We start from the raw sequence: 52,942 nt of genomic DNA on the forward strand, positions 1-52,942 counted from the left end.
CGGTGGTGGAGCGGGCGGCGAAGGCCGAAGCGGACCGGCATGTGTCCTCCCGGCCCGAGCCCGACACCATGGTCTCGGTCCGGACCCTGCTGCCGGTCGTCCAGGGGGTCGCGGTGATGGCCGCCCTGCACCGGGAAGCGGACCGGCTGCGCAGCATGGGCGACCCCCGCTCGCGGGGCCAGCTGATGGCCGATACCGTGTTCGAACGCGTCACCGGGCGCAGCACCGCCAACCCGGCCCGGCTGGAAATCCAGCTGGTGATGACCGACCGCGCCCTGCTCCACGGCCAGAACGAACCGGCCTGGCTGACCGGGCACGGCATCGTCCCGGCCCGCTACGCCCGCAACCTCACCCGTCTCCCAGCACCGCCGGCACCGGCACAACCGGCAACCACCACCACCGACGGCAGCCCGCCCGGCGGGACCGGGCAGAAGGCGCCGCCGGCCGGGACCGAACCGGGGTGGAAGACCGCCCGCGAGCAGGCCCAACGCAACCAGGTGTTGAAACAGGCCAGCGTGGAGGACATCTGGGTCCGCCGCCTCTACACCAGCCCGGGGACCGGGCAGCTGTTGGGGATGGACTCGGCCGCACGGAAGTTCCCCGACGGGATGCGCCGGATGATCCACGCCCGCGACGGGGTCTGCGGCAGGCCCTGGTGCGACGCCCCGATCCGGCACATCGACCACATCGTGCCCTGGTCACACGGCGGCAAAACCACCATGGCCAACGGCCAGGGACTGTGCGAACAATGCAACCAGTCCAAGGAAGCCGAAGGCTGGACCAGCCGCCCTATTGACGGACCACACAACGCGGTGGAGACCACCACGCCCACCGGACACACCTACACCTCCACCCCGCCACCACTACCAGGAACGCCGCCGCCGGATGCAGAGGCAGCCCCTGCTTCCCGGCCCGGCGCCGCCCCTGCGTCCCGAGCCGGCGCCGCACCGCGCGCCCCGAAGGTTACAGCAGGTCGGTCCCGTCGCAGCGCACCTGCACCGGGTCGGGGACGCGCTTGGCGGACAGCGCCGCCTTGCGGTGACGGAGCGCGGCAGTCACGCGGGGTCCGTCCTGATAGCTGAAGAACAGCAACAGGCGGTGCTCGCTGCTCTCCCCCGCTCGGGCCGGCAGTTCGACGGGTCCGACGCTGCGAAGGCTGCCGCTGAGCTCAAAGTCCGCCATAAAGGCTTCAATGCCTGAGGGCTTCCCGGTCAGGGCGGCGATCCTGACGGCAGGAGGTAGCTGAAGCTCACGCCGCAACTGCATTTCCCGGGCTGCGGCACCGGTGGGGTCCCACCGAACCAAGGGCGCCACAACCGCGTCCTGATCGGCGGTGACTACCACCAGCCCCCCTTCGGACGACGGCTGCACCAGCGACGCGGCGCGGAACCACCGACGCAGCACGTCTTCGGGGGTACGCAGAGACTCGCGGCTAAGCATGGCGTTGCCATCCAGCAGCAACGCCGCCGCGTACCCATCGGGTGCCACCGGCTCGGCTCCCGGTGTTGCGACCACCAGGGCTTTCCGCGACTCGACCACAGACTTGATGTGTTCCCCCGAAGAAGACACGACCGTCGCCCCCGGGAACGCACGTCCCAGTTCCTCCGCCGTGCGCAGGGCACCGACCGCAGAGGCACGGAGCCTGTGGGACCCGCATTCGGGGCAGGAGTAGTTCGTGGCCAATCGGCCGCACCACCGGCAAGCCGGCGCCGCGGCCCGGCCCGGCTGCGCCAGCGGCCCGTTACAGTCGGTGCATCTGGCAGGCGTGCGGCAGTCCTGGCAGGCAAGGGCAGGTGAAAAGCCGGTCCGTGCCACCTGGACCAGCACCGGGCCGCGCTCCAGGCCTTCCTTGGCGGCAAGCCACGCGGCATGCGGCAGGCGGGCATGGCGGAGCATGGGATCGCGTTCTTGTTGGAACGAATCTGCGGTGTTGAGGATGCGCGGAGTCGCCTGGCGCAGGAACGGCCGGGCAGGTGTGAGCTCCGACGCCCAGCCGCTCTCAACCAGCCGCTGTGTTTCGCCGCTGCGCGAGACACCGGCGAAAAGGGCCGCGCAACCGGCCTGTGCCGTGCGCAGCAACAACACCTCGCGCGCATGCTGGTACGGGGAACGCTGCTCCAGCAACAGGTCATCGCCGTCGTCCCACATGGCCACCAGTCCCAGATCCTGCACCGGAGCGAAGGCGGCCGAGCGCGTCCCCACGGCCACCGAGACCTCACCATGCAGCAACCGCAGGTAGTTCCGGTAGCGCGGCGTCGGCCCGTCCTCGGCAGTGAGGCGGACATACTGGTCCGGGCCGAGGACGCGCTCCAGTTCGGCTTCCAGCCGTGCCAGGTCCTTCGCGTCCGGGACAACGACGACGGCGCCGCGGCCGCTCTGCCGGACGCTTGCCACGGCGTGGGCTACTTGGGCTGTCCATGAAGCAGGGCCGAAGGACTTGTGGCTGGCTAACACGGCACGCGGGGCGGCACCTGACGCCAGCCGGGCCAGAAACTCACCGGCGCCGTCATAACCGGCGAAGGCTTGCTCCGCGCCATCCGGAGCCGGCGCGGTAGCCGTAAGCACGGCGGCAGAGATGGCAGAGGTAACCGAAGGCGCGGTGGTAACCGAAGGCGCGGTGGTAACCGGAGGCGCAGTGCCAGCCGGAGCTGCCGCGTCAGCCGGAGGTGCGGGGTCAGCCAAAGGCGCCGGATCAGCCGCCTGGCCCTCCTCGCGGGCGGCGAATTCCTTGTCCACTTTGGCCACGCGGGGCGGGATGGCGGCGCGCAGTACGTCGCTGACGTTTCCGGCATAGCGCTCGGCCACGGAGGTTGCCAGCTGGAGCAGCTCCTCGGTCAACACCGGCTGCGCGGACACCACTTTGGCCAACGGGGCCAGTTTGACCCCTTCCGGCACCTCAGACGTGCGGCGGGTGATGTACCCGCTCATGTCCTGGCCGCCGAAACGGGCCTTGACCCGCGCGCCGGGAACAGCGTCGGCGTCCAAATTCTCCGGCACCAGATAGTCGAAGATCCGGTCCAGATGTGGCAGCGACGTTTCGATCAGCACCTGCGCCACCGGGTTGGTTGCGGCCGCCGGTACGGTGCCCGGCGCCTGCTTGGGGGCACCGAAGCCCTGAAGCAGGCTCAGCTGGTGCGGATCAGAGCCCATCAGGCTCAGGCGTTGAAGTAGCTGCGCAGCGCGTCGGCCCGGTCGGTCCGCTCCCATGTGAAGTCGGGATGTTCACGGCCGAAATGGCCGTGCGCCGCGGTCTGCTTGTAGATGGGCCGCTTGAGCTGCAGGTCGTCGATGATGCCCAGCGGACGCAGGTCGAAAACTTCCTCGATCGCCTGGGCGATACGCGCCGGGTCAACCGTCTCGGTTCCGAAGGTTTCGACGTAGATGCCGACGGGCCGCGCCATGCCGATGGCGTATGCGATCTGGATCTCGGCGCGCCGGGCGAGCCCCGCGGCCACCACGTTCTTGGCCACCCAGCGCATGGCGTAGGCGGCGGAACGGTCCACCTTGGACGGATCCTTGCCGGAAAATGCGCCGCCGCCGTGACGGGCCATGCCGCCGTAGGTATCCACGATGATTTTGCGTCCGGTCAGCCCGGCGTCGCCCACCGGCCCGCCGATCACGAAGTCGCCGCCCGGATTGAGGATGTAGCGCACGTTCGTGGCGTCCAGGGAGCTGGCCGCCAGCACCGGCTCAATCACGCGCGAGGCGAGGTCCGCACGCAGGTGGTCCAGGTCCACGCCGCCTTCATGCTGGCTGGAAATCACGACCGAGTTAACGGACACCGGCTTGTCGCCGTCATAACCGATGGTCACCTGCGTCTTGCCGTCGGGCCGCAGATACGGCAGCGTCCCGTCCTTCCGCACCTCGGTCAGACGCTCCGACAGCCGGTGCGCGAGCCAGATCGGTGCGGGCATCAAGACGTCGGTCTCGTCGCTGGCATAGCCGAACATGATGCCCTGGTCACCGGCACCCTGGGCATCGCGCGCGTCGATGCCGGTCCCCTCGCGGGTTTCGAACGAGTTAAAGACCCCGGAGGCAATCTCCGGCGACTGCTGGCCGATCGAAACCGACACGCCGCAACGCTCGCCGTCAAACCCCTTGTCCGAGGAGTTGTAGCCGATCTCCAGGATGGTGTCGCGGACAATCTGCGGGATCTCCACATAGCCCTTCGTGGTGACCTCGCCGGCCACGTGTACCAGGCCGGTCGTCGTCAGCGTCTCTACGGCTACCCGCGACTCGGGGTCCTCGCGCAGCAGCGCGTCGAGGATGGCGTCGGAAATCTGGTCACAGATCTTGTCCGGATGGCCTTCGGTCACGGACTCGGACGTGAAGAGCCGCAGATTGCTGTCAGAAGAAGTCACAGACATACCTTACTTGCTGGCGGGGACCGCCACGGAACGGTTGAGGCGGCCTCGAAAGGCCGGGTCATGGAGCGAAACGGTAGTACACAGGGGGTCACGGGCGGGCCGGTTCCCGCGGCCGGCCGGAAGCGCCCGCGCGCAGTGTCAGCGGGAGAGTTCGGCGGTGATGCGCTCGATGACCACGGCCGCCGCACTGTCTTTGCTGCCGCGGTGGGTCTGCGGTTCGACGCCGCCGCGAGCCAGCAGCGTGATCTCGGTGTCATCCTGGCCGAACACCAGGTCGCGGCCCACCCGGTTGAGCACCAGCAGGTCGCAGCCCTTGCGCTCGAGCTTGCTGCGCGCGTAGTCGAGCACGTCGCCGCGGTCGTCGCCGGTCTCCGCCGCGAAACCGATGATCAACGGCGCATCGCCGGAGCCGCGCTGCTGCACGACCTCCACCAGGATGTCCGGGTTCCGCACCAGCGTGATCACGGGGTCGTCGGCGTCGTCGCGCTTCTTGATCTTGGTGTCGGTCACTTCCGCCGGCCGGAAATCCGCCACGGCGGCTGCCATGATGACGACGTCGGAGCGTGCCGCCGCTTCGAGCGTCGCCTCGCGCAGGTCCAGGGCGGTTTCCACCGAGCTGGACTTGATCCCATCCGGGATGGCAACTTCGATGTGCGCGGCGATCAGTTCGACCTCCGCTCCCGCGGCAGCAGCGGCGCGGGCCAGCGCCACGCCCTGCTTGCCGGAGGACCGGTTGCCCAGGAAGCGCACCGGGTCCAGCGGTTCGCGGGTGCCGCCGGCGGTGACCAGCACCCGCTTGCCGGCCAGCGGACCGGGTTCCGGAGCCGCGAGGACGGGCGCGGACGATTCCGCCGGCCAGCCGGGCTCCGCCGTCGTCCCCGGTTGTAAAGTCCCGTCTGCGAGGGCGGCGGTAATGAAGTCGTAGATGTCCGCCGGCTCGGGCAGCCGGCCGGGGCCGGTGTCCTTGCCGGTCAGGCGGCCGACCGCCGGTTCCATCACAGTGGTGCCGCGGCTGCGCAGCGTGGCCACGTTCGCCGCGGTGGCCGGGTGCTGCCACATTTCGGTGTGCATGGCCGGCACAAAGACCACAGGCGCGGTGGCCACCAGCAGGGTGTTGGTGAGCAGGTCGCCGGCCAGGCCGGCGGCGGCGCGCGCCAACAGGTCCGCTGTCGCCGGGCACACCACCACGAGGTCGGCTTCCTGGCCGAGGCGGACGTGGTTGACCGACTCGACGGCGTCGAAGACGCTGTTGCTCACCGGGTTGCCGGAGAGGGCCTCCCAGGTGGCGCGGCCAACGAAATTCTCGGCGGCGTCGGTCGGCATGACCGTCACCTCGTGGCCTGCTTCCTTAAACAACCGAAGCAGGGATGCCGACTTGTAGGCGGCGATCCCGCCGCCCACGCCCAGAATGATCCGCATGCCTGCCCCGGTGTTAGACGCTGGTTACTCTGCGGCCTTTTCGACGGGCTTGCTGACCAGCAGGCCCTCGTTGATTTCGCGCAGCGCGATGGACAGCGGCTTCTCGTTCAGCTTGGTGTCCACCAGCGGGCCGACATACTCGAACAGGCCTTCGTGCAGCTGCGAGTAGTAGGCGTTGATCTGGCGGGCACGCTTGGCACCGTAAATAACCAGCGCGTACTTCGAATCCGTTGCTTCCAGCAGGGAGTCGATCGGCGGGTTGATGATGCCTTCGAGGTTGGTCGACACAAAATCTCCAATGGGTTCCGGGACGTGTTCTTCGGGGCCCGCTCAGCGCGGGTGCGGAACAAGTCCCATCAATGAAACGAGCTCGTCTGCCGCCCGCTTGACATCGTCGTTAACGACGGTGAAATCGAACTCGGGCTCGGCAGCAAGTTCCAGTTTAGCGGTTTCCAGCCGGCGCTGCTGTTCCTCGGGTGTTTCGGTGCCGCGTCCCACCAGCCGGCGGACCATTTCCTCCCAGCTGGGCGGGGCCAGAAACACGAACGTGGCATCGGGCATGGACTGCTTGACCTGCCGGGCGCCCTGCAGGTCGATCTCCAAGAGCACGGACTTTCCGTCTGCCATGGCCTCGTCCACGGTGCGCCGCAGCGTGCCGTAGCGGTTCCGGCCGTGCACCAGGGCCCATTCCAGCATCTCGCCGGCCGCCACCAGGCGTTCGAACTCTTCGGGGCCGACGAAAAAGTAGTGGACGCCGTCCTGCTCGCCGGGCCGCGGTTCGCGGGTGGTGGCCGAGACCGACAGCCAGACGTCGGGGTAGTTGTCGCGGATATAGGTCGAAACGGTGCCCTTGCCGACGGCCGTTGGGCCGGCGAGAACGGTCAGGCGGGGTTTGTCGGACATATCTTCCATCTGTTACTGGGATTCCAAGTGGTCTATCAGGGCTCGCCGCTGGTGGATGCCGAGCCCGCGCAGCCGGCGGCTGGGCGCAATGCGGACTGTCTCCATGATGGCGGCGGCGCGGACCGGTCCGATGCCCGGCAACGATTCGAGCAGTTCGGCCACGCGCAGCCGGCCGACCGATTCCATCGAAGCGGCGGCCTCGATCACCTCGGCGACGGTCATGGCGCCGGATTTCACTTTGGCCTTGATCTCTGCACGTTCGACCCGGGCGGCCGTCGCTTTTAGCCGTGCGGTGGTGCGTTCGCTCTCCGTCAGCGGTCGAAGACCCACAGCTCCTCCAGACAATCCGGCCCGTCGGACAAGATGCCGGGCGGGCATATTGGGCATGAATTGAACTTACCAGAACGGCAACGCCGCGGCTGAGGGTCGGCTGCCCGGCGCAGGAGGTGTGCACGGGGCAGCCGCCCAGACGCGCTACTCAGCCCACGAGGCCCGCCAGACCGGCCAGGGTGCGGTCCGCGGCGGCGCGCAGGGCGGCGGCGTCCGGGCCCGCCTGGAGGATGTCCCGGCTGGAGGTAGCCAGGACATTCCCGACGGCGGAGCCGAAGGCCGCCGCGATGTCCGCCCCGGTGGCGCCCTGGGCGCCCAGCCCAGGGGCCAGCAGCGGCCCGTTGACCGAGGCCAGGTCCACCCCGAGCCGTTCCATCACCTCGGCCCGGACCGTGGCGCCGACCACCAGGCCGACGGAGCCCAGCTCCCCGGCCCGGCCGGCCTCCGCGTTGTCGGCCGCCGCGGCTTCCGCGATCCGGGCGGCCACGGACTCCGCGCCGCCGACGTGCTGCACGCTGGCGCCCTCCGGGTTGGAGGTCAACGCCAGCACGAACACCCCGCGGCCGGTTGCCGCCGCCAGGTCCAGCGCCGGCCGCAGGGATTCGTACCCGAGGTAGGGACTGAGCGTCACGGCGTCGGCCGCCAGCGGCGAACCGTCCCGCAGCCACGCGTCCGCGTAGGCGGCCATGGTGGAGCCGATGTCGCCGCGCTTGGCGTCGGCAATGGTCAGGGCACCGGCCTGGCCCGCGGCCGCCAGCAGCTTCTCCAGTACAGCCACGCCGGCCGAACCGTGCCGTTCGTACAGCGCAACCTGGGGCTTGAGGGCGGCAGCCTGCTCCCCCACCGCGTCCAGCACGGTGAGGGAGAAGCGTTCCAGCCCTCCGGCGTCGTCGTTCAGTCCCCAGGCGGAGAGCAGCGACGGGTGCGGGTCGATCCCCACACACAGGGGCCCGCGGGCCTCCATCGCCGCCCGCAGCCGCTGCCCGAAGGTGGCGGGCTGCGGCCGGGCGTGCGGCTCAGGCATGGAAGGCGGCCTTCAGGTTCTCGGCGTGCTCCTGCAGGCTGGTGACATCCCACTCGTACTGGCGCATCGCTTCGATGGCCTGGATGGCGGCGCCGAACTCGGACACCGTGGTGATGATCGGCGTGCCCACCGACGTCGCCGCCGCGCGGATCTCGTAGCCGTCACCGCGGGCCTGGCCGCCGGAGGGGGTGTTGAGGACGAGTCCGATCTGGCCCTCGGTGATCAGGTCGACGATGGTGCCCTCGCCGTCGTCGGACCGTCCCTCGGCGACCTTCCGCACCGTGGTGGACTGGATGCCGTTGCGGCGCAGGACCTCGGCCGTGCCGCCGGTCGAGAGGATCTCGAAGCCCAGGTCCACCAGCAGCTTCACCGGCATGATGATGGAGCGCTTGTCGCGGTTGGCCACCGAGACGAACACCTTGCCGGACGTGGGCAGGGCGCTGCCGGCCGCGGCCTGGCTCTTGGCGAACGCCGTGTCGAAGTACTTGTCGATGCCCATGACCTCGCCGGTGGAACGCATTTCCGGGCCGAGCAGCGAGTCGACCACGGTGCCCTCCGGCGTGCGGAACCGGCTGAACGGCAGCACCGCTTCCTTCACCGCCACCGGTGCCTCCAGCGGCAGCCGGGAACCGTCGCCGGTCTCCGGCAGCACCTTGTAGACGCTGCGCAGCATGTCGATGTCCACGCCGGTGCCGATCAGCGCCGCGGCCTTGGCCAGCTGCACGCCGGTGGCCTTGGACACGAACGGGACGGTGCGGGAAGCGCGCGGGTTGGCCTCGATCACATAGAGCACGTCGGCGGCCAGCGCGAACTGGATGTTGATCAGGCCGCGCACCCCCACGCCCTCGGCGATGGCGGCGGTGGCCTTGCGCACCCGCTCCAGCACGTCGGCGCCCAGGGTGATCGGCGGCAGCACGCACGCCGAGTCCCCGGAGTGGATGCCGGCCTCCTCGATGTGCTCCATGATGCCGCCGACGTAGAGATCCTTGCCGTCGTAGAGGGCGTCGACGTCGATCTCGATGGCGTCTTCCAGGAAGCGGTCCACCAGCACCGGATGGTCCGGGGTGATCTCGGTGGCGTTGGCGATGTAGCGCGACAGGTTGGCCTCGTCGTAGACGATCTCCATGCCGCGCCCGCCCAGCACGTACGACGGGCGGACCAGCACGGGGTAGCCGATCTCGTCGGCGATCTTCTTCGCCTCCTCGAAGGAAACGGCGGTGCCGTTCTTCGGGGCTATCAGCCCGGCCGAATCCAGCACCCGCTGGAAGGCGCCGCGGTGCTCGGCCAGGTCGATGGCCTCCGGCGAGGTGCCGAGGATCGGGATGCCGGCGTCGGCCAGCGCCTGCGCCAGCTTCAGCGGCGTCTGGCCGCCCAGCTGCACGAACACGCCGAGCACGCCGCCGGTGCGCTCCTCCGCGGCAATGACCTCCAGCACGTCCTCGAGCGTGAGCGGCTCGAAGTACAGGCGGTTGGAGATGTCGTAGTCGGTGGAGACGGTCTCCGGGTTGCAGTTGATCATGACCGTCTCGTGCCCGGCCTTGCGCAGCGCCATGGTGGCGTGGACGCAGGAGTAGTCGAACTCGATGCCCTGGCCGATCCGGTTGGGGCCGGAGCCGAGGATGATCACCGACGGCTTCGCGTGCAGCTCGACCTCGTCCTCCTCGTCGTAGGACGAGTAGTGGTACGGGGTGTAGGCGGCGAATTCGGCGGCGCAGGTGTCCACCGTCTTGAACACCGGGCGGATGCCCAGCGCGTGCCGGACCCCGCGGACCACTGCCTCGCTGGTGTGGCTGAGCTTGCCGATCTGTTCATCGGAGAAGCCGTGCCGCTTGGCCAGCCGCAGGATGTCCTCGGTCAGCGCCGGCGCCCGGCGGATTTCGGTGGCCACTTCGTTGATCAGCTGCAACTGGTCCAGGAACCACGGGTCGATCGCGGTGGCTTCGAAGACCTGCTCGACGGTGGCACCGCCGAGCAGCGCCCGCTGCACCATCGAGAGCCGTTCGGTGGACCCGACCCTGGACTTGGCCAGCAGTTCGGGCACGTCATAGTCGTTGACCGGGTCGAACTCGAGCTGCGACCCCTTCTGCTCCAGCGACCGCAGCGCCTTCTGCAGCGCCTCGGTGAAGTTGCGGCCGATGGCCATCGCCTCGCCGACGGACTTCATGGTGGTGGTCAGCGTCGGGTCGGCGGCCGGGAACTTCTCGAACGCGAAACGCGGAACCTTGACGACGACGTAGTCCAGCGTCGGTTCGAAGGCTGCCGGGGTCTGCTGGGTGATGTCGTTGGGGATCTCGTCCAGCGTGTACCCGAGCGACAGCTTGGTGGCGATCTTGGCGATCGCGAAACCGGTGGCCTTGGAGGCCAGCGCGGAGGACCGGGAAACGCGCGGGTTCATTTCGATCACGACGACGCGGCCGGTGTCCGGTTCGATGGCGAACTGGATGTTGCAGCCGCCGGTGTCGACGCCGACTTCGCGGATCACCGCGATGGAGATGTCGCGCAGCTTCTGGAACTCGCGGTCGGTCAGCGTCATGGCGGGGGCGACCGTGATGGAGTCGCCGGTGTGCACGCCCACCGGATCGAAGTTTTCGATCGAGCACACGACGACGACGTTGTCGTTCTTGTCGCGCATCATCTCGAGCTCGTATTCCTTCCAGCCCAGGATGCTCTCTTCGAGCAGCACCTCGCTGGTGGGGCTGTACTGGATGCCGGCCCCGGCGATCCGGCGCAGGTCGTCCGCGTTGTAGGCCATCCCGGAGCCGAGGCCGCCCATGGTGAAGGACGGGCGCACCACCATCGGGTAGCCCAGTTCCTCGGCCGCGGCGAAGGCCTCGTCCATCGAGTGCACGATCACGGACTTGGCGGACTCGGCGCCGCAGCGCTCCACCACGCCCTTGAACTTCTCCCGGTCTTCGCCGAGTTCGATGGCGGCGATGTTGGCGCCGATCAGCTCCACGTTGTACTTGTCCAGCACGCCGTTCTTGTCCAGCGCGATCGCGGTGTTCAGGGCGGTCTGGCCGCCCAGCGTGGGCAGCAGGGCGTCCGGGCGCTCCTTGGCGATGATCTTTTCGACCACCTCCGGGGTGATCGGCTCCACGTAGGTGGCGTCGGCGAACTCAGGGTCCGTCATGATCGTGGCGGGATTCGAGTTGACCAGGATGACCCGCAGGCCCTCCTCCTTCAGCACCCGCAGCGCCTGCGTGCCGGAATAGTCGAACTCGGCCGCCTGTCCGATCACGATGGGACCGGAACCGATGACCAGGACGGACTTCAGATCTTCTCTCTTGGGCATTACTTGCTTTCCTTCGTGGTCTCGGAAGCGGTCCCGGTCTGGTTGCGGCGGGAGTTCATCAGGTCGGTGAAGCGGTCGAACAGGGGCGCCGCATCGTGCGGCCCGGCGGCCGCCTCGGGGTGGTACTGGACGGAGAAGGCGGGGATGTCCAGGCAGTTCAGGCCCTCGACGACGTCGTCGTTGAGGCAGACGTGGCTGACCTCGACCCGGCCGAAGCGCTCTTCCGGGGCCAGCGTGGGCCCGTCCAGCGGGGCGTCGACGGCGAAGCCGTGGTTCTGCGAGGTGATTTCGACCTTTCCGGTGCGCCGGTCCATGACCGGCACGTTGATGCCGCGGTGGCCGTAGCGCAGCTTGTAGGTGCCGAAGCCCAGGGCGCGGCCCAGGATCTGGTTGCCGAAGCAGATGCCGAAGAACGGCAGGCCGGCGTCGAGCGCCTTGCGCAGCAGCAGCACCTGGCGGTCGGCCGTGGCCGGGTCGCCGGGGCCGTTGGACATGAACATGCCGTCGGGCGCCACGGCTTGGATGTCCTCGAAGCTGGCGGTGGCGGGCAGCACGTGCACGCGGATCCCGCGCTCGGCGAACCGGACGGGGGTCATGGCCTTGATGCCCAGGTCGAGGGCGGCGACGGTGAACCGCGGCTCCCCGTCCCAGCCGTGGTCGGCCGGGTCGACGGTGTAGGCCTCGGTGACGCTGACCTCTTCGGCGAGCCGGGCGCCTTCCATCGCCGGCTGCGCGGTGACCTCGGCCAGCAGCTCCGCCGCGGGGCGGGCGGCCGCGTCGCCGGAGAAGATGCCGGCCTTCATGGCGCCGCGTTCGCGCAGGTGGCGGGTCAGGGCGCGGGTGTCCACTCCCTGGATGCCCACGATGCCCTGGTTGACCAGTTCGTCGTCCAGGCTGCGCTCGGAGCGCCAGTTGGAGGGCCGGCGGGCCGGGTCGCGGACCACGTAGCCGGCCACCCAGATCCTGCGGGATTCCGCGTCGTCGTCGTTCACGCCGGTGTTGCCGATGTGGGGTGCGGTCTGCACCACCAGCTGGCGGGCGTAGGACGGGTCGGTGAGGGTCTCCTGGTAGCCGGTCATGCCGGTGGAAAAGACCGCCTCGCCCAGCGCGGTGCCCTGCGCGCCGTAGCTGCGGCCGCGGAAGGTCCGGCCGTCTTCGAGCACCAGCAGCGCCGGTGCGGAGAGGAAAGTTGTTTCTGCGCTCACGATAGGTCCTAGTCTTCCTGTACGGCGGGTAGGTATGTCTGCAGCTGCGCCAGCAGCGGTTGTTTGTCGGCGGCCTGCCGGGTTCGGAAGGCCGTGTCGACCTCGCGCTCCCCCAGCTTCCACGTGATCACGGCCAGGCCCTCGGACTCCACGAACTTGCCCACCATGCCGCTCTCGGTGCGGACGTCGGAGATGCTTTCGGCCGGAATGTAGAGGTCCGTGGAGCCGGGCCGCTCAATCAGCACGCCATGCGGATAGGTCCGCAGCGCCGCCTTGGTCCGGATGCCGAGGCCGTGGACGGCGACGCGGTCCAGCCAGTCCCCCGCCGTCGTCGTGACCACGTACATGCCTTCGTAGTAGCCGGTCGGGTTGGCGGTGTCCGCCGGGACCTGCGGCAGCGGCGCGATGTCCCGCTGCCGCTTGACCCGGTTGCGCCAGCCGACGCCCACCAGCACCATGAGCACGACGGCGACGGCGAGCATCACCAGGCCCGCTTGCATCTGGTTCATCTCAGGCCTCCCTTGCCGGGCGTGCCGGGGTGTTCAGGGCGCCCTCCAGCACCGTGGGGTGGCCGTTGAGGAACGTGGCGACCACGCGGCCGGGCAGCTCCCGGCCGGCGAACGGCGAGTTCCTGCCCTTGGTGGCCATGGCGGCGGGGTCCACCGTCCAGCGGGCCGCCGGGTCCACCAGGGTGATGTTGGCGGCCGATCCGGCGGCCAGCGGCTGGCCCTGGCCGGCCAGCCGGCTGATCCGGGCCGGCATGGCGGAGGTGATCCGGGCGAAGTCGGCCCAGCCGATCAGGCCGGATTCGATCATGGTCTGCTGCACGACGGACAGCGCGGTCTCCAGCCCGGTCATGCCCATGGCCGCCTGCGCCCACTCGCACTCCTTCGCCTCGGAGGGGTGCGGCGCGTGGTCGGTGCCGATGACGTCGATGGTGCCGTCGGCCAGGCCGGCGCGCAGGGCCTGCACGTCCTCGTCGGTGCGCAGGGGCGGGTTGACCTTGTAGACCGGGTCGTAGCTGCGGACCAGTTCGTCGGTCAGCCACAGGTGGTGCGGCGTAACCTCGGCGGTGACCTTGATCCCGCGGGCCTTGGCCCAGCGGATGAGCTCCACCGATCCGGCCGTGGAGACGTGGCAGACGTGCAGGCGGGAGTCCACGTGCTGGGCCAGCAGCACGTCGCGGGCGATGATGCTCTCCTCGGCGACGGCCGGCCAACCGGTCATGCCCAGCACCGCCGAGACGGTGCCTTCGTTCATCTGTGCCCCGTCGGTCAGCCGCGGCTCCTGGGCGTGCTGGGCGATCACGCCGTCGAAAGCCTTGACGTACTCCAGCGCGCGGCGCATCAGCACCGGGTCCGACACGCAGATGCCGTCGTCGGAAAAGACCCGGACCCGGGCCCGGGAGTCGGCCATCGCGCCGAGCTCGGCGAGCCGTTCGCCGGCCAGGCCCACGGTCACGGCGCCCACCGGGCGGACGTCTGCCCAGCCGGCGGTCCGGCCCAGCGTGTACACCTGCTCGACCACGCCGGCGGTGTCAGCGACCGGCGTCGAGTTGGCCATCGCGTGCACGGCCGTGAAGCCGCCCAGGGCCGCGGCGCGGGTCCCGGTCTCTACCGTCTCCGCATCCTCGCGGCCCGGCTCACGCAGATGCGTGTGCAGGTCCACCATGCCCGGCAGCGCGATCAGCCCGTCGGCATCGATGTCGACGGCGCCGGCCGCGCTCAGGCCGGTGCCCGCCTCCGCGATTCTCCCGCCGCGGACCAGCAGGTCGGCACGCTCCCCGCCGGTCAGCGAAGCCCCGCGGATCAGGTAGGTGGTTTCGCTGGACTGGGTCACTTGGCCTCCTGGGCGGCGATGGGTGCGGCGGATTCGGTGCCGCCGGAGAGCAACAGGTAGAGCGCGGCCATCCGCACGGCAACCCCGTTGCGTACCTGGTCCAGCACGGTGGACCGCGGCGAGTCGGCTGCCGCCGAGGAAATTTCCAGCCCGCGGTTCATCGGGCCGGGGTGCATGATGATGGTGCCGGCGCGGCCGGAGGCGTCCAGCGCCGCCAGGCGGCGGTCGTCGAACCCCCAGCGGCGCGAATACTCCTGCGTGGACGGGAAGTAGGCGGCGTTCATCCGCTCCCCCTGCACGCGCAGCATCATGACGGCGTCGGTGCCCTCGGCCAGCGTGGCGTCCAGGTCGTAGCTGATCGTGCACGGCCACTGGCGGCTGCCCACCGGCAGCAGCGTCGGCGGGGCGACCATGGTGACCTCGGCGCCGAGGGTGCGCAGCAGCCAGAGGTTGGAGCGGGCCACCCGGGAGTGCAGGATGTCCCCGACGATGGCCACCTTCATGCCGGCCAGGTCGCTCCCGGCCGAGGCCGTGCCGGAGAGCCTGGCCCACGTGCGCCGCAGCGTGAACGCGTCCAGAAGCGCTTGGGTGGGATGTTCGTGGGTGCCGTCGCCGGCGTTCACCACGGCGGCGTCGATCCAGCCCGACCCGGCCAGCCGGGCCGGTGCCCCGGAGGCCCAGTGCCGGATGACGACGGCGTCTGCGCCCATCGCCTCCAGGGTCTGGGCCGTGTCCTTGAGCGATTCGCCCTTGGAGACCGAGGATCCCTTGGCCGCGAAGTTGATGACGTCGGCCGAGAGCCGCTTGGCGGCGGCTTCGAAGGAAATGCGGGTGCGGGTGGAGTCCTCGAAGAAGAGGTTGACCACGGTGCGGCCGCGCAGCACGGGCAGTTTCTTGACCTCGCGCTGGGAGACCGCCGACATCTCCTCGGCTGTGTCCAGGATCTGCACCGCGTCCTGCTTGGCCAGGTCCGCGGTGGAGAGCAGGTGTTTCATGCGCTGACGTCCTCGATCACTACTTCGTCGGCCGCCGGTGCGCCGTTGTTGGTGTCGGTCTCGGCCAGCCGGACCCGGACCTTCTCCTTGGAGGAGGTGGGAAGGTTCTTGCCGACGTGGTCGGCGCGGATCGGCAGCTCGCGGTGCCCGCGGTCCACCAGCACGGCCAGCCGCACGATCCGTGGCCGGCCCAGGTCCACCAGGGCGTCCAAGGCGGCGCGGATGGTGCGCCCGGAATAAAGCACGTCGTCGACCAGCACCACGACCTTGTCGTCGATGCCGTCGGCCGGCAGCTGGGTGGGCAGCGGCGAACGCGTGGGATGCCGGCGCAGATCGTCGCGGAACATGGTCACGTCAAGCTGGCCGATGATTTTGTCGGCGGCGACCGAGGGGTCGGTGGCGGCGATCTTGGCGGCCAGCCGCCGGGCCAGCGGAAAACCGCGGCGCGGGATGCCCAGCAGGACCAGGTCCTGGGAGCCTTTGTTCGCCTCGAGGATCTCGTGGGCGATACGGGTCAATGCGCGGTTGATGTCCGCTTCGGCAAGTACAACGCGCGACGATGCCGGCTGCGCCGGGTGGTCCGTGTTCATCTGTTGCCGCCTCCTTCCCCGCCTCACTGGACGGAATTTAAAGGTTGCTTGCGCCCTCAAAATTACCATGCCTGGCTCGGCTCCTGCCGTTCGTGACGGCTGTGCGACGGCGATGCGCGGACGATGTGCGCAAGCTCACCGACCCGCTGTGGGTTCCCCCACCCCCCCCGTCCCCGATCCGGCCCGGACGCGGAGACGGCGGGTGCCCGCCAAAGGGGGGCACCCGCCGTCGCGCGTGGGGATGGTGGCTGCGGGCCGGGGTCAGGCCAGGAGGGTGGGCTTGAGCTGCTGCAGCCGGCCCAGCAGGCCGTTGACGAAGGACGGCGACTCGTCCGTCGACAGAGTCTTGGCCAGTTCCACGGCCTCGCTGACCGCTACGCCGTCGGGGACTTCGTCGTTGTAGAGCAGTTCCCAGGAGCCGACCCGCAGGATGATGCGGTCCACCGCGGGCATCCGTTCCAGCGTCCAGCCCTGGGCGTATGTGGACAGGAACTCGTCGATGGTCGGTTGGAGCGCGGCGACGCCCTCCACGATCTGCGCGGTATAAGGGTTGATCACCTGGTCGGTGTTGCCCCGACCGGCCAGCGCCTCGGCGGCGGACACGCCGCGCTGTTCGGCTTCAAAGAGGACGTCGACGGCCCTGCGGCGGGCTTTGCCGCGGGCAGAAGTGGGAGCACTCACTAGTCGTTGACTCGTCCCAGGTAGTCGCCGGTGCGGGTGTCGACCTTGACCTTGGTGCCGGTCTCCAGGAACAGCGGAACCTGGATCTGGTAGCCGGTCTCCACCGTGGCGGGCTTGGTGCCGCCGGTGGAACGGTCGCCCTGCAGGCCGGGCTCGGTGTAAGTGATCTCCATGACCACGGAGGCGGGCAGCTCGATGTAGAGCGGGATGCCGTCGTGCATGGCGATGTTGACCTTGATGTTTTCCAGCAGGAAGTTCTCGTCGTCACCGACCACCGGGCCGGGAACGGTGACCTGGTCGTAGTCCTGCACGTCCATGAAGACGAAGTCGTCGCCGTCCTTGTACAGGTAGGTGTAATCGCGGCGGTCAACCGTGGCGGTCTCGATCTTCAGGCCGGCGTTGAACGTCTTGTCCTGGATCTTGCCGCTGACGACATTCTTGATCTTGGTGCGCACGAACGCGCCGCCCTTGCCCGGCTTCACGTGCTGGAACTCAATGACGTTCCACAGCTGGCCGTCCAGCTTCAGCACGGTGCCGTTCTTGATGTCGTTGGTCGTGGCCACAGTTTCACTTTCGTCGATGATGGCGGGCCGCGGGCGGAAAGTCCGCCCGGCCCGGAGCGAAGTCCAGCAGACATTCTACCTGCTGGCGGGTTGCCTGACCGAAGCGTGGCCCTGCGGATGGGCTGGCCGCGCTTTGTCGCGGAGCGGCTGTGGCGGCCGGCAACGCCAGCCGCTGCCGCGGACAGAGTGGGCGGCTGCGTCCCGCGTTTAGCCCTAACGTCCCACGTCTTGGCAGCGTGAAGGATCCTGACGTGCGGCGATGTCCGGGCTTGCCGGCCAAACGTGGGAGCGAACGCAAGGCGCGCGGGACCCTACGCGCGCGGGACCCCGCACCGATTGGGGCGCTGGCTCTCCGGTGGGGCGCTGACTCTCCGGACGGGCGGCCCAACGTGTCCACGTTCCGCAGGAATTGTCCAACTCTTGGAGGCGCCCAAGCTCCTGACCTGCGGAAACGCCGGCCGCCCTGCCAAAAGGTGGACAGCACGGGAGTTGAAATCCACTGGGCACCGCCCTCGGCCGCCTCCGGCACCACGCGGCGTCCGGCGCTACTCGGCGATCTCCTGGTAGGCGGCGAACAGCAGCGAGGTGTCCGGGACTTCCAGGATTCCGGGCTTGGCCAGGCCGTCCAGCACCACGAACCGCAGCAGGTCGCCGCGGGCCTTCTTGTCGCGCTTCATCCCGTCCAGCAGCGCGGCCCAGCGGTCGCGGCGGTAGGTCACGGGCAGTCCGAGCGACGTCAGGATCGCCTGGTGCCGGTCAGCGGTGGCATCGTCCAGCCGGCCCACCATCCGGGACAGCTCGGCGGCAAAGGCCAGGCCGATCGAAACGGCCGCGCCGTGGCGCATCTGGTAGCGCTCGGCCAGCTCGATCGCGTGGCCGAGGGTGTGCCCGTAGTTCAGGAACTCCCGGCGTCCCGACTCGCGCAGGTCGGAGGAGACTATCTCGGCCTTGACCCGGATGGACCGCTCGATGATCTCCCGCAGCTGCGGCGTGCCGGCGGTGCTGGCGGCCTTGGGGTCCGCTTCGATCACCTCCAAGATGGCCGGGTCCGCGATGAAGCCGCACTTGACGGCTTCGGCCAGGCCGGTGACCAGTTCGTTGGGCGGCAGTGTCTGCAGCGCGTCCAGGTCGGCCAGCACCGCGGCCGGCGGGTGGAACGCGCCGACCAGGTTCTTGCCCTCGGCGGTGTTGATGCCGGTCTTGCCGCCCACCGCGGCGTCCACCATGCCCAGCAGGCTGGTGGGGATGTGCACCACCTTGACGCCGCGCAGCCAGGTGGCGGCCACGAAGCCGGCCACGTCGGTGACCGCCCCGCCGCCCACGGCCACGATGGCGTCCGAGCGGGTGAAGTCGTTCTGTCCCAGCACCTGCCAGCAGAACGAGGCCACCTGGATGTGCTTTCCCTCCTCGGCGTCGGGAATTTCGGCGGTCAGCGCCTCCAGCCCGTTGGCGGCCAGGTCCTCGCGCACCGCGTCGCCGGTGGCGCGCAGCGCGCGCGGGTGGATCACCAGAACCTTGCGGACCCGCTCCCCCAGCACCTGCGGCAGGCGGCCCAGCAGCGCGTGGCCGACGACGACGTCGTACGCCTCCTGGGGCGTGTTGCCGGTGACCGGGATGGTGGTTGCCTCGGCGGTGTTGCTCACGGTTCGTGCCTTTCATCAAGCAGTTGTCTCAGTTCGGCCAGCAGTTGCTGCTGTGATTTGCCGCGGGTGTCCAGCACCAGGTCCGCGAGCCGTTCGTAGACCGGCCGGCGTTGTCCAAAGGTCTCGATCCAGCGGCCTACGGGGTCGCCGGCCAGCAGCGGCCGGCCGGTGTCCTTGATGATGCGCGGCCGCACGGTATCCACGTCGATGTCCAGGAAAACCACGGTGCAGTTGGCCAGCAGCTGCTGGGTGCCGGTGTCCAGGATGGCGCCGCCGCCCAGCGACACGACGGCGGGCGGCCGGCCGGCGGCGAGCAGTGCCGCCACTTCGCGGGCCTCGAGCTCGCGGAAGGCGTGTTCGCCCATCGAGGTGAAGATGGCGGGAATGGGTCCGTGCCGTTCGACGAGCCGCTTGTCGCTGTCGGCGAAGGCGAGGCCGTGCCGGCTGGCGAACTGGCTGCCCAGCGTCGATTTGCCGGACGCCATCGGGCCGATCAGGACCAGGTGGCGCCGCAGCTTGAGCGGCTGCCCGGCTGCCATTAGCGGCCGATCGAATCCAGCGACTCCGGGATCGCCGCCAGGTAGGACCGGAGGTTGCGTGCCGTCTCGCTCACGGAGTCGCCGCCGAACTTCTCGGTCACGGCCTCGGCGAGCACCAGGGCCACCATGGCTTCGGCGACGACGCCGGATGCCGGCACCGCGCAGACGTCGGACCGCTGGTGGTGGGCCTTGGCCGGTTCTCCGGTGGTGACGTCGATGGTAGACAGCGCGCGGGGCACCGTGGCGATCGGTTTCATGGCCGCGCGGACGCGCAGGGTCTCCCCGATGCTCATGCCGCCCTCGATGCCGCCGGCCCGGTTGCTGGCCCGCACGATGGTGCCGTCGTCGTCTCGGACGATCTCGTCGTGGGCTTCCGATCCGCGGCGGGCGGCGGTGAGGAAGCCGTCGCCGACCTCCACGCCCTTGATCGCCTGGATTCCCATCAAGGCGGCGGCCAGGCGGGCGTCCAGCCGGCGGTCCCAGTGCACGTAGCTGCCCAGTCCGGGCGGCAGGCCGTAGGCCAGTACCTCGACCACGCCGCCGAGGGTTTCGCCGTCCTTGTGCGCCTGGTCCACTTCCAGCACCATGGCCTCGGACGTCTCGGCGTCGAAGCAGCGCAGCGGATCTTCGTCCAGTGCCAGGACATCGCCCGGCCCGGGAAGCGGGCAGCCTTCGGGTACGGAGACCCGCCCGACCGCGGTGGTGTGGCTGACCAGCCGGATGCCCAGCGCGGCGAGGAATTTCGCGGCCACGGTTCCCAGGGCCACGCGGGCCGCGGTCTCCCGGGCGCTGGCCCGTTCCAGCACGGGGCGGGCTTCGTCGAAGCCGTACTTCTGCATGCCGGTGAAGTCGGCGTGGCCCGGCCGGGGCCGGGTGAGCGGGGCGTTGCGGGCCAGGTCCGCCAGGGCCGCCGGATCCACCGGGTCGGCGGACATGACGGTTTCCCACTTGGGCCATTCGGTGTTGGCGACCTCGATGGCCACCGGGCCGCCCTGGGTCAGGCCGTGGCGGACGCCGCCCACCAGGGTGACCTGGTCCTTTTCGAACTTCATCCGGGCGCCGCGGCCGTAGCCAAGACGCCGCCGGGCCAGGGCATCCTGGACCTCGGCCGCGGTCAGTTCGACGCCGGCAGGGACGCCTTCGATAATGCCTACCAGGGCCGGACCATGGGATTCACCGGCGGTTAACCAACGCAACATGGATTCAATACTGCCATGCCTCGGCGGGCTGTTTAGCGCCGCGGTGCACCTACCGCGTCACACATCACATTTGTGACTTCGGCGGCGCTGGTGAAGCGGTCGCCGGCGAACAGGCGCACCTGTTCCACGGCCTGGTAGATCAGCATTTCCAATCCATGGACCACCGCCCCGCCGTGGCGCTGCCAGACGGCCGCCAGCTCGCTGGGCCAGGGATCGTAGGCGACGTCGAGCAGCACCCGGCCGCTCCGGTCCGTTCCGGCCTCCGCCGCCAGCTCCGCGGCCAGGGAATCGGCGGCGCGCGGCGGCAGGGTGCACACCACCGTCCCGGCCCGCCGCAGCGCGGCGGCCGCCTGGTCCCACCCGGCCACCCGCAGCGGCAGGCCGAAGTGGCGGGCGATGCCTTGCACGCTCCCTGCGTTGGCCGGATTCCGCAGGCACAGGGTCACCTCGGACGGTTTCAGGTCCGCCAGCGCGGCGGCGGCCGCCGCGGCGGTGCCGCCGCCGCCGAGGATTACTGCAGGTTCGCCCTCTGCGACGCCGCCGTGGCGCAGCGCGCCGACGATGCCGGCCACGTCCGTGTTGTGACCGGAGAGCGTCACGCCTCCCCCGCCGTCGTACTCGGGAACCACGGTGTTGAGCACTCCCAGCAGGTCCACCAGTTCGCTGACCCGGTCCATCTGGCCGACCATGGCGGCCTTCAACGGCATGGTCACCGACAGCCCGGCCCAGTCCCGCTCGGCGCGCAGGTTTCGGACGAACTGCGGCACGCGGTCCGCCGTGAGATCGATGGCCCGGTAGCTGCAGTCGAAGCCGATCAGTTCATAGGCGGCGCGGTGCAGGGCCGGCGACCGGGAGTGGTCGATCGGATGGCCGAGCACCGCCGCCTGGTACTGCCGGGAAGCGGGCCGCGCGCCGGCCGGCACGCCGTCCGCGGGACGGTCGGTCAGCTGCACCGGCCCTCTTCCTGCTCGCTGCACCACTGCAGGTATTCCTTGGTGTAGGAGTTGTGCTCCGCCAGCGTCTCGGCGAACTTAGTCTCGCCGGTGTCCAGGTTGACCGTCACCCAGTAGTAGTAGGGGACGTCGGCCGGGTTGGCGGCCGCGTCGATGGCAGGTCCGCCGGGCGAGTTGATCGGCCCGGCCGGCAGCCCGGTGTGCGCGTACGTGTTGTACGGATTGGACTTGTCGGCCTTCTCCTCGGGCGTGATGTCGTAGCCCTTCCGGCCCAGCCCGTACGTGACCGTGGCGTCGGACTGGATCAGGCCGTTCGTTTCGGTGTTGTCGGGCTTCAGCCGGTTCTGGATGGCCCCGGCGACCTTGGCGTAGTCGGCTTCGCCGGCCTCGGCTTCGATGATGCTGGCGATGGTCAGCACCCGGAACTGTTCCTGCGGATCGGTGATGCCGTCCGCGGTCAGCCGCTCCTTGGTGTTGGCGACCAGTTCGGAAATGATGTCCTCCGCGGTGGCGTCCAGCGGCCAGCGGTACTCGCCGGGGAACAGGTACCCTTCCAGGTTCCGTGCTTCCTTGGGCAAATCGAACTGCTGCGGATTCTTGGCCAGCTCCGCGAACTCGGAGGCCGGGATCTTCGTGCCCTTGCTCAGGGCGTCGAACACCTCGTCCTGCCGCCAGGTGCGGTTGATGGCAACGTAGGAAACCTTCTCCCCCACGTCCGCGAGCAGGATAGCGGCCGCGTCGGCGGCCGGCAGCTTGTACTGCATCTGGTAGTCGCCGGGCTGGACCTCGCGGCCGTTGGCCTGGCTGGCCAGTTCGCCCAGGAAGATTTCGCTGTTGGAGACGATGTCCTGCTCCACCAGTGAACCGGCGATGGCCAGCGGGCCGGCGCCTTGTTCCACGGTGAAGGTCACCTGTCCCTCCCCGGGGCCGGCGTAGTCTTCGGGACCGCCGCCCATGCCGAGCAGGTTCTGCAGGAACAGCACGACGCCGACCAGGCCGGCGGCGAAGACGGCGAACACCACCAGCATGATCGTGTTGCGCCGGCGGCGGGCGCGCTGCTTGCTGCGGGGCGGGCCCTTGCGGCCCGGCGCCGGTTCGTCCTCGAAAAAGTCCAGCCGGCCGTCGTGGTAAACCTGTCCGTCGTCCTGGTACACGACGCCGCCGTCGGCCACGTCCCAGTTTTGCTCCGCGTCGCTGTCCGGGGCGGGAACCTGCTGGTGGACGACGGTGGCCGGCTCCGGTTCATGCCAGGCGGCGGCCGGTTCGTCCCCGACGCCGGGTTCCGGCTCCGGCTCATGCCAGGCGGCGGCCTGTTCGTCCCCGAGGCCCGGTTCCGGCTCGGTCCAGCCGGCCGGGGCCGGTGCCTCCCCTATGCCGGCAGCCGGCTCGTCCCGAGTGGGGGCGACGGGGGCCGCGGGCTGGGCGGGCGGAGAAGGCCATGCCTCGTCCGCGGGCGCTTCCTCCCATTCGGGTACGGCGTCGTCGTCCCAGTACGGCGGGACGGTGTCGTCGAAGCGCGGGTCGGCGGCCTGGCGGCCGCGTGCGGCGCGCCGGGACGGCAGGTTGTTCCAGTCGTCGGGGTGCTTGCTCATGTCCCGGGGTCCCCGCTTCGGTCATGTCCGTGCGAAATCGTCGGCTCCTCATGGCTGGCAGCCGGCACATGGCTGCCGGCGGGCGGTGCGACAGGTGTCCCCACGTCCTGCCCTTGGGCCCGTTGCATGTCAATAGCCTGCTGCAGTATACCCACTGCGGCTACCTGATCAACTACTTTACGATGTTGACGTGTATCCATACCAGCCTCCCGCAGTCCGCGGTGCGCGGCCACGGTCGTCAGACGCTCGTCGATCAGGTTGACCCTGGCTACCGACCCCGCCCCGGCCAGCGCCGCGGCCAGCTTCCGGGCGTAATCGCGGGCCATTTCGGTGGAGGCCGAGTCGCCGCCCGAAAGCGTCCGGGGCAGCCCCACGAACACCTGCACGGCGTCCCGCTCGGCGGCCTCGCGCACCAGGACCCTGACGTCGCTGTCTTTCTTGGCGTCGCGCTTCAGGGTGCGCACCGGGGTGGCCAGGATCCCGTCCGGATCACAGCTGGCCACGCCCACGCGCACCGCGCCGACGTCGACACCAAGCTTGGTGCCGCGCGGATAATCGGGAACAGACACCGGATGCCCTAGCGGTTGGCGACCGCGGCCGTCACGGCGGCCAGTGCCTCGTCGATCTTGGTGGCATCGGACCCGCCGCCCTGTGCGACGTCGTCCTTGCCGCCGCCTCCGCCGCCCAGTACTCCGGCGGCGGTCTTGACCAGGGCGCCGGCCTTGACACCGGCGGCACGGGCGGCCTCGTTGGTGGCCACTAGGATCAGGGGCCGGCCGTTGGCCACACCCGTCATTGCCACGGTGACCGGGTCGGAGCCCAGCCGCGTCCGCAGGTCCAGGGCCAGGGCCCGGAGGTCGTCCGCGCCGCTGAGTTCACCCGCATGGTGCGCCAGCAGCCGGACCCCCGCCACGTCCTGGGCCTGGGCCACCAGCGAGGCGGCCGAGGCGGCGAGCTGTTCCTTGCGGAGCTTGTCCAGCTCCTTCTCCACGGACTTGAGCTTGGCCAGGGTGGCGGAAATCCGCTCGGGCAGCTGTGCCACCGGCACCTTCAGCATTTCGGAGAGTTCGTTCACCAGCGCGCGCTCGGCGGCCATGTGGCGGAAGGCCTCCATGCCCACGAACGCCTCCACGCGCCGGTTGCCCGATCCCACCGATGCCTCGCCCAGCAGGGTCAGCGAACCGATCTGCGAGGTGGCCTCCACATGGGTGCCGCCGCAAAGCTCGCGGGACCACGCGCCGTCGATCTCCACCACGCGCACGGTGTCCCCGTAGGCCTCGCCGAACAGTGCCATGGCGCCCAGCTCGCGGGCCTGGGCCAGCGGCATGACGCGGGTCTGGACCTCGAAGTTGTTGCGGATGGCCAGGTTCGAGACCTCTTCGACCTCCGACTTGGCGGCGTCGGAGAGGCCCTCGCCCCAGGAGAAGTCGAAGCGAAGGTAGCCGGCCTTGTTGAACGAACCGCGCTGCAGCGCCTCCGGGCCCAGGATCTGGTGCAGGGCCGCGTGGATGATGTGCGTGCCGGTGTGCGCCTGCTCGCCGGCCTGGCGGCGCTGGGCGTCGACGGCGGCCTGCACCATGGCGCCGGACGGCAGTTCGCCCTCGCGCACCACGGCCTTGTGCACGCTCAGGCCCTTGACGGGCTTCTGCACGTCGAGCACCTCGACCACGAACCCGTCGCCGGTGATCAGCCCGACGTCCGCGGCCTGCCCGCCGGCCTCGGCGTAGAACGGGGTGGCGTCGAGCACCAGTTCGATTTCCTCGCCCTGGCCGGCGAAGCCGCGCACCTCGCCGCCGCGGACGATGCCGCGCACCGTGGATTCGGTGGTGAGTTCGTCGTAGCCGGTGAAGACGGTCTCGCCACCGGCGAGCATCTCGCGGAAGACGGACACGTCGGCATGGCCCAGCTTCTTGCCGCGGGCGTCGGCCTGGGCGCGCTCGCGCTGTTCGGCCATCAGCGTGCGGAATCCGGCCTCGTCCACCTGCAGGCCGGCTTCCTCGGCCATCTCGAGGGTCAGGTCGATCGGGAAGCCGTAGGTGTCGTGCAGGGTGAAGGCGTCCTCGCCGGAGATCGGCTTGGCGGCGGCCTTGGATTCCTTCACGGCCTCTTCGAGCCGGGCGGTACCGGAGGCAATGGTGCGCAGGAACGCCTTCTCCTCCGCGTAGGCAATCCGGCTGATGCGCTCGAAGTCCTCGGCCACTTCCGGGTAGGTGCCCTTCATCGCGTCCCGGGAGACCGGCAGCAGGTCCGGCAGGCAGGCGCGTTCCACGCCGAGCAGGCGCATGGCGCGCACCGCCCGGCGGATCAGCCGGCGCAGCACGTAGCCGCGGCCCTCGTTGGAGGGGGTCACGCCGTCGGAGATCAGCATCAGGGAGGAGCGGATGTGGTCGGCGACCACGCGCATTCGCACATCGTCGCCGTGGTGCGGGTCGTCGTCGGACTCGGCGCTGGTGTACTCCTTGCCGGAGATCTCCGCGGCCTTGTCCAGCACGGGGCGGACCTGGTCCGTCTCGTACATGTTCTCCACGCCCTGCAGGATCATCGCGAGGCGTTCCATGCCCAGGCCGGTGTCGATGTTTTTCTGCGGCAATTCGCCCAGGATCTCGAAGTCCTCCTTGCCGATGCCGGCGCCGCGCTGGTACTGCATGAAGACCAGGTTCCAGATTTCGATGTAGCGGGTCTCGTCGGCGATCGGGCCGCCCTCGATCCCGTACTCCGGGCCGCGGTCGTAGAAGATTTCCGAGCAGGGGCCGGCCGGGCCGGGCTGGCCGGTGGACCAGTAGTTGTCCTTCTTGCCGGACTTCTGGATCCGGTCGGCCGGAACGCCCACCTGGTCGCGCCAGATGGCCAGTGCTTCCTCGTCCTCTTCGTACACGGTGATCCAGAGCTTCTCCGGCGGCAGGCCGTAGCCGCCCTGCTCCACCGGGCTGGTCAGCAGTTCCCAGGCCATCGCGATGGCCTGTTCCTTGAAGTAGTCGCCGAAGGAGAAGTTGCCGCACATCTGGAAGAACGTGCCGTGCCGGACGGTCTTGCCGACCTCTTCAATGTCCGCGGTGCGGATGCATTTCTGTACGCTGGTGGCGCGCGGGTACGGCGGCGTCTCGCGGGCGGTCAGATACGGGATGAACGGCACCATGCCGGCCACGGTGAACAGCAGCGACGGATCCGGCGACACGAGGGACGCGGAGGGGACCACGGAATGGCCCTTCTTCTCGAAGAAGTCGAGCCAGCGGCGGACAATCTCATGGGATTTCATGGTGCCTGTGTCTTACCTTCCGGGGTGCAATACGGTTGTGGGCGCCGGGCTGCGGCTTCGGTGACCGTAAAAAACTTATCGCTTGCGGACGTCGTCGGCGGAATCGATGCCCAGGGCCAGGCGCAGGTCGGTTTCACGTTCCTGCATGCCGTCGCGGACCGCGTCGGCGAAGTTGGCTACGGAGTCGGCCGCCTGCGCCAGGGCGCGGTTCAGACCCGCCGGGCCCAACGCCTCGCGCGTTTGGGACACCTTGCGTACCGCGAGCACGCCGATCGCCACGCCGGCGGCCATCCAGATCATTCGCTTCATGTCGGTTCCTCTTTCCGGTCAGCGGCCGCGGCGGCGCTTGCCCTCGGGCGCGCCCTTGCCGGCGGAATTGAAGGCGCTGCGCACGCCGTAGGAGAAGGCGGCCACCTTGATCAGGGGCGAGCCCAGGGTCGCGGAGACCAGCGAGGTCAGGGCCGACAGGTTGGCGGAGGCGTCCGAGACGTGGTTGGAGATCCCGTCGACCTTCCTGAGCTGATCGTTGGTGGTGCTCACCGTGGTGGTGACTTCGCCGATCAGCGGGGTGGTGCCGTCGCTGATTTCCCGGATAGCCTGGCGCAGTTCGTCAAACACCTTGCCGAGCTTCCAGACCGGTATGGCCAGCAGGGCCACCAGCACCGCGAACACGCCCGCGGCGATCAGACCGGCGATATCTCCACCTGACATGGGCTCAAACGCTCCTCATTGTTGGTTCTTGGCGTACTCCGGGTTCCGCGCGCAGCGTGGGCGGGCCATCTGCTGCTTAGGTCCGGCTAACGACGGCGGGGCGCGCCTGGACGCAGGCACCGTTCCGCCACTGACAACACCTTACCTACTGAACAGCCCGCGGCGATGCCGCGGGCTGTTCTGCGCCGGCCCCGCGCACGGGGACGGCATCTCGCAGGTGCGGTCCCGGGGTTTCACCCCCGGGACAACGGGCCTAGCGAGCGTAGTATTCGACCACCAGCTGCTCTTCGCAGGTCACGGGGACCTCGGAGCGCTTGGGGCGGCGGACCAGGCGAGCCTGCAGCTTCTCCAAAGCGACATCCAGGTACGCCGGAACGTTGGGGAGCACGTCACGGTGAGCGCCGGCAGCTGCCACCTGGAACGGGGGCATCTTCTCGGAGCGCTCGTGGACGTGGATCAGCTGGCCTTCGGAAACGCGGAAGGACGGGCGGTCCACGCGCTTGCCGTCAACCATGATGTGGCGGTGCACCACCAGCTGGCGGGCCTGGGCAATCGTGCGGGCAAAGCCGGCACGCAGCACCAGGGCGTCAAGACGCATTTCCAGCAGCTCGATCAGGTTTTCACCGGTCAGGCCGGCGGTGTTGCGGGCTTCCTCGAAGACACGGGTCATCTGTGCTTCGCGGATGCCGTACTGGGCACGCAGACGCTGCTTCTCGCGCAGACGTACGGCGTAGTCACTGTCCTGCTTGCGGCGGGCGCGTCCGTGCTGGCCGGGGCCGTACGGGCGACGCTCCATGTACTTCTCAGCCTTGGGCGTCAGGGCAATGCCAAGGGCACGCGAAATGCGGACCTTGCGGCGGGCTCGTGTGTTGTTAGCCACGATGTCCTTCCAGTTATGTGCGGTGCAATGGTTTGCTGGCCTCCATGTATCGGAGAGCGTTGGTCAACCGCTACCTTCAGCTACAGTCCGTTCGCGGCACGCGTCTGGCCCCACCTCTGTTTCGATCCGGGGTTTGACGGCGCGTGAAGAACGGCTTGCCAGTCAGCCAACCATTCTAGCAGCAGCTCGGGTTGCCGCCGCACGCGTGCGCCCTGGCAGGTGTGGCTATCTTAAAGTCTCGAGTGCTATGCCTACAAAGGCCACGACTCCCATACACATGTAGATGAAGCCCATGAACCTTATCGTCGGAACATCCGCGAAGGTGAAGCCCTCCCGCGGTATTCCTTTGCTCTCCTTGTACATGCGGGACCAAGCACTGGCGACACCATTGACATCCCTGAGGATGCAGAGACCCAAGAGAAAGAATGAGAGTCCAACTGCCCCGAAAACGAGCAGCACCAACCACTCCGGACCCTTGAGTGCAGCAACGGCAAAGATGAGGAGGAAGAACCCAAGCGAACACAGAAAGAGGGCCTTTGCCGGCTGGGGCCTCTCGAAGACTTGGCGCTTGATGAGTTGGATCGTTCTGATGGCTCCTCCTTCAGTTGAGGGCAGCACGGAGAACTCTGCCCCTTCCGAGTCCCCCAGGTGCCTCGAGGATACGCTCGGCGCGGCTCGCCACATGCAACATCCTGTGTGTATTGACCCTTGTGTGTACATAGGGGGTGCCCGTCAGGCCGTTACCTTCGCGACGTCGTAGGCGGCGCTCTTGTTGAGTTTGTTCCGCTCCCCTCGCCGGCTTCCGGCCGCCGCAGTTCGTGAGGCGGGGCGGCTTTTGCCTAGGCTGGGTCCATGCGAGCCATTTTGCAGCGCGCCAGCCGCGCCAGCGTCAGTGTCGACGGCGCCGTGGTGGGCGCCCTGCCCGGTCCCGGACTGGTGGTGCTGGTCGGCGCCACCCACTCCGACACCCCTGACGACGCCGTGGCGCTGGCGCAGAAGACCTGGCAGCTGCGGATCCTCGACGGCGAGCAATCCTGTGCCACCGCCGGTGCCCCGCTGCTGGTGGTCAGCCAGTTCACCCTGTACGCCGATACCCGCCGCGGCCGGCGGCCGTCCTGGTCGGCGGCCGCCCCGGCGGCGGTCGGCGAGCCCTTGGTGGAGGACTTCGTGGCGGCGCTGCGGGTGCTCGGCGCGCAGGTGGAAACCGGCGTGTTCGGCGCGATGATGGAGCTGGAGTTGGTGAATTCGGGGCCGTTTACCGTCAGCCTGGACACCGAGGACTTCGGCAAGCCGCGCCGCGATTAGGGTGTGCACGGCCGGGCACCGCCGTCGTTACTCGCCGCGGATGATTTTCCGCAGCCGGTCCACCCGGGCGGAGATCTCCCGTTCGGCGCCGTTGGTGGTCGGTTCGTAGTAGTTCCGGCCCACCAGGTCGTCGGGTGCGTACTGCTGGGTGGCGATCCCGTGCGGGGCGTCGTGGGAGTACACGTAGCCCTTCCCATGGCCCATGCCCTTCGCGCCGGCGTAGTGGGAGTCGCGCAGGTGCACGGGAACGCCCTGGCCGCGTCCGGCACGAACATCCGCCACTGCCGCGTTGATCGCCAGGTAGCAGGCCGGCGACTTCGGTGCGGTGGCGATATGCACCACGGCCTGGGCCAGCACCAGCCGGGCCTCGGGCATGCCGATCAACTGCACGGCCTGGGCGGCGGCGACGGCCGTCTGCAGCGCGGTGGGATCGGCCATGCCGACGTCTTCGGACGCATGGATGACGATCCGGCGGGCCACGAACCGCGGGTCCTCCCCCGCCTCCAGCATCCGGGCCATGTAGTGCAGCGCCGCGTCCACGTCGGAACCGCGCATCGACTTGATGAAGGCGCTGGTGATGTCGTAATGCTGGTCGCCGGCCCGGTCGTAGCGCAGCGCGGCACGATCCATCGCACGCTCGGCGTGGGCGAGCTCGACGAGCACCGGGGCGCCGTCCTCGCCCGTTCCGCCGGACTCGCCCCAGGCCACTCCCGCGGCGGCCTCCAGCGCGGTCAGGCCGCGGCGCGCATCGCCGGCGGCCAGCCGCACGAGGTGCTCCAGCGCCTCGTCGCTCAGGGCCACGCGCCCGGCCAGCCCGCGCTCGTCTGCCACCGCCCGCACCAGCAGGGCCTCGATGTCGTCGGCGGTCAGCGGCTGGAGCGTCAGCAGCAGCGAGCGGGACAGCAGCGGCGAGACCACGGAGAACGACGGGTTTTCGGTGGTCGCGGCGACCAGCACCACCCAGCGGTTCTCGACGCCGGGCAGCAGCGCGTCCTGCTGCGCCTTGTTGAAGCGGTGGATCTCGTCCAGGAACAGCACGGTGGTGATGCGGTGCAGGTCGCGGGCGGTCAGGGCCTCGTCCATCACCCGGCGCACGTCCTTGACGCCGGCGGTGATGGCGGAGAGCTCCACGAACTTGCGGCCCGGTCCGCGGGCGATCACGTGCGCCAGGGTGGTCTTGCCGGTGCCCGGCGGGCCCCACAGGATCACCGAGGACGGCCCCGCCGGTCCGGAGGCCGCACCGCCGGCGGCCAGCAGCCGCAGAGGCGATCCCGACTGGAGCAGGTGCTGCTGGCCGACCACGTCGTCCAGCGTGCGCGGCCGCATCCGGACCGCCAGCGGACTGCGCGGACGCCCGGATCCGGGGTCGGCGTCGGACTCCGGTCCCCGGCCGTCGCCGTCGTAATCTTCATCCTCGCCCGCGGCGGCACTGAACAAGTCACTCACACGGTCAAGGCTATCGTTTTCCCCTGACGGCCCGGGCACCGCCGGCCCTACCCCCGGAAGTCGAGGCGCATCACGGCGCGGCGGGGCGTGGGGCGGGTGACCTCGCGAAATCCCGCGACGCTGAAGATGCTGTGGCTGCCCACGTACAGTTCGCCCCACGTCATGCGCTGCCCGGGTCTGGGGATGAGCGGGTAGCCCTCCATGGCGCGGGCACCGTTCTCCTCCGCCCAGCCGGCGGCCGCGGAGGCCAGTGCCCGGCTGATGCCGCGGCGCCGGAAGCCGGCCCGGGTGGTGAAGCACACCGCCGCCCACACCGTCCCGTCGTCGGGGTCTTCGTCGCGGCCGGCCCACACCACCCTGCTGGTGCGCAGGCGCCGGTAGGCCGTCCGCGGTTCCACGGCGCACCAGCCGGCCGGTTCGCCGTCCAGGTAGGCCACCAGGCCGCTGGTGGAACCGGCCTCGGGATCACCGCACCGCGTTTCGGCCCGGAGCCGGAAGGCGCGTTCCTCGACCAGCTCCTCCCGCCACTGGGCCGCCGGGGTCTGGAACCACTGGCACTGGCAACGCGCCGCTTCACCGCGGGTGCCGAAGACCGCCTGCAGGTCCTCCCAGGAGGCTTGGTTTGCCGGGAGGACGGCGACGCCGGCACCGGTAGCTGTCTGCATGCTCCCAGCAGACAGCACGGGGGGCACGCACCGCAAGGGGTGCGCGCCCGCCGTCGTACATCAGGGAGGGATCGGTGCCCGGCTACTCCGCCTTGGCCCCGGCCTCCTTGGCCGCGTCCTTGGGCTGCGGCTTGGCGTCGACGCCGGCTTCCTTGCGCTGCTGCGGCGTGATCGGCGCCGGAGCTGCGGTCAGCGGGTCGTAGCCGCCGCCGGTCTTCGGGAAGGCGATGACCTCGCGGATGGACTCCTCGCCGGCCATCAGGGCAACCACGCGGTCCCAGCCGAAGGCGATGCCGCCGTGCGGCGGGGCGCCGTACTTGAAGCCCTCCAGCAGGAAGCCGAACTTGGTCTGCGCGGACTCCTTGTCCAGCCCCATCACCTTGAACACGCGTTCCTGCATGTCCCGCTGGTGGATACGGATGGAGCCGCCGCCGATTTCGTTGCCGTTGCAGACGATGTCGTAGGCGTAGGACAGCGCCGACTCCGGGTCGGTGTCGAACGTGTCCATGAATTCCGGCTTCGGCGAGGTGAAGGCGTGGTGCACGGCCGTCCACTTGCCGCCGCCCACGGCCACGTCGCCGGAGGCGACGGCCGCCTCGGCGGGCTCGAACATGGGCGCGTCGACCACCCAGACGAACGCCCAGTCGCCCTCGTTGATCAGGCCGGTGCGGTGGCCGATCTCCACGCGCGCCGCACCCAGCAGCGCACGGGAGGCGGCGCGGTCGCCGGCGGCGAAGAAGATGCAGTCGCCGGGGTTGGCACCGACGGTGCCCGCGAGGTTCTCGCGCTCGAAGTCGGTGAGGTTCTTGGCCACCGGACCGGTCAGCTCCCCGTCCTCCTGGACCAGCACGTAGGCGAGGCCCTTGGCGCCGCGCTGCTTGGCCCATTCCTGCCAGGCGTCCAGGGTGCGGCGGGCCTGCGAGGCCCCGCCGGGCATCACCACGGCACCCACGTAGGGCGCCTGGAAGACGCGGAACGTGGTGTCCTTGAAGAATTCGGTCAGCTCGGTCAGCTCCAGCCCGAACCGCAGGTCCGGCTTGTCCGAACCGTACTTGTCCATCGCCTCGGCGTAGGTCATCCGCGGGATCGGGGTGCTGATTTCGACGCCGATCAGCCGCCACAGGGCCTGGACGATCCGCTCGCCGAGGGCGATGATGTCATCCTGGTCCACGAAGCTGGCCTCGATGTCCAGCTGGGTGAACTCCGGCTGGCGGTCGGCACGGAAGTCCTCGTCGCGGTAGCAGCGGGCAATCTGGTAGTACTTCTCGAAGCCGCCCACCTGCAGCAGCTGCTTGAACAGCTGCGGGGACTGCGGCAGCGCGTACCAGGCCCCCGGGGCCAGGCGCGCCGGGACCAGGAAGTCGCGGGCGCCTTCGGGCGTCGAGCGGGTCAGCGTCGGGGTCTCGATCTCCACGAATCCGTCGCCGTGCAGGAGCTCGCGCGCCACCCGGTTGGCTTCCGAGCGCAGCCGCAGCGCCTTCGAGGGGCCCGGCCGGCGCAGGTCCAGGTAGCGGTGCTTGAGGCGGGCTTCCTCGCCCACCTCCACGTGCTCGTCCACCTGGAACGGCAGCGGATCGGCCGTGTTGAGGACGACGACGTCCTCCGCCATGACCTCCACCTCACCGGTGGCGAGGGCCGGGTTCTCATTGCCCTCCGGGCGCTTCTCCACGGTGCCCTTGATCTGCAGCACATATTCATTGCGCAGCGAATGGAACACGTCCTCCTCGCGGACTACTACCTGCGCCACACCGGAGGCGTCGCGCAGGTCCAGGAACGCCACACCACCGTGATCGCGGCGGCGGGCCACCCAGCCGGCGAGGGTAACGGTTTGTCCGATGTGCTCGGCCCTGAGGGTGCCGAGGTCGTGTGTGCGCAGCACAACAGTCCTTCCGGTAGAACGATTTGCTCATCTGTCCGCCGCCCGCTGTTTACCTGGTCCGGCGGCGGGGTACGGCTATGGTGAGTGGAGATGTAGAACGAGTTTACCGTTGATCAAGCTGCGCCCCGGACCTCGGCTGCCGCCGCGCGAGAGGAATTGGCACGGACCGGCCGGCCGGCGCCCGGGCGCAGCGGGCAAGGAGCTGGAGCAACTGTGAGTAGTGAATCGTCGCTGGAACGCCGCCTCGGCGGAGTCGACGCGACCACCGTGGGCGTCGGATCCATGATCGGTGCCGGCGTCTTCGTGGTGTTTGGTCCCGCGGCCGCCGCGGCCGGTTCGTGGCTGCCGCTGGCACTGGGCATCGCGGCGTTCGTGGCCTATTGCAATGCGGCGGCGACCGCGCAGCTGGCCGCCCTCTACCCCACCAGCGGCGGCACATACATTTACGGACGGAAGCGGCTGGGCGAATGGCCCGGCTTCCTGGCCGGCTGGAGCTTCGTGACCGGCAAGATTGCCTCCTGCGCGGCCATGGCCCTGACCTTCGGCCTCTACGTTTTCCCGGAGTATGCCACGGCCGCCGCCGTGGCCGCCGTCGTCGTGCTGACCTCGATCAACCTGCTGGGCATCACCCGGACCGCGTGGGTGACCCGGTGGATCGTGGCGTTCGTGGCCGCCGTGCTGGTTTTCGCGGTCGTTGTGGCCTTCGACGCCGATCCGGTCGGGGCCCCGGGCGGGCAGGTCGCCGCGTCCCCGTACGGCGTGCTGCAGGCCGCGGGGCTGTTCTTCTTCGCGTTCGCCGGCTACGCCAGGATCGCCACCATGGGCGAAGAGATCCGCGAACCGAAGAAGCTGATTCCGCTCGCTATCTTCTCGGCGCTGCTGATTACGTTCGTGCTCTACGTGCTGATCGGACTCGGACTGCTGCGTTACCTGGGGCCCGAGCTGCTGGCGGAGAGCGATGCCCCGCTGCGCGCCGTGATGGAGGAGGTCGGCGGCGGCGTGGGCACCACGGCCATGGGAATCGCCGCGGCCCTCGCCAGCCTGGGCGCCCTGCTGGCGCTGATCGCCGGCGTCGGCCGGACCACCTTCGCCATGGCCCGGGAGGGCGACCTGCCGCGGGTCTTCGCCACGGTGGGCAGCCGCTTCAAGGTTCCGTGGGCGGCGGACCTGGTGGTGGCCGCCGTCGTCATTTTCCTGCTGCTCACCCAGGATGTGCTCGCCGTGGTGGGGCTCTCCAGCTTCGGCGTGCTGATTTACTACAGCGTCACGAATGCGGCCGCCCTCACCCTCGACGAGCGGCCCTGGCACGCGCCGAAACTGCTGAATATCGCCGGGCTCCTCGGCTGCCTGCTGCTGGCCTTCACCCTGCCGGTCACGTCCGTGGTGATGATGCTGGCCGTGTTGGGCGCGGGCGTGGTCGGCCGTGCGGCGCTGGCGCCGGTCCGCCGCCGTCCCGGCGGCTGAGCCGGTCCGCCGCCAATACGACTGAGCCGGGCCGCCGCCGCGGCCGCCCTAGTGGGCGGCCGCGGTGATCTGCGGGGCCAGATCGTCCGCCGGAGGGGTCCAGACCGCCGGGTCCGCCGCGGTCTGGTCGCCGGAGCGGATGTCTTTGACCTCGTGGCTGAGGCTGCCGTCGTCGGCCACCGAGGTGAACCAGACGTAAGGGATGCCGCGGCGGTCCGCGTACTTGATCTGCTTGCCGAACTTGTCTGCCTTGGCGGCCACTTCCACGCTGATGCCGCGTGACCGCAGCTCCCCCGCCACGTCCTGGGCCTGCGACCAGCTGTCCTCGTTGGCCAAGGCGACCAGCACCGTCGTCGGCACCTGCCGGGAGGCCACGGCGAACTCCTGTCCCAGGATCCGCATGACCAGCCGGGTCACGCCGATGGAGAGGCCGACGCCGGGAAAGGTCCGGTTGCCCTTGGCCGCCAGCGCGTCGTAACGGCCTCCGGAGCAGATGGAGCCCAGCTGCTCGTGGCCCACGAGGACGGTTTCATAGACGGTGCCGGTGTAGTAGTCCAGGCCGCGGGCGATGCTCAGGTCGGCCAGCACCTTGCCCGGGGCGCGGCGGTGCGCCTCGCCGATGACTTCCTCCAGCTCGGCCAGGCCGGTGTCCAGCAGCTCGTGCCGGACTCCGAGCGCCCGCACCTGGTCCACGAAGGAGGTGTCCTCGGTGCGGATCGATGCCAGCTTCAGCGCGGCCTGCGCCTGTTCGTCGGTGGCGCCCAGTTCTTCCTGCAGCAGCGCGGCCACCTTCTCGGAACCGATCTTTTCCAGCTTGTCGATGCTGCGCAGCACCCCGGCGGTGTCGGTCAGACCGATGCCACGGTAGAAGCCTTCGGCCAGCTTGCGGTTGTTGACGCGCAGCTTGAACTCCGGAATGGGCAGGGCGCTGAGGGCCTCGACGATGACCAGCGCCAGCTCCACGTCGTAGCGGAAGGGCAGCTCGCCGTCGCCCACCACGTCGATGTCCGCCTGGGTGAACTCGCGGGCCCGGCCCTCCTGCGGGCGCTCGCCCCGCCAGACCTTCTGGATCTGGTAGCGGCGGAACGGGAAAGCCAGGTGGCCGGCGTTCTCCACGACGTAGCGGGCGAACGGGACCGTAAGGTCGAAGTGCAGGGCCAGCTTGTCTTCGGACTTGCCGTCGGAATCGTCGGCCTGCAGACGGTGCAGGCCGTAAACCTCTTTGTCGATCTCGCCCTTGCGCAGCAGCTGGGCCACCGTTTCGACGGCGCGGGTCTCGATGGAGGAGAAACCGTGCAGCTCAAACGTCCGGCGCAGGGAATCCAGAACATGCAGCTCCACAAGCCTCTCCTGCGGAAGCCATTCCGGGAAGCCTGACAGGGAGGCCTTGCGTGCCATACGGGCGTATCTCCTAGTAGATGAGGGGTAAGGATGAGGCGGGTGCATTGAAGCCCGCGGACAGTGCGGCGGCACTGGATCGCTAGACTGGCTGCTGGACCAGTTTAAGGCCTGCCACGGCAGCGGAACCAAACGCGCTGCCGGGCGCCGCCCCGGCGTCGGGCGGAGCCGTTCATCGCAACGACCAGGAGGAGCTTTGGCCCGAAGCCGTCATGACCGCGAAACCCGGCGCCGCATCGCCCGGATGGAGGCCAAACGCGACCTGCGCCGGCAGCAGGCGGCGCGACGGAAGCGCGACAACATCCTCGGCGGCGCAGCCTTGGCGGCCCTGGTGGCCGGCGGCGTGATCGTCCAGATGACCGTGTTCGCCTCGAACCCCACTCCGTCCGAGGTGGAACAGGTCCGCCAAGGCCTCCAAGACCCGCAAAGCGTCGCCTCGCCGCCGCCCTCCGCCAACGCGGCCGGCATCCCCTCGCCGGAGGTCGCCGAGGGAAAGATCTTCAGCGGCACCATCGCCACGAACGAGGGCGATATCGGCGTGGAACTGGACGGCAAGGCGGCGCCGCAGGCGGCAGCGGTCTTCAGCACCTTGGCCCGGGACGGTTTCTTCGAAGGCAAGAACTGCCACCGGCTCACCACCGCCGCCAGCATGGGCGTGCTGCAGTGCGGTTCCGTGGACGGGGCCGGCGGCGGCGACCCCGAATACCAATGGGGCCCGGTGGAGAACACCCCCGAAGACGGCGTGTATCCGGCCGGCACGATCGCCGTCGCCCGCGGCGCCGACACCTACAGCAACGGGACGCAGTTCTTCATTGCATGGAAAGATTCCACGATCCCGCAGGATACCGGCGGCTACACGATTATGGGTAAGGTAACCGAAGGGCTGGACGTCATCGAGCAGATCGCGGCCGGAGGCGTCGAGGACGCCGACAGCCAGGACGGCCCGCCTAAGATACCGGTAACAATAGAGTCGTTCACCCTCCAGTGAGCACCCCACCACGATGGTGCCGCTGAATACGCGGCCCCAGGCACAAGCGAAAGAGTTCTAGCGGTGACACCTAGTCAGCAATCCGACGAAGCAGCCCAGACCGCCGAGATCGAACAAGCCGCAACCGGTTTGGCAGCGGAACAGGTTCCGACCGAACAGACCGCAAATGGCTCGGCAGCCGGCGAGCCGCCTGCCGCAGCGGCGGCCACCGCCGAGCCGGCAACCGACCAGGCCCCGGCGGACGAGCCCGAACAGGTCCCTGCCGAGCAGGCGCCGCAGGCTGAGGAGCCTGAACAGGCTCCCGCCGCGCAGGCTGAGCGGTCGCCGGAGGCTGGCGAGCCCGCGGCTACGGAGCCCCAGGCTGCCACGGCGCCGCAGGCCTCCGCGGACGAGGCATCGGCCGCGCCCTCCCCCAATGCCCCGAAGCCGGCGGGCAAACCGGCCCCGAAGCCCGCCCCCGGCCGCAAGCCCACGCCGGCGGCCATGCCGGGGAAGATTGCTGCCGCTGCCCCCGCACAGCACGTGATCCCCGTTCCGGCGGTCGCCTCCACACCGCTCTCCGAGGCGTCCAAGTGGGCCCGCGTCACCGACGACGGCCACGTGTTCCTGCTGGTCGACGGGCAGGAGCATCCGGTCGGCCAGTACCCGGACGCCAGCAAGGACGAGGCGCTGGCCTACTTCGTGCGCAAGTATGACGACGTGGCGGCCCAGGCTGCCCTCCTGGAACAGCGGGTCGAAGCCAAGGCTCCCTCCAACGACATGCACAAGACCCTTGAGCACTTGAAGGCCCAGGTGGCCGAGCGCCACCTGGTCGGCGACGTGCCCGCGCTCGAGTCCCGGCTGGAGAAACTTGGCTCTGCCATCAGCGAACTGCAGAAGGCCGAGAAGGCAAACCAGGAGGCCCAGCGCGCCGCAGAACTGGCGGCCCGGGAAGCGATCGTCGCCGAAGCCGAGGAGATCGCCGGCAAGGACCCGTCGTCGGTGCAGTGGAAGACCAGCAGCGCGCGCATGAACGAACTCTTCGACGCGTGGAAGGCCGCCCAAAAGAACGGCATCCGGCTGGGCCGCAGCACCGAGGACGCACTGTGGAAGCGCTTCCGCTCCGCACGGACGGTCTTCGACCGGCACCGCCGCGCGTTCTTCAGCCAACTGGACAGCGACAACGCTGCGGCAAAGGCCGCCAAGGAAGCCCTGATCGCGCGGGCCGAAGAGCTTTCCACCTCCACCGACTGGGGCCACACCGCGGCCGAGTACCGGAAGCTGATGGACGACTGGAAGGCATCCAAGCGCGCCAGCCGCAAGGACGACGACGCGCTCTGGGCCAGGTTCCGGGCCGCGCAGGACAAGTTCTTCGCGGCACGCCAGTCCGCCAACGAGGCGATCGACCAGGAGTTCGCCGCCAACCTGGTGGTCAAGGAAGCGCTGGTCGCCGAGGCCCAGGCGCTGCTGCCCGTGACCGACCTGTCCGCAGCCAAGAAGGCCCTGCAGTCCATCCGTGATCGTTGGGAGGAAGCCGGCAAGGTTCCGCGCGGCGACATGCAGCGGATCGATGCCGGCCTGCGCAAGGTCGAGGATGCGGTGAAGGCCGCCGAGGACGACCACTGGCGCCGGACGAACCCGGAGACCAAGGCCCGCACCAACAGTGCCCTGTCCCAGCTCGAGTCGGCCATCGCCGGGCTCGAGGATGACCTGGCCCAGGCCGAAAAGGCCGGCGACCAGCGGCGGATTGCCAAGGCCCGGGAGGCCTTGGAGGCCCGCCGCCAGTGGCTCGACACGCTGCAGCGCTCCGCGGAGGACTTCTCCTAGCGGGCCAAGCCCTACACAACCGGAGGGCCCCCGAACGCTTTCCACAACGCGTTCGGGGGCCCTTCGGCTGTCCCGGGCCGTTTGGCATGCTGTCTGCATGGCCCGTCTGCATCCCGCCGCCACGGCGGCTGAACGTACCGCCCAGGCCGCGCCGGCGGTACTGCGGCCAGGGCATCCGTTCAGCCGCAGCGAACTGGAGTGCATGCGCCTGGAGGGCCTCCTGGTCAACGTCTACGGTCCGGGGTTCGCCGTGCCGTGGGAGCCGATCACACCCCGGCACCGCGCGGCGGCCGCGTACTTCAGCCTGCCCGGGCAGGTCCGCCGGAAAGTGGTGCTGGGCAGGACGACGGCGGCATGGGTCTACGGCTGCGCGCCCGCCCCGCAGAAACTCTCGGTGCTGCTGGACCACCGGCACCGGACCACGTCGCAGGGCCGGTACCGCCTTGCCCTGATCCACGAGGTGACGCTGGGCCCCCTGGATACCGTGACCATCGGCGGGGTCCCGGTCAGCACGCCGCTGAGGACCGCGCTGGACGTGGCCCTGCACGCTCCGGACCACGAGGCCATCCCCGTGTTGCGGGCACTGGCCGGGGCCAGCGGGCTCGGCTGTCCGCTGGACGCCATCCGGCAGGCGGTCGAGGCGAGGCCGAGGCTGCCGGGCAAGGCCCGGGCGCTGCAGCGCCTGGACGCAGCGATGGGCGCAGCCTGACGGCGGGAACGTTCCTGCGGGGCGGCCGCGGCGTGGTGTCAGCCCGCGGGCGGGCGCATCAGCGGCGCTGGGACCCCGAGGTGCGGTACACGTCGTAGACGCCGTCGATGCGCCGGACCGCGCTGAGCACATGGCTGAGGTACTTCGGGTCGCCCATCTCGAAGGAGAACCGCGAGATCGCGAGCCGGTCGCTCGAGGTATGCACCGTGGCGGAGAGTATATTGACATGGTTCTCGGCGAGCACCCGGGTGACATCGGAGAGCAGGCTCTTGCGGTCCAGCGCCTCGACCTGGATCTCCACCAGGAACACGCTGGACTGGGTGGGCGCCCAGGCGACGTCGACGATCCGGTCGGGGCTTTCGCGCAGTTCCGCCACGTTGCGGCAGTCGGAGCGGTGCACCGACACGCCCGAGCCCCGGGTGACGAACCCGATGATGGGGTCCGGCGGGACCGGGGTGCAGCACCGGGCCAGCTTGACCCAGACGTCGCCGACCCCCACGACGGTGACGCCGGAGTCCGGATGCTTCGGCCGCCTGACCGTCGTCGGGAGCGACGGCTCGGCCTCCTCGACCGCCTCGCGGCCGCCGAGCAGGCCGACCAAGTGCTCGATCACGTTCTGGGCGGACGTATGGCCGTCGCCCACGGCGGCGTACAGCGCCGACACGTCGGCGTGGTGAAGTTCCTGCGCCACCGACATCAACGCGTCGTGCGTCATCATCTTTTGCAGCGGCAGGTTCTGCTTCCGCATGGCGCGGGTGAGCTGGTCCTTGCCCTTTTCGATCGCCTCTTCGCGGCGCTCCTTGGTGAACCATTGGCGGATCTTGTTCCGTGCCCGCGGGCTCTTGACGAAGCCCTGCCAGTCCTGGCTGGGACCGGCGCCCTCCGCCTTGGAGGTGAAGATCTCCACCCAGTCGCCGTGGCTGAGTTCGCTGTTCAGCGGGACCAGCTTGCCGTTGACCCGCGCACCGATGGTGCGGTGGCCGACCTCGGTATGCACGGCATAGGCGAAGTCCACCGGCGTTGATCCTGCCGGCAGCGCCATGACTTCACCCTTGGGCGTAAAGACGAAGACTTCCTTGGCGTTGATTTCGAACCGGAGGGAGTCCAGGAACTCGGCGGGGTCACTGGTCTCCTGCTGCCAGTCGACCAGGCTGCGCAGCCAGCCCATGTCACCGCCGTCGGCCGTCCCGCCGCGCGCGATGTCCTTGTACTTCCAGTGGGCCGCGACGCCGTACTCGGCGCGGCGGTGCATCTCATGGGTGCGGATCTGGATTTCCACCGGCTTGCCGCCCGGACCGATCACCGTGGTGTGCAGCGACTGGTACATGTTGAACTTGGGCATGGCGATGTAGTCTTTGAACCGGCCGGGCAGCGGGTTCCAGCGCGCATGCAGGGCACCGAGTGCCGCGTAGCAGTCGCGGACCGTGTCCACCAGTACCCTGATGCCCATCAGGTCGTGGATGTCGTCGAAGTCCTTACCCCGCACGATCATCTTCTGGTAGATGGAGTAGTAGTGCTTGGGCCGGCCGGTAATCGTGGCCTTGATCTTCACGGCGCGCAGGTCGTCGCCGATCTTGGTGCGCAGCGTCGTCAGGTACTTCTCCCGTTCGGGGGTGCGCTCCCCCACCATCCGCACGATCTCTTCGTAGACCTTTGGGTGCAGGGCCGCGAAGGAGAGATCTTCAAGCTCCCACTTGATGGTGTTCATGCCCAGCCGGTGTGCCAACGGGGCGAAGATCTCCAGAGTTTCGCGCGCCTTCTTCGCCGACGACTCCGGCGAGACAAACCGCCAGGTCCGGGCGTTGTGCAACCGGTCGGCCAGCTTGATCACCAGGACGCGGATGTCCTTGGCCATCGCCACGACCATCTTGCGCACCGTCTCGGACTGGGCCGCGTCGCCGAACTGCACCTTGTCCAGCTTGGTGACGCCGTCCACGAGCATCGCGATTTCCGGACCGAACTCGGCCTTCAGGTCGGCGAGCGTGTACTCGGTGTCTTCGACCGTGTCGTGCAGCAGGGCGGCGGCCAGCGTCGTGCCCGTCATGCCCAGTTCCGCGAGGATCGTGGCGACAGCCACCGGATGGGTGATGTACGGGTCGCCGCTCTTGCGCTTCTGCCCGCGGTGGCTGCGTTCGGCCACCACGAAGGCGCGGTGGATCAGGTCGAAGTCCTCGCGCGGGTTGTTGGCCCTGACGGTGCGCAGCAGCGGCTCCAGGATGGGCGAATAGCTGGTGCCGCCCCGCCCGGCCAGCCGGGCAAGCCGGGACATCGTCCGTTCCCGGCGCCCCGGGAAGGCATGGCGGACCGGAGCGTTGCCCGGGACTTCGGCGGCCGCGGGCACAACAGAAGGACCAGGATCCGGTGTCACACCGGCGTCACTGGCCTGGTCTGTCGACCTGAGGTGTTCGGCCAATCCTTCCCGCCTTCCCGCTGAGTCCTGGTACCGACGCTACAGCCTTTTGGCCCGCTGGCTGGCGGCGCACAGCCCAGGATTGTTCCGGAAACCATTCTATGCTTGACCGGCGGCTCGGGCGTTCCGTTGCGGGGTCACCCGACGGGGGCGGCCTCGGTGCGGCGCCGTTCTTCCACCTTCTTTGCCTGCTTGAGCAGCGCCGGTTCCTTGGCCCGGAGCCGCGCATACATCGGCGCCGCAATGAAGATTGTGGTGGCGGTACCGATGATGATGCCGATGAACAGGGCCAGGGACACGTCCTTCAACGTGCCGGCCCCGAGCAGGAACGCGCCGATGAACAAGATGGCGGCGACCGGCAGGACGGCGACCACGGAGGTGTTGATGGACCGGACCAGGGTCTGGTTCACGGCGAGATTGACCTCTTCCGCGAAGGTCCTCCTGGTGGACTTGTCCAGGTCTTCCGTGTTCTCGCGGATCTTGTCGAAGACCACCACCGTGTCGTACAGCGAGTACCCCAAAATGGTCAGGAAGCCGATGATCGCCGAGGGCGTCACCTCGAAGTCGCTCAGCGAATAGATGCCGGCGGTCACAATGAGCACCACCACCAGGCCGCTGAGCGCGGCGACGGACATCTTCCAGGTCCGGAAGTACAACGCCATCATGATCGCCGCCAGCACAACGAACACCACCAGGCCCCAGATCGCCTGCCGGGTCACGTCGGCACCCCAGGTGGGACCGACGTACGAGGACGTCACTTCGTCCGACTCGACATCGTAGGCTTCGACGAGGGCGTCGCGCAGTTGCAGGGTCTGGTCGTCGTCCAGGCGCTCGGTCTGGATCCGCATCGTCCCCGGCGCGATGTTCGTCACGCGGGGATCGGCATCCGCCGCGACCCCGGCTACGGCAGCCTCGCCGGGACCGACGTCGGTGTTTTCCACGTTGGACACGGTGAACTCGGAGCCGCCGCGGAAGTCGATGCCCAGGTTGAACCCGCCCTTGACGAACGGCACCACGATGGACAGCAGGATCGCCGCGGCGGCAATGCCGAACCAGAGCCGGTACTTGGAGACAAAGTCGTAGGAGCGCTTGCCGGTGTAGAGATCGTTGCCCCACTTAGCAAAGTTGGCCATTTAGTTGCTCTCCTTGTCGGACCCGCGGCCCGCGCCGCTGGTGGCGCGCTGTTTCTCGGCCGCCCGGCGTTCGGCGATGGTCTGGCGGCGGTCGGCTTCGGCAGCCGCCGCGGCGTTCTTGGCCCGCACCGGCACCTTGCGTTCGCCGGGCTGGCGGATCCGGCCCGCCCCGCGGTAGAGCGGCACCGCGTCCAGCAGGCGCGGATCGAGGCCGGAGAAGCGGTGGCCCTCGCCGAAGAACTTGGTGCGTGCCAGCAGCTGCATGGCCGGGTGCGTGAACATGAAGACCACCAGGAGGTCCGCCACCGCGGTCAGGCCCAGCGTGAAGGCAAAGCCACGCACGTTGCCCACCGCCACGAAGTAGAGCACGACGGCGGCCAGCAGGTTGACCGCCTTGGAAGCCAGCACGGTTTGCCGTGCGCGCTTCCAGCCGTTGTCCACGGCCGAGACCAGGCCCCGGCCCTCGCGCAGTTCGTCGCGGATGCGTTCGAAGTAGACGATGAACGAGTCGGCGGTCTGGCCGATCGCCACGATCAGGCCGGCGACCCCGGCCAACGACAGCCGGTAGTTTTCGGTCCAGCCCAGGATCGCGATCGCCAGATAGGTCATGAGGCCGGCCACCACCAGTGACGCGATGGTCACCAGGCCGAGCATGCGGTACTGGAAGATCGAGTAGGCGGCGACCAGCACCAGGCCGATGAGCCCGGCGAACAGGCCCATCCGCAACTGGTCGGCGCCCAGGGTGGCGGAAATCTGCTGCTCGCTCTGGATCTCGAAGCTGATCGGCAGCGCGCCGTACTTCAGCTGCTCGGAGAGGACACGGGCAGATTCCTCCGTGAAGTTGCCGGTGATTTGCGGCTTGCCGTCCGGGATGACCGCGTTGGTCGTGGGAGCGGAAATCACCTCGCCGTCCAGCACGATGGCGAACTGGTTTTGGGCGCCGGAGAGCCCGAACAGCCGTTCGGTCACTTCCTTGAAGGTTGCGGTTCCCTCGCTGTTGAACTCGATGTTCACTGCCCACTGGTTCAGCGTCTGCCCCTGGGTGCCGCGCACCTGGCCAAAGCTGGAGTCGGCGATGTCGGTGCCGGGCACCTCCACCGGGCCCAGGATGTACTTCATGCCGGTATCCGGTTCGCAGGCGACCATCGGCTTGGCCGGGTCGGCAGGCTCGCTCTCCTCTTCGGCCGCGGCCGGGTCAAGGCACTCCAGCGCCTCGAACTCCTGATAGAGCTCCGGGGTGATCCAGTTCAAGTCGCTGGCGTTCTCCGGGTCGCCCGCCGGTTTTGGAAGGTCCGCTTCTGGCGTCCGCTCTTCTTCGGGAACGGCGGAACCCGGCGCAGCGGTGAGCACCGGGCGGAATTCCATGGCGGCCGATGCCTGGATCAGTTCGCGGGTCCGCTGGTCCGGAACACCGGGCAGGCTGACCACCACGTTGCGGCCGGACTGCGTGGTGATCTCAGCTTCAGCCACGCCGGAGCCGTCGACGCGCTGGCGGATGATCTCCACTGCCTGGTTGAGCTGCTCGGCGGTGATCTCGCCTCCGCCGCCTTGGACCTGCGGAGCCAGGATCATCTGGGTGCCGCCCTCAAGGTCGAGCGCCAGCTTGGGCGCCCAGCTCGCCTGGCCGGTGAATACACCGCTGCCTAGGATGACGGTGCCGGCGGCCAGGAGCACACCGAGCCAGATAAGTGTCCGCCGCGCAATGCTGGTGGAACCGGATCGTGCCATGGAAGATCTTTCTCTCATCGGCTCAGTCGGCCGGCGGAACCGGCCGGTACATGGCGAAGTGGCGGGGCATGCCCCGCCACTGCACGCCTATACGGCTAAGCCGTCGCTGGCCTACTTGGTGTCTTTGTTCTGCTCTTCGTTGAGCCGCTTCAGGGTGTCCTCGGCGGACTCCTCCGGGCGGGTAGCGCTTTCCGTGGTGAGGGACGAGGCGTCATCGGGAACCTCGGGGGCCTCCGGCGTCACGACTTCGTTCACCGCCTGGGTGTGCACGGTGGCGGTGTTGCCCGGCGACAGTTCAAGGACCACCTTGTTGTTGTCGGGGTCGAGGGAAACGACGGTGCCGAAGAGGCCGAACTGCGTCATCACCTCGGTGCCCGGCACCATCTGCTCCTTGATGCGCTCGGCCTTTTCGCGCATCTGCGCCTGGACCTTCTTCTGCTTGCGGAACATGAAGAAGATCAACAGCGCGAAAACGGCGAACAGGCCGATGGTCATCACGTCGATGCCGCCCGACGGCTGCTGGGGAGTGGTGCCGGTGAAGAGATTTACGAACACAGGAAAGTTCCGTCCTAGAAGTCTGGAGCGGACCGGTAGGAAAATCCGGACCGTGTACGCAGCCTGCCGCGTCCCGTGGGGGACGGCGCACTCCGCACGTTCCTACCATTCTACGCGGTGACCGCCCGCACACGGTCAAGCTTCAGTTTTCGGCGAAATCCGTGTCCGGCTCCAGCAGTTCCGAGAGCAGGTCTTCGGTCGGTCCCGCGGCCAGGTGATCGGGCACCGCCAGCCCCAGGTGTTGCCAGGCCGCGGCGGTGGCGATCCGTCCGCGCGGCGTCCGACCGAGCAGCCCTTCGCGGACCAAGTAGGGCTCGGCCACGGTCTCCACCGTCTCGGTTTCCTCGCCGACGGCTATGGCCAGGGTGGACAGGCCGACGGGTCCTCCGCCGAACTTGGTGATCAGGGCGGTCAGCACCGCCCGGTCCAGCCGGTCCAGTCCCCGTTCGTCGACTTCGTACATATCGAGTGCCGCCGCTGCCGCGCGCGCATCGATCTCCTCGATCTTGTGCACGAGGGCCCAGTCCCGAACCCGGCGCAGCAGACGGTTGGCGATGCGGGGCGTGCCGCGGGAGCGCCCGGCGATCTCGGCGAAACCGGCCGAACTCACCTTGAGGTCCAGCAGCATGGCCGAGCGGCGGAGCACGAGTTCAAGCTCCGCGACGGCGTAGAACTCCAAGTGCCCGGTGAAACCGAACCGGTCGCGCAGCGGGCCCGGCAGCAGTCCGGCCCGGGTCGTGGCCCCGACGAGGGTGAACGGCGGCAGGTCGAGCGGGATGGCGGTGGCGCCGGCGCCCTTCCCCACCACGATGTCCACCCGGAAGTCCTCCATCGCCATGTAGAGCATTTCCTCCGCCGGCCGCGACATCCGGTGGATCTCGTCCAGGAAGAAGATCTCCCCCTCGGTCAACGACGACAGGATCGCCGCCAGGTCGCCCGCGTGCTGGATCGCCGGCCCGGAGCTGATGCGCAGCGGCGCGTTCATTTCCGCGGCGATGATCATGGCCAGCGTGGTCTTGCCCAGACCGGGCGGCCCGGACAGCAGAACATGGTCGGCTGTCCGTTCGCGGATCCGGGATGCCTCCAGCACCAGCGACAGCTGCTGGCGGACCCGGGCCTGGCCCACGAAATCGTCCAGGTTCTTGGGCCGCAGCGCCGATTCGATCGCCCGTTCTTCGGTTTCCGACGTGTTGGCGACCAGCCGGTTGTTCTCGGATTCCTCCGCCACGCTAGTTCACTCCCGCGGTCCGCCGGGCCGCGCCGGTCCGGGCGCCGTCCTGGCCGAGCCGGCGCAGGGTCAGCCGGAGCAAGTCGCCCACGTTGCCTGCTGCTGCCGCCTCCGGATTTTCCTCGGCGGTGGTGTCCACCGCCGCGGCGGCGTCCTTCTCGGACCAGCCCAGGCCGGCCAGGGCCTCCTGCACCTGTCCCTTCCAGCCGCCCTTCTGCTGGGGGGCCTGCTCGCCGGTGGGGATCAGCTTCCCGGCCAGCTCGAGCACGATCCGGCCGGCGAGCTTCGGCCCGATGCCCGGAACCTTGGTGAACGCCTTGCTGTCCCCCTCCGCGGCGGCGACCCTCAGGGCCTCGGGCGAGTGCACCGACAGCGCCGCCAGGCCCAGCCTCGGACCGACCCCGCTGACCGAGATAAGGGTTTCAAAAACTTCCCGTTGCGCCGCGTCCTCGAAGCCGAACAGCGTCATGGAGTCTTCGCGCACAATCATGGTGGTGGCCAGTTCGGCCTCCCGCCCCACGAACAGCGTGCCCAGGGTCTGCGGCGTCGCCTGGACGAGCATGCCGAATCCGTTGACGTCGATCACGGCCGATTGCAATCCCACGTGGGCGACGACGCCGCGCAACGAGCTAATCATGAACTCAACTCCCAATTCCGGCACTGCGGCCCGGAGTCCGCCCCGCAGGCAGCACGGCGGCGGATTGTCCGAACATATCTACGAATAGCTTACGGGGCAGCACGGACATTGCCGGCCACCGCCACACCGTGGCCCCGCTGCCGCGGCCGCCGCCGGCCGCACGTCAGCGGCGGGTGCGCTTGGCCTTCGCTTCCGCTTCCGCCCAGAGCCGCTGCGCCGTCGTCATCCCGCCGCCGGCAGCCGGTTTCGCTGCTCCGCCGCGCCAGGCATGGGTGATCGCCAGCGCCAGGGCGTCCGCCGCATCGGCCGGGCGCGGCGGGGTGTCCAGCCGAAGGATCCGGGTTACCATCTTGGTCACGGCGGCTTTGTCCGCCTGCCCGTTGCCGGTGACCGCCGCTTTCACCTCGGTAGGCGTGTGCAGCGCGACGCCGATCCCGCGCCGTGCCGCGGCCGCGATGACCACGCCGGACGCCTGCGCGGTGCCCATCACCGTGCTGACATTGGTCTGGCTGAAAACGCGTTCGACGGCGAGCACGTCCGGGGCGTGCGCGTCGAGCCATTCGTCGATCGCGTCCGCAATCTTCAGCAGGCGCAGCTCCAGCGGCATGTCCGGGGTGGTCCCGACCACTCCGACGTCCACCAGGGAGGAGCGCCGGTTCGGTTCGACATCGACCACGCCCAGGCCGCAGCGGGTCAGGCCCGGGTCCACTCCCAGCACGCGCATGGCCGACGGCGACGGCCGGACCGGTGTCAGTCGTTCTCGATTTCGGCGAGGACGTCCGCGCTGATGTCGGCGTTGGAGTAGACGTTCTGGACGTCGTCCAAATCCTCGAGGGCATCCACCAGCTTCATGAACTTCCGGGCCGCGTCCGCGTCGAGATCCACGGCCATCGAGGACACGAACTCGATCTCGTCGGTTTCGTATTCGATGCCGGCCTCTTCCAGTGCGCCCACGACGGCGCGCAGGTCGGTGGGATCGGTGTGGACCTCGAAGTTGTCGCCCTGCTCCTTGACTTCCTCCGCGCCGGCGTCGAGCACCGCCATCAGGAGGTCGTCTTCCGTGAGCCCGTTCCTGGGCAGGGACACCACGCCCTTGCGGGAGAACATGTAGGACACCGACCCCGGGTCGGCAATGGTGCCGCCGTTGCGGGTGATGGCCAGGCGGACCTCGGAGGCGGCCCGGTTCTTGTTGTCGGTGAGGCACTCGATCAGCACAGCGGAGCCCTGCGGCCCGCGGGCCTCGTAGATGATTTCGCTGTAGTCCACCGTTTCGCCGGTCAGGCCGGCGCCGCGCTTGACCGCGCGGTCGATGTTGTCGTTGGGAACCGAGGTCTTCTTGGCCTTTTGGACGGCCAGTTCCAGCGCGGGGTTGCCGGACATGTCCGCTCCCCCGTTGCGCGCCGCCACCTCAATGTTCTTGATCAGCTTCGCGAACGACTTGGCACGCCTGGCGTCGATCACGGCCTTCTTGTGCTTGGTGGTTGCCCACTTCGAGTGTCCGGCCATGCTTACGCCTCTCCTCTGACGATGCGGATGAAAAGTTCGTGGATGCGGCGCTCCCCCGTAATCTCCGGGTGGAAGGATGTCGCCAGCAGATGCCGCGAACGCACTGCCACTATTCTAGCTGTCCCGTGCAAAGTGTCGGTGTGGGAGGCCTCCTCCGGCTCGACGGTGGCCAGGACCTCCACGCCCTCGCCCACGCGTTCCACCCAGGGCGCACGGATGAACACCGCGTGGACCGGCGCCGGGCCCTGGCCGGGAGACGCCGCGCTGAACTCCAGGCCCCGGAAGTCCAGGTCGGACTCGAACGACTCGCGCTGCCGGCCGAAGGCGTTCCGCCGCACCGTAATGTCCAGGCCGCCCAGCGTCTGCTGCGGTTCGCCCTTCAGGTCAGTGGCCGGATCTGCAATCTCCCGGGCCAGCATGATCATGCCCGCGCAGGAACCGTAGACCGGCATGCCCGCTTCGATCCGCCGCTTCAGCGGGTCGGCCAGCTCAAAAATGCGGGTGAGCTTGTCGATCGTCGTGGATTCACCGCCGGGGATGACCAGGCCGTCCACGGCCGCCAGTTCCGCCGGCCGGCGCACCGGCACCGCCGTGGCGCCGCTGTGCTGCAGGACGGATAGATGTTCGCGGACATCGCCCTGCAGGGCGAGCACACCAATCGTGACCACGGTGACGGTTCCTCGGAATTCGCATCGGGGCCGCCTCAGTGGCGGCCGTACGGAAAAACAGTAGTGCCAACCGGTCCGGCGATGTTAAACGGTGCCCCCGCCCGGTGTGGGGACCGACACTGTTCGGCCCGCGCCGGCGGTGCCCGGGCACGGCGGCTTGTATAGTCTCTACTCATGCGACACCTCCTTGCGACCGTTGCCGGAAAGGCCGTAAAGGCGGTAGCCAGGCTCCGCGGCGGCGGTTCCGCACTGCCCGGCCTGGTGGCCGAAAAAATCGATCCGCAGTTCCTGCCGCGCACGCTCGGCGAACTGCCGCGCGGCGTCATAGTGATCAGCGGGACGAACGGCAAAACCACTACCACCAAGATGGTGGTGGAGCTGTTGCAGGGGCAGGGCCTGAAGGTGTTCACGAACCGCACCGGCAGCAACTTCACCCGCGGCGTGGTCGCTGCCGTGCTGGGCGATTCCAACGCCCGGGGCCGGCTCGACGCGGACATCGCCGTCTTGGAACTGGACGAAGCCCACGCCGTTCACTTCGTCAAACTGGTGGCCCCGCGCTACAGCCTGCTGCTCAACGTCATGCGCGACCAACTGGACCGCTTCGGCGAAATCGAAACGACCGCGGGATTCCTCCGGCAGATCGCCGCCGCGACGACCGAGGCAGTGGTACTGAACCGGGAAGACCCGCGCATCGCGGCGCTGGCGGGCGCCGTGGCCGCGCCGCGGATTGAATACTTCGGGCTGGCACCGCAGCTGCGCCACATGTTCCCGCACGACGACGACATGCGGTCCGCCGCGACCGCCGGCCCCTCCGGTACCACCGCCGACGACGCCGGCCGGCCGAGCGCCGACGTCGTGCTCTCGGTCTGCGAAGGGGCCGCCGCGACCTTCCAACTGGACGGCCGCGAGATCGAGGTCGAGCTGAAGCTGACCGGCGTCTACAACGTGTTTAACGCCGCCGCGGCGATGGCGCTGGCGCGGACCGTGCTGGGCCCCGCGGTGGACGAACCGGCGCTGCTTGCCTCGCTGGAGAACGTGACGCCGGCCTTTGGCCGCGGCGAATCGCTGACCGTCAACGGCCAGCCGCTGGACCTGGTGCTGGTGAAGAACCCGGCCGGTTTCCGGCTGGCACTGAAGTCCTTCCCCGCCGCCGGCTACCGGACCATGATCGCCATCAACGACAACTACGCGGACGGGCGGGACATGTCCTGGCTCTGGGACGTCGACTTCGATTCGCTGCGGGACACCGGCGTGGCCGAGGTCTCCGGGGTCCGGGCGCGCGACATGGGGCTGCGCCTCTTCTACGAGGACGTTCCCGTGGACCGGGTGGACACGGACCTCAATGCCTCGCTGCAGCGGTTCATTGCGGGCGATCCGGAGACGCCGAAGCGCATCTACTGCACCTACACCGCCATGCTGGCGCTGCGCCGCGAGCTCGGCAAACTGACCGAAGTGGAAGTGGTCTCCTGATGGACGCTCCTGTAATCGACCTGCTCCAGCTCTACCCGCGGGACATGAACATCTACGGCGACTGGGGAAACGTCCTGGTGCTGCGCAAGCGCCTGGAGCTGCGCGGCTACGACGTCCGGCTGCATGAGTACAACCCCGGCGACGCGTTCCCTGAGCAGGTGGACCTGATCGTGGGCGGCGGCGGCCAGGACTCCGGCCAGAACAAGATCCAGGCCGACCTCCTGGCCCAGGGCGGCCGGCTGCGGGAGCTGGCCGAGGACGGCCTGCCGATGCTGGCGGTCTGCGGCCTCTACCAGCTGTTTGGCCACCGGTTCACCACCCACACCGGCAAGGTCATCACCGGCATCGGGCTGCTCGATGCCGAAACCGTGGGCGGGCCCACCCGGCTGATCGGCAACACTGTGCTGGAAAGCGGCGAGTTCGGCACGATTATCGGGTACGAGAACCACAGCGGCCTGACCACCCTCGGCGGCGATGTCCGGCCGTTGGGACGGGTGACCAAGGGCCAGGGCAACAACGGCACCGACGGCACCGAGGGAGCCCGCCACCGGAACGTGATTGCCACCTACCTGCATGGTTCGCTGCTGCCCAAGAACCCGGCCGTGGCCGACTACCTGATCCGCCACGCCGTCGAGCGGCGCTACGGCAGCTTCAACGATGTGGCGCTGGAGATTCCTCATGAGGCCGAAGCCCGCGCCGACGCGGCCGCCCGCCCGCGCTGACGCCGGCCGAGGCTGACACGCCGACGCTGATGCCGGCTGACGCTGACGCCGGCCGCGGCGAAGGCCGTCCGGGCGACGGCGAGCGGCGTCAATCGCCGCTGAGCAGCCACTCGCGGGCGACGTCCGTCGGGGCTCCCATGGACTCGACGGTCGCCTTGGTCCGTAGCCGGCTGGCCGCGTCCGCCTGTTCGGACACGCACCAGTCCCCGGACTTCGCGGCTGCCGCCAGCGCATCGGCTGCCACCGGGCACCAGCGGCGCCCGGGTCCGTCGAACGTGGCCGGCAGCCAGTCCAGCCGCGCCACCTCCCAGCCGCCGCCGTCGTCGGCCTGGCTGAACTGGGCCCTGACCATCAACCCCTCGGTGTTGAGGATGTTCGGCGTTGCGTGCGCGGCGAGGGTGTTGCCCAGCCCGTAGACGATCCAGGTGCCGTCGTGGCGCTCAATCGGCTGGACGGAGTGGCTGTGGTGCCCGTACACCAGGGAGAACTCGCCGCTGTCGGCCAGCGCGTGGGCGGCCTCCTGCTGTTGCGGGCTGGCGTAGTCGGTGTATTCGTCCCCGGCATGCAGCGCTCCCAGGACGATGTCCGCGCCCTGGGCCCGGGCCTGCCTGGCCTTGGCGATCATCGCCTGGGGATCCAGCACGTCCACCTGCCAGGGCCGGTCCGGCGCCAGCCCGTTCAGCGAGAACGTGCCGGTGATGACCGCGATCCGCGCGGCCGGGGTGTCCAGGACCAGCACCTCCCCGGCCTCGGCCGCGCTGCCGTAGGTGCCGGTGTGTTCCAGGCCGCGCGCGTCCAGCGCGGCCAGGGTCCGTTCCAGGCCGGCGGTGCCGTGGTCGAATGCGTGGTTGCTGGCGGTGGTGCAGGCGTCGTAGCCCACGGCGGCGGCGGCGTCGAGGATCTGCGGCGGCGCGTTGAACGCAGGGTAGCCGGAGTACGGTCCGTCGTCGCCGGCCAGCGGGGTTTCCAGCTGGCAGACGGCGAGATCGGCGGTGTCCAGGTATTGCTCTTGGGCCGACAGCATCGGCTCGAAGTCCAGGGCCCCCTTCCCGGTTCGCCGGGCGTCTGCGGCCGCCTGCTCCCAGAGCGGCTCGTGCAGCAGCAGGTCGCCGGTGAGGGCCACGGTGGCGCAGCGGATTCCCGGGCACGCCGGGCCCGCGCCGGCCGTCGCCGTCGGCCCCGGGGCGGGCCCCGGTGCGGAGGCCAACGGCGGTGCCTCCCCCGCGCCGCCGCTCCCCGGCGGG

The 52,942-nt window shown here is 69.2% G+C and carries 48 protein-coding genes; 8 read left to right on the forward strand and 40 right to left on the reverse strand.

Features of this window, described 5'->3' with window-relative positions; genetic code table 11:
• On the forward strand, positions 1–1,082 hold a 1,082-nt coding region (locus AC5RUP_RS16185), incomplete at its 5' end, for an HNH endonuclease (protein ID WP_494158755.1).
• On the opposite strand, the gene AC5RUP_RS16190 is transcribed toward AC5RUP_RS16185, so the two are convergent.
• The 26 genes from AC5RUP_RS16190 to AC5RUP_RS16315 all read right to left on the reverse strand — a co-directional run bounded on the left by AC5RUP_RS16190 (position 964) and on the right by AC5RUP_RS16315 (position 28,599).
• A complete protein-coding gene (locus AC5RUP_RS16190; protein WP_494154703.1) occupies positions 964–3,150 on the reverse strand; it encodes a primosomal protein N' in 2,187 nt (728 codons plus the stop codon). The two genes, AC5RUP_RS16185 and AC5RUP_RS16190, sit on opposite strands and share 119 nt — an antisense overlap.
• A 5-nt stretch (positions 3,151–3,155) precedes the next feature.
• Positions 3,156–4,361, reverse strand: a complete 1,206-nt coding sequence (metK, locus tag AC5RUP_RS16195) for a methionine adenosyltransferase (protein WP_494023035.1) — start codon at positions 4,359–4,361, stop codon at positions 3,156–3,158.
• 144 nt (positions 4,362–4,505) lie between these two features.
• On the reverse strand, positions 4,506–5,786 hold the full coding sequence (locus tag AC5RUP_RS16200) for a bifunctional phosphopantothenoylcysteine decarboxylase/phosphopantothenate synthase (protein WP_494158756.1): 1,281 nt from the start codon (positions 5,784–5,786) through the stop codon (positions 4,506–4,508).
• 24 nt (positions 5,787–5,810) lie between these two features.
• The gene (gene rpoZ / locus AC5RUP_RS16205; protein ID WP_493977538.1) at positions 5,811–6,074 is read right to left on the reverse strand and encodes a DNA-directed RNA polymerase subunit omega; all 264 of its coding nucleotides are present in this window, start codon (positions 6,072–6,074) and stop codon (positions 5,811–5,813) included.
• Between the two features lie 42 nt (positions 6,075–6,116).
• Positions 6,117–6,689, reverse strand: a complete 573-nt coding sequence (gmk, locus tag AC5RUP_RS16210; protein WP_494067904.1) for a guanylate kinase — start codon at positions 6,687–6,689, stop codon at positions 6,117–6,119.
• A 12-nt stretch (positions 6,690–6,701) separates the two neighbouring features.
• The gene (gene mihF, locus AC5RUP_RS16215) at positions 6,702–7,019 is read right to left on the reverse strand and encodes an integration host factor, actinobacterial type (protein ID WP_494067905.1); all 318 of its coding nucleotides are present in this window, start codon (positions 7,017–7,019) and stop codon (positions 6,702–6,704) included.
• A 148-nt stretch (positions 7,020–7,167) separates the two neighbouring features.
• Positions 7,168–8,043, reverse strand: coding sequence for an orotidine-5'-phosphate decarboxylase (pyrF, locus tag AC5RUP_RS16220; protein ID WP_494158757.1), 876 nt, complete (start codon positions 8,041–8,043; stop codon positions 7,168–7,170).
• Positions 8,036–11,335, reverse strand: a complete 3,300-nt coding sequence (carB, locus tag AC5RUP_RS16225; RefSeq protein ID WP_494154675.1) for a carbamoyl-phosphate synthase large subunit — start codon at positions 11,333–11,335, stop codon at positions 8,036–8,038. The genes pyrF and carB overlap by 8 nt, the downstream gene beginning before the upstream one ends.
• Positions 11,335–12,540 (reverse strand): glutamine-hydrolyzing carbamoyl-phosphate synthase small subunit, encoded by a 1,206-nt coding sequence (gene carA, locus AC5RUP_RS16230; protein WP_494158758.1) that lies wholly within the window; start codon positions 12,538–12,540, stop codon positions 11,335–11,337. The genes carB and carA overlap by 1 nt, the downstream gene beginning before the upstream one ends.
• Positions 12,541–12,548: 8 nt before the next feature.
• Positions 12,549–13,049: a PH-like domain-containing protein gene (locus tag AC5RUP_RS16235; protein ID WP_494149093.1), complete on the reverse strand. Its 501-nt coding sequence runs from the start codon at positions 13,047–13,049 to the stop codon at positions 12,549–12,551.
• Position 13,050: 1 nt separating this feature from the next.
• On the reverse strand, positions 13,051–14,379 hold the full coding sequence (locus tag AC5RUP_RS16240; RefSeq protein WP_494158759.1) for a dihydroorotase: 1,329 nt from the start codon (positions 14,377–14,379) through the stop codon (positions 13,051–13,053).
• Positions 14,376–15,374, reverse strand: a complete 999-nt coding sequence (locus tag AC5RUP_RS16245; protein ID WP_494154603.1) for an aspartate carbamoyltransferase catalytic subunit — start codon at positions 15,372–15,374, stop codon at positions 14,376–14,378. Before AC5RUP_RS16245 ends, AC5RUP_RS16240 begins: the two co-directional genes overlap by 4 nt.
• Positions 15,371–15,964, reverse strand: coding sequence for a bifunctional pyr operon transcriptional regulator/uracil phosphoribosyltransferase PyrR (gene pyrR / locus AC5RUP_RS16250; protein WP_494154604.1), 594 nt, complete (start codon positions 15,962–15,964; stop codon positions 15,371–15,373). Before pyrR ends, AC5RUP_RS16245 begins: the two co-directional genes overlap by 4 nt.
• A gap of 261 nt (positions 15,965–16,225) precedes the next feature.
• Positions 16,226–16,645 carry a transcription antitermination factor NusB gene (gene nusB, locus AC5RUP_RS16255; protein WP_494154605.1) on the reverse strand — a complete coding sequence of 140 codons (420 nt, stop codon included), beginning with the start codon at positions 16,643–16,645 and terminating at the stop codon, positions 16,226–16,228.
• Positions 16,645–17,208: an elongation factor P gene (efp, locus tag AC5RUP_RS16260; RefSeq protein ID WP_493977527.1), complete on the reverse strand. Its 564-nt coding sequence runs from the start codon at positions 17,206–17,208 to the stop codon at positions 16,645–16,647. The genes nusB and efp overlap by 1 nt, the downstream gene beginning before the upstream one ends.
• 545 nt (positions 17,209–17,753) lie before the next feature.
• On the reverse strand, positions 17,754–18,851 hold the full coding sequence (gene aroB, locus AC5RUP_RS16265) for a 3-dehydroquinate synthase (protein ID WP_494069078.1): 1,098 nt from the start codon (positions 18,849–18,851) through the stop codon (positions 17,754–17,756).
• Positions 18,848–19,390: a shikimate kinase gene (locus AC5RUP_RS16270; protein ID WP_494092791.1), complete on the reverse strand. Its 543-nt coding sequence runs from the start codon at positions 19,388–19,390 to the stop codon at positions 18,848–18,850. The genes aroB and AC5RUP_RS16270 overlap by 4 nt, the downstream gene beginning before the upstream one ends.
• Positions 19,390–20,589, reverse strand: coding sequence for a chorismate synthase (aroC, locus tag AC5RUP_RS16275; RefSeq protein WP_493977524.1), 1,200 nt, complete (start codon positions 20,587–20,589; stop codon positions 19,390–19,392). Before aroC ends, AC5RUP_RS16270 begins: the two co-directional genes overlap by 1 nt.
• A gap of 32 nt (positions 20,590–20,621) precedes the next feature.
• Positions 20,622–21,536, reverse strand: a complete 915-nt coding sequence (locus AC5RUP_RS16280; protein WP_494158768.1) for a shikimate dehydrogenase — start codon at positions 21,534–21,536, stop codon at positions 20,622–20,624.
• The gene (mltG, locus tag AC5RUP_RS16285) at positions 21,533–23,134 is read right to left on the reverse strand and encodes an endolytic transglycosylase MltG (protein WP_494158760.1); all 1,602 of its coding nucleotides are present in this window, start codon (positions 23,132–23,134) and stop codon (positions 21,533–21,535) included. Before mltG ends, AC5RUP_RS16280 begins: the two co-directional genes overlap by 4 nt.
• Positions 23,131–23,703, reverse strand: a complete 573-nt coding sequence (gene ruvX / locus AC5RUP_RS16290) for a Holliday junction resolvase RuvX (RefSeq protein ID WP_494155133.1) — start codon at positions 23,701–23,703, stop codon at positions 23,131–23,133. Before ruvX ends, mltG begins: the two co-directional genes overlap by 4 nt.
• Before the next feature lie 8 nt (positions 23,704–23,711).
• Entirely contained in the window at positions 23,712–26,390 is a 2,679-nt protein-coding gene (alaS, locus tag AC5RUP_RS16295; protein ID WP_494158761.1) for an alanine--tRNA ligase, read from the reverse strand.
• 75 nt (positions 26,391–26,465) lie between these two features.
• Positions 26,466–26,699, reverse strand: a complete 234-nt coding sequence (locus AC5RUP_RS16300; protein WP_494154579.1) for a DUF6167 family protein — start codon at positions 26,697–26,699, stop codon at positions 26,466–26,468.
• A gap of 18 nt (positions 26,700–26,717) precedes the next feature.
• Positions 26,718–27,101 (reverse strand): DUF948 domain-containing protein, encoded by a 384-nt coding sequence (locus AC5RUP_RS16305; RefSeq protein ID WP_494069083.1) that lies wholly within the window; start codon positions 27,099–27,101, stop codon positions 26,718–26,720.
• Positions 27,102–27,354: 253 nt separating this feature from the next.
• Complete coding sequence (gene rpsD, locus AC5RUP_RS16310) at positions 27,355–27,981, reverse strand: 30S ribosomal protein S4 (protein WP_493967703.1); 627 nt, start codon at positions 27,979–27,981, stop codon at positions 27,355–27,357.
• Positions 27,982–28,206: 225 nt separating this feature from the next.
• The gene (locus tag AC5RUP_RS16315) at positions 28,207–28,599 is read right to left on the reverse strand and encodes a hypothetical protein (RefSeq protein WP_494158762.1); all 393 of its coding nucleotides are present in this window, start codon (positions 28,597–28,599) and stop codon (positions 28,207–28,209) included.
• A gap of 234 nt (positions 28,600–28,833) precedes the next feature.
• On the opposite strand from AC5RUP_RS16315, the gene dtd reads away from it, so the two are divergent.
• Entirely contained in the window at positions 28,834–29,286 is a 453-nt protein-coding gene (gene dtd / locus AC5RUP_RS16320) for a D-aminoacyl-tRNA deacylase (RefSeq protein ID WP_494109279.1), read from the forward strand.
• A 27-nt stretch (positions 29,287–29,313) separates the two neighbouring features.
• Here dtd and AC5RUP_RS16325 read toward each other — a convergent pair whose 3' ends face one another.
• The 3 genes from AC5RUP_RS16325 to aspS form a co-directional block, all read right to left on the reverse strand.
• A complete protein-coding gene (locus AC5RUP_RS16325) occupies positions 29,314–30,732 on the reverse strand; it encodes a replication-associated recombination protein A (protein ID WP_494158763.1) in 1,419 nt (472 codons plus the stop codon).
• A 47-nt stretch (positions 30,733–30,779) separates the two neighbouring features.
• Complete coding sequence (locus tag AC5RUP_RS16330) at positions 30,780–31,397, reverse strand: GNAT family N-acetyltransferase (RefSeq protein WP_494154110.1); 618 nt, start codon at positions 31,395–31,397, stop codon at positions 30,780–30,782.
• Between the two features lie 82 nt (positions 31,398–31,479).
• The gene (gene aspS, locus AC5RUP_RS16335; RefSeq protein ID WP_494154111.1) at positions 31,480–33,276 is read right to left on the reverse strand and encodes an aspartate--tRNA ligase; all 1,797 of its coding nucleotides are present in this window, start codon (positions 33,274–33,276) and stop codon (positions 31,480–31,482) included.
• Between the two features lie 213 nt (positions 33,277–33,489).
• On the opposite strand from aspS, the gene AC5RUP_RS16340 reads away from it, so the two are divergent.
• The gene (locus AC5RUP_RS16340) at positions 33,490–34,740 is read left to right on the forward strand and encodes an APC family permease (protein WP_494158764.1); all 1,251 of its coding nucleotides are present in this window, start codon (positions 33,490–33,492) and stop codon (positions 34,738–34,740) included.
• A gap of 48 nt (positions 34,741–34,788) precedes the next feature.
• Here AC5RUP_RS16340 and hisS read toward each other — a convergent pair whose 3' ends face one another.
• On the reverse strand, positions 34,789–36,138 hold the full coding sequence (gene hisS / locus AC5RUP_RS16345; RefSeq protein ID WP_494154982.1) for a histidine--tRNA ligase: 1,350 nt from the start codon (positions 36,136–36,138) through the stop codon (positions 34,789–34,791).
• Between the two features lie 196 nt (positions 36,139–36,334).
• Here hisS and AC5RUP_RS16350 point away from each other — a divergent pair, with 196 nt between their 5' ends.
• From AC5RUP_RS16350 to AC5RUP_RS16360, 3 genes are all read left to right on the forward strand, one after another.
• Complete coding sequence (locus AC5RUP_RS16350; RefSeq protein ID WP_494154983.1) at positions 36,335–37,126, forward strand: peptidylprolyl isomerase; 792 nt, start codon at positions 36,335–36,337, stop codon at positions 37,124–37,126.
• 63 nt (positions 37,127–37,189) lie between these two features.
• Entirely contained in the window at positions 37,190–38,932 is a 1,743-nt protein-coding gene (locus AC5RUP_RS16355; RefSeq protein WP_494158765.1) for a DUF349 domain-containing protein, read from the forward strand.
• A gap of 97 nt (positions 38,933–39,029) precedes the next feature.
• Entirely contained in the window at positions 39,030–39,641 is a 612-nt protein-coding gene (locus AC5RUP_RS16360; protein ID WP_494158766.1) for a type IV toxin-antitoxin system AbiEi family antitoxin, read from the forward strand.
• Positions 39,642–39,699: 58 nt separating this feature from the next.
• Here AC5RUP_RS16360 and AC5RUP_RS16365 read toward each other — a convergent pair whose 3' ends face one another.
• From AC5RUP_RS16365 to pdxT, 9 genes are all read right to left on the reverse strand, one after another.
• The gene (locus AC5RUP_RS16365; RefSeq protein WP_494014064.1) at positions 39,700–41,910 is read right to left on the reverse strand and encodes a RelA/SpoT family protein; all 2,211 of its coding nucleotides are present in this window, start codon (positions 41,908–41,910) and stop codon (positions 39,700–39,702) included.
• A gap of 278 nt (positions 41,911–42,188) precedes the next feature.
• A complete protein-coding gene (gene secF, locus AC5RUP_RS16370) occupies positions 42,189–43,184 on the reverse strand; it encodes a protein translocase subunit SecF (RefSeq protein ID WP_494154815.1) in 996 nt (331 codons plus the stop codon).
• The gene (gene secD, locus AC5RUP_RS16375) at positions 43,185–44,912 is read right to left on the reverse strand and encodes a protein translocase subunit SecD (RefSeq protein ID WP_494069096.1); all 1,728 of its coding nucleotides are present in this window, start codon (positions 44,910–44,912) and stop codon (positions 43,185–43,187) included.
• Positions 44,913–45,023: 111 nt separating this feature from the next.
• The gene (locus AC5RUP_RS16380; protein WP_494154742.1) at positions 45,024–45,467 is read right to left on the reverse strand and encodes a preprotein translocase subunit YajC; all 444 of its coding nucleotides are present in this window, start codon (positions 45,465–45,467) and stop codon (positions 45,024–45,026) included.
• A gap of 142 nt (positions 45,468–45,609) precedes the next feature.
• On the reverse strand, positions 45,610–46,695 hold the full coding sequence (ruvB, locus tag AC5RUP_RS16385) for a Holliday junction branch migration DNA helicase RuvB (RefSeq protein ID WP_494092530.1): 1,086 nt from the start codon (positions 46,693–46,695) through the stop codon (positions 45,610–45,612).
• Position 46,696: 1 nt separating this feature from the next.
• Positions 46,697–47,332 (reverse strand): Holliday junction branch migration protein RuvA, encoded by a 636-nt coding sequence (ruvA, locus tag AC5RUP_RS16390; protein ID WP_493977507.1) that lies wholly within the window; start codon positions 47,330–47,332, stop codon positions 46,697–46,699.
• A gap of 163 nt (positions 47,333–47,495) precedes the next feature.
• Complete coding sequence (gene ruvC, locus AC5RUP_RS16395; RefSeq protein WP_494069100.1) at positions 47,496–48,056, reverse strand: crossover junction endodeoxyribonuclease RuvC; 561 nt, start codon at positions 48,054–48,056, stop codon at positions 47,496–47,498.
• Positions 48,057–48,082: 26 nt separating this feature from the next.
• Positions 48,083–48,838 carry a YebC/PmpR family DNA-binding transcriptional regulator gene (locus AC5RUP_RS16400; RefSeq protein WP_494154745.1) on the reverse strand — a complete coding sequence of 252 codons (756 nt, stop codon included), beginning with the start codon at positions 48,836–48,838 and terminating at the stop codon, positions 48,083–48,085.
• Positions 48,839–48,840: 2 nt separating this feature from the next.
• Positions 48,841–49,506: a pyridoxal 5'-phosphate synthase glutaminase subunit PdxT gene (pdxT, locus tag AC5RUP_RS16405; RefSeq protein ID WP_494131580.1), complete on the reverse strand. Its 666-nt coding sequence runs from the start codon at positions 49,504–49,506 to the stop codon at positions 48,841–48,843.
• A gap of 174 nt (positions 49,507–49,680) precedes the next feature.
• Between pdxT and AC5RUP_RS16410 the strand changes: the two genes are divergently transcribed.
• Both AC5RUP_RS16410 and AC5RUP_RS16415 read left to right on the forward strand, forming a co-directional pair.
• Complete coding sequence (locus tag AC5RUP_RS16410; RefSeq protein WP_494154746.1) at positions 49,681–50,976, forward strand: Mur ligase family protein; 1,296 nt, start codon at positions 49,681–49,683, stop codon at positions 50,974–50,976.
• Positions 50,976–51,698, forward strand: a complete 723-nt coding sequence (locus AC5RUP_RS16415; RefSeq protein ID WP_494154747.1) for a type 1 glutamine amidotransferase — start codon at positions 50,976–50,978, stop codon at positions 51,696–51,698. The genes AC5RUP_RS16410 and AC5RUP_RS16415 overlap by 1 nt, the downstream gene beginning before the upstream one ends.
• An 88-nt stretch (positions 51,699–51,786) precedes the next feature.
• Here AC5RUP_RS16415 and AC5RUP_RS16420 read toward each other — a convergent pair.
• A partial coding sequence (locus tag AC5RUP_RS16420) for a CapA family protein (protein WP_494158767.1) occupies positions 51,787–52,942 on the reverse strand: 1,156 nt, incomplete at its 5' end.

The organism is Arthrobacter sp. Y3223151 (assembly GCF_059091125.1).

Bases quoted from the DNA above. Each gene is read 5' to 3' on its own strand.
- ruvC (WP_494069100.1), bottom strand. From the start codon at position 48,056: ATGCGCGTGCTGGGAGTGGACCCGGGCCTGACCCGCTGCGGCCTGGGC.
- pyrR (WP_494154604.1), bottom strand. From the start codon at position 15,964: ATGAACACGGACCACCCGGCGCAGCCGGCATCGTCGCGCGTTGTACTT.
- AC5RUP_RS16270 (WP_494092791.1), bottom strand. From the start codon at position 19,390: ATGGCAGCCGGGCAGCCGCTCAAGCTGCGGCGCCACCTGGTCCTGATC.
- secF (WP_494154815.1), bottom strand. From the start codon at position 43,184: ATGGCCAACTTTGCTAAGTGGGGCAACGATCTCTACACCGGCAAGCGC.
- dtd (WP_494109279.1), top strand. From the start codon at position 28,834: ATGCGAGCCATTTTGCAGCGCGCCAGCCGCGCCAGCGTCAGTGTCGAC.
- AC5RUP_RS16305 (WP_494069083.1), bottom strand. From the start codon at position 27,101: ATGTCAGGTGGAGATATCGCCGGTCTGATCGCCGCGGGCGTGTTCGCG.
- AC5RUP_RS16200 (WP_494158756.1), bottom strand. From the start codon at position 5,786: ATGCGGATCATTCTGGGCGTGGGCGGCGGGATCGCCGCCTACAAGTCG.
- carB (WP_494154675.1), bottom strand. From the start codon at position 11,335: ATGCCCAAGAGAGAAGATCTGAAGTCCGTCCTGGTCATCGGTTCCGGT.
- AC5RUP_RS16415 (WP_494154747.1), top strand. From the start codon at position 50,976: ATGGACGCTCCTGTAATCGACCTGCTCCAGCTCTACCCGCGGGACATG.
- AC5RUP_RS16365 (WP_494014064.1), bottom strand. From the start codon at position 41,910: ATGTCCCGGCTTGCCCGGCTGGCCGGGCGGGGCGGCACCAGCTATTCG.
- AC5RUP_RS16190 (WP_494154703.1), bottom strand. From the start codon at position 3,150: ATGGGCTCTGATCCGCACCAGCTGAGCCTGCTTCAGGGCTTCGGTGCC.
- AC5RUP_RS16300 (WP_494154579.1), bottom strand. From the start codon at position 26,699: ATGAAGCGAATGATCTGGATGGCCGCCGGCGTGGCGATCGGCGTGCTC.
- aroC (WP_493977524.1), bottom strand. From the start codon at position 20,589: ATGTTGCGTTGGTTAACCGCCGGTGAATCCCATGGTCCGGCCCTGGTA.
- mltG (WP_494158760.1), bottom strand. From the start codon at position 23,134: ATGAGCAAGCACCCCGACGACTGGAACAACCTGCCGTCCCGGCGCGCC.
- gmk (WP_494067904.1), bottom strand. From the start codon at position 6,689: ATGTCCGACAAACCCCGCCTGACCGTTCTCGCCGGCCCAACGGCCGTC.
- alaS (WP_494158761.1), bottom strand. From the start codon at position 26,390: ATGAAATCCCATGAGATTGTCCGCCGCTGGCTCGACTTCTTCGAGAAG.
- AC5RUP_RS16360 (WP_494158766.1), top strand. From the start codon at position 39,030: ATGGCCCGTCTGCATCCCGCCGCCACGGCGGCTGAACGTACCGCCCAG.
- AC5RUP_RS16245 (WP_494154603.1), bottom strand. From the start codon at position 15,374: ATGAAACACCTGCTCTCCACCGCGGACCTGGCCAAGCAGGACGCGGTG.
- AC5RUP_RS16410 (WP_494154746.1), top strand. From the start codon at position 49,681: ATGCGACACCTCCTTGCGACCGTTGCCGGAAAGGCCGTAAAGGCGGTA.
- AC5RUP_RS16330 (WP_494154110.1), bottom strand. From the start codon at position 31,397: ATGCAGACAGCTACCGGTGCCGGCGTCGCCGTCCTCCCGGCAAACCAA.
- hisS (WP_494154982.1), bottom strand. From the start codon at position 36,138: ATGGCACGCAAGGCCTCCCTGTCAGGCTTCCCGGAATGGCTTCCGCAG.
- pyrF (WP_494158757.1), bottom strand. From the start codon at position 8,043: ATGCCTGAGCCGCACGCCCGGCCGCAGCCCGCCACCTTCGGGCAGCGG.
- secD (WP_494069096.1), bottom strand. From the start codon at position 44,912: ATGGCACGATCCGGTTCCACCAGCATTGCGCGGCGGACACTTATCTGG.
- ruvA (WP_493977507.1), bottom strand. From the start codon at position 47,332: ATGATTAGCTCGTTGCGCGGCGTCGTCGCCCACGTGGGATTGCAATCG.
- AC5RUP_RS16400 (WP_494154745.1), bottom strand. From the start codon at position 48,838: ATGGCCGGACACTCGAAGTGGGCAACCACCAAGCACAAGAAGGCCGTG.
- AC5RUP_RS16235 (WP_494149093.1), bottom strand. From the start codon at position 13,049: ATGAACCAGATGCAAGCGGGCCTGGTGATGCTCGCCGTCGCCGTCGTG.